This window comes from Mesorhizobium sp. B2-1-1, from assembly GCF_006442975.2.
Classification (GTDB): Bacteria; Pseudomonadota; Alphaproteobacteria; order Rhizobiales; family Rhizobiaceae; genus Mesorhizobium.
In genome coordinates this window covers 4709117-4766787 of record NZ_CP083954.1, presented here as the reverse complement: position 1 = coordinate 4766787, position 57671 = coordinate 4709117, and the positions used below count along the sequence as shown (strand labels likewise).

The window sequence follows — 57671 nt, the reverse complement described above, 5'->3', positions numbered from 1 at the left end:
GCGCAGGCCGCGACCATCGCCTTGGCATCGCTAAGCGTCGGCGCGAACGGCTTCTGGCAGATGACGGGAACGCCATGCGCTGCCGCCATCTCGACCAGCGGTCGATGGCTGCCGACAGTGGTGGCGATGTCGACGAAGTCGAGGGTCTCGGCGGCGAAAAGTTCCGCCGCATCGGTGTAGCGCCGCACCACGCCGAACTGGTCGCCGACGATCCGCAACCGCTCCGGATCGCGGTCGCAGATGGCGTCGATCGAGGCGCCTTCGATATCGCGCCAGGCATGCATCTGGTTGACGGCGAAGAAGCCGCAACCGATCAGCGCTCCACGCAACTCCGCCATGCTCAGCCCGCCTTTGCCATCTGCATCAGGGTAACGCGCTGCTGCAGCCGGCGCTGCGCCTGGTCGACGACGACGGCGACGATGATGACGAGGCCCTTGATCACCATCTGCCAGAACGAGCTCACGCCCATCATCACCAGCCCGTCCGAAAGGATGCCGATGACGAAGGCGCCGACGATGGTGCCGCCGATCGTGCCGCGGCCGCCCGACATCGAAGTGCCGCCAAGCACCGCCGCGGCGATGGCGTTGAGCTCAAAGCTCTCGCCCGTCGCCGGATGCGAGGCCATCAGCTCCGACGAGATGATCAGCCCGACGATTGCCGCGCAGAAGCCGGAGAACATGTAGACGAACATCTTGACCATGTTGACGCGCACGCCCGAGATGCGCGCGGCGCGCTCATTGCCGCCGACGGCGAAGATGTGGCGGCCAAGCGGCGTGTAGCGGGCGAGATAGGCCGCCCCCAGCGCCACCACGATCAGGATCCAGATCGAGACCGGCAGGCCGAGCAGCCGGCCGGCACCCAGGAAGCCGAAGCCGGTGGTGCCGAGTTCCGGCTTGCCGACGAGATTGGGGAAAGTGCGGCCGTCGGAGGAAAGCAGCGCGAAGCCGCGCGCCACATAGAGCACGCCGAGCGTGGCGATGAAGGGCGCGACGTTGAGCCTGGTGATCAGCAGCCCGTTGACGGCGCCGATCAGCATGCCGACCGCGAGCGTGATCAAGGCGATCTCGACGACATTGAAATAGATGGTGTAGCCGATCTGCAGGTCGATGCCGTTGAGCACGAGGTAGCCGGCCACCATGCCGCACAGGCCGACGATCGAGCCAACCGAAAGGTCGATGCCGCCGGTGATGATGACGAAGGTCATGCCCATGGCGAGAAAGGCATTGAGCGCCACGTGCTTGGCCATCAGGATCAGATTGGCGGCCGACAGGAAGTTCGGCGCCGCGATCGAGAAGAACACCAGCACGGCGATCAGCGCAATGAAGGTTCTGAGCTTCATCAGCGTCAGCAGCGCCGAGCCGCTGGAGGCGGAGGAAGCGGCAGCCTTGGCCGGAATGTCAGTCATCAGCGTTGCTCCCCATGTGCGGCCGGTCCGTGGCCCAGCGCCGACGCGGCGACGATCGCCGCCTCCGTCGCTTCGGCGCGGTCGAACATGCCGGTCAATCTGCCATTGCTCATCACCGCGATGCGGTCGGACAGCGCCATCACCTCGTCGAGGTCCGAGGTGGCGAACAGGATGCCCAGCCCGTCGCGCGAAAGCTTGCGCATGGTGCGGAAGACATCGGCCTTGGCGCCGACATCGATGCCGCGGCTGGGCTCGTCCATCAGAAGCACTTTCGGTCCGGTGAGCAGCGCCTTGCCGATCACCACCTTCTGCTGGTTGCCGCCCGACAGCGACGAGACCTCCTGCGCCGGGTCGGCGACCTTGATTGCGAGTTCCCGCACCATCTGCATCACGGCCTGCCGCTCGGCACCGCCGCGGATGTGAAACAGGCGCACGAAGCGCGACAGGCTGGCCATCGTCAGGTTGCTGGCGACCGACAGGATCGACACCAGGCCCTCGCGCTGGCGGTCCTCTGGGATCAAGGCCAGCCCGCGCTGGATGCGGCGCGTCGTGTCGCGCTCCTTCACCTGCTTTCCGGCGATGAAGATCCTGCCGCTGGCATGGCCGTGACGGCCCATGATGCAGTCGAACAGCTCGCTGCGCCCCGCACCCATCAGCCCGTATATGCCGAGAATCTCGCCGGCGCGCAGCGACAGCGAGACGTGGTCGACCGCCAGCCCGCCGGTGACGCGTGGCAGGCAGATCTCCTCGGCGCGGAAGATTTCCGCGCCCGGCACATGGCCGTCGGCCTTGGCGAAGTCCTTGGCGTCCGAGCCGATCATCTGCCGCACGATCCACTGCGTATCGACGTTTTTCATCTGCTCCTGGCCGGTGATGCGGCCGTCGCGCAGCACGGTGATGTAGTCGCCGATGCGGATCAGTTCCTCCAGCCGGTGGGAGATGTAGACGATGGCGACGCCGCGCGCCTTGAGGTCGGCGATCACCTTGAACAGGATCTCGACTTCGGCGGCGCTCAGCGCCGAGGTCGGCTCGTCCATGATGAGGATCTTGGCGTCGAGCGAAACCGCCTTGGCGATCTCGACCAGCTGCTGCTGGCCGATGCGCAGATCCTCGACCAGCATGTCGGGCCGGATGCCGGCTTCCAGCCGCTCCAGGAATTCACCGGCCCGGCGCTCCTGTTCCTTGCGGTCGATCTTGCGGAAGCGGTTGGTGATCTCGCGCGTGGCGAAGATATTCTCGGCGACCGAAAGGTTGCCGAACAGGTTCAGCTCCTGGAACACCATGCCGATGCCGCGGTCGACCGCATCTCCCGACGACGAGAAAGAGACCTCTTCGCCTTCGAGCAGGATGCGCCCTACGGTCGGCTGCTCGACGCCGGCGATGATCTTCATCAGCGTCGACTTGCCGGCGCCGTTTTCCCCGACCAGCACGTTGACCGCGCCCTTGCGCACTTCGAAATTCGCCTGCTTGACCGCGACCGTGCCGGCATAGACTTTCGAGACATCCTCCAGCTTGAGGATGACGTCATGGCCATTCGCCTGGCTCATGGCTTCGGCCCGATCTCGGCCTCCGCCGGCGTCACCAGCGGCAGGTCCTGGCCGCCTTCGATCGTATAGGCGCCGAGCACCTTGGCGGTGCGGCCTTCCAGCGCCTCGCGCGGCAGCTTGGCGAGCACTGTCTTGGCGGCATGGGCATTGAAAGCCTTGCCGAACTGGGCGAAGTCGATCTGGTTGGTGAAGTCGTTGAACTGGACGAAGTCGAGGCTGTCGCGCAGCGCCGTGCCGCGCATCGCCGGCCCAATCTGGACGCGCGCGTCCGCCTTGCCGTCACCGTCGGCGTCGACGTCGATGGTGGCCGCGCGCGACTGCGTATTGGCGGCGACGATCTTGCCTTCGACGCGGACCGCGAAAGTCCATGGCGAATTCGCCTGCTTCTTCGGATTGCCGTATTTGGCGCCGGCCGCGGCCGGATCGGTCTTCGCCAGCGCATGGACCTCGGCGAACGGTCCCGCCTTCTGCTGCAGGTAGGGGATGACTTTCGCCGCCCATATGTCCTCGACCATCTTGTCGGGGTTGAAGGCGGAAGCATTGCCGTCGCCTTGCGCCGACGGCGTCGGCAGGATCTTGCAGGCGCTGAGCGCGATGCCGGCGGTCAGGGCAAGGATCGGCCAACTCGGCTTTTTCTGCATGGCGGTCGAGGCATCCTGGTGAAAAGGAGCGAGGGACGAACCTCGGTTCGCCCCTCGCTGTTCGCGTTGCGCCGGCTCAGTTTTTCAGCGCGAAGGTTTCCAGCTTAGCGGCATTGTCGCCATTGATGAGCACGCAGTCCATCAGCTGCTTTTCCTTCTCGGGCGACTTCTTGTTCTTGATGAAGTCGTTGGCCTGCTCGACCGCCATCTGCGCCTGGGCATAGGCAGGCTGCAGCACCGTCGCCTTGATGCCGCCCGAGGTGATGGAATCGCGCACGTCGTTCGATCCGTCGAAGCCGACGACGATGACGTCCTTGCGGCCGGCCGCGGCAAGCGCCGCATAGGCGCCCATCGCCATCGTGTCGTTGCCGGAGATGACGCCCTTGATGTCAGGATTGGCCTGCAGGATCGATTCCATCTTGGAATAGGCCTCGGTCTGGCTCCAATTGGCCGACTGCTGCGCGACCATCTTCAGGTCCGGATAGTCGTCGATGACGTCGTGATAGCCCTTGGAGCGGATGCCGGCATTGGTGTCGGATTCCTTGCCGACCAGCTCCACGAAATTGCCCTTCTCGCCCATCAGCTTGACGAATTCCTGCGCGCCGAGCTGGGCGCCCTGGTAGTTGTTGGAGACGATCTGAGCCACCGCGACGCCGGTGGCGTTGATCTCGCGATCGATGAGGAAGGAAGGGACGCCGGCGTCCTTGGCCTTCTGTACGGCGGCGACGGTGGCGTCGGCGCCGGCATTGTCGAGGATGATCGCCTTTGCGCCGCGGCCGATCGCAGTGTCGATCAGCTCGGACTGCTTGTTGGCGTCGTCGTCATGGACCAGCACCAGCGCCTCGTAGCCCAATTCCTTGGCCTTGGCTTCGGCGCCGACGGCTTCCGCCTTGAAGAATGGATTGTCGTGCGATGGGGTGATGATGGCGATGAGATCCGCCGCGTAGGCGGGCATCGCCGTGCCGAGTGCCAGCACGCCTGCGAAGGCGGCAAGCGTCATTCTGCGTGTCAGTTTCATGAAGTCCTCCCGTTGAAACCCATGCCTCGATCGTTTCGAGGCCTCTATCTACGATTGAATTCGTCAGGCAGGGCCGGCAGTGCGCCGCCCGGATTTCAGAGCCGATCGCCGGCTGTCATCCGAACTGCTCCTCGCTCCGCTCCCGCCGTCCTCCACTCGCATCAACTTCAAACTTCCAACGAAGCATGACCGATCCGAGTCCGGGAACAGCTAAAGCTAACTGGTATAATGAGTCAACCACTAATTCAGGTGATCTGTATCTAAGCGGCGGCCGCTCAGGTAATCCGCTGGATGCTGGCTGCGATCTCTTCCGGTTCGAAGACCCGCTTCCAGTCGTCGCGCATCAGCACCGGCTTGCCGAATTCGATGGCCTTGTTGCAGGCGTCGGAGAACACGCCTTTGGTTTCGCCGAAGATTACGGCGCCGAGCACATTCATGTGGCCGAGCAGGAAATCGAGGGCCGCCTGCTGGTCGACGCCGCGCGCCACGACCTCGTCGACAGCTTCCTTCATGACCACCAGCAGCGAGGCGCACACGGTCTCAGAAAGGCCGGGCTCGAGCAGCGCCATCTGCTCGACGGAAACGCGGTGCGAGCGCATCACCGGCGCCCAGATGATCTTGGCGATGGCCTCGCCCTTGGCGTAGTCCGCTTCCGGTCCCTGCATCAGTGCGCTGACCATGTGCTGCTTGGCCTTGACGCCGCCGAAATAATCCTTCTTGGCCGCCATGTCGGTTTCGTCATTGAAGATCGGCGGATGGCAGGGGTGGGTGACGAAGTAGGTCAGGTCGGGACGATCAGGCAAATGGCCGGCAAACGGCGCCGCGGCATCGAGAACGATCACCATCGTGCCCGGCGCAAGCTTGCTTTCGATGCTTGCCGCGACCTTGCCGATATGGGTGTCCGGAACCGCCAGGATCACCACCTCGGCGCCTTCCAGCGCCTCGTCGGCACTGACCGTATCGAAGCCCAGCCCGGTCTTCAGCCGCTCGCGCCCGGCGTCGCTGACCTCGACATGGCGGATCGTATAGGGCGAGCCGCGGAAATTGGTCGATAGGCGGTAACCCATTTTGCCGCCGGCACCGAACAGCGCGATCGTCGTCATCTAGCCTTGCTCCTAAACATTGAACGATGGTTTCGCCAATCGTCACCTTATATACTGGTATGATCACTCTACCATCTTGGCAAGAGAAATCATTCTCTGCTTTGTCACTGCGGCCTGATTGCCGCAGCGCCCGCCTTAGGTTTCGCCGTGCCGTCGCCGGCTGCGCTCTCGAGGGCGGCGGGGTCGATGGCGGCGCGCCGCGACAGCACCTGCCGGCCGGCCAGCGCCAGAACGAAAATGACCACGATGCCCTGGACGATGTCCTGCGCGCCGGGCGGCAGGCCGATGATCTGCATGGTCGTGACGATGAGGATCAAAAGGATGCTGGCGAACAATGTGCCGAGCGCCGTCGCGGAGCCGCCGAAGATCAGCGTCCCGCCCAGCACCACCGCGGCGATGGATTGCAGGAGATAGGGCTGGCCCATTTCAAGAAAGGCGCCGCCGATATAGGCGCCCAGCAGCAGCCCGTTGAGCGAGGCCAGCACCGAGGAGATGATGAAGGCCGAGGCGATGACCCGGTTGTTGCGGATCGCTGCTAGCCGCGCCGCCGCGCGGTTCTGGCCGACTGCCGAGAGCAGTTGTCCGTAAACGGTATAGCGTAGCACGAACGACGTTGCGGCGACGCCCAGGATGGCGATGACTGCCATGATCGGCACGCCCGCGACGCGGCCCGTCGCCAGCGTCTTCAACAGCGGACTGACGGCGAAGCCCGATATCGCGCGGTTCGACAGCAGCGTTGCGGTTGCCAGCACATAGCCCGTCGCCAGCGTGGCGATGATGGCCGGTATGTTCAGCCCGACGACGAGCAGCGCGTTGAGAGCGCCGACCGCAAGGCCGAGCAGGATCGCGGCGCCGACGCCGACGGCGAGGTTGGCGTCCTGGCCCTTGATGGTCAGCAGCGCCACGAAAGCGCTGAGCGTGATCACCGAGGCCACGGAAAGGTCGATATTGCCGCGCCCGGTGGTGACGACGAACATCTGGCCGATGCCGACGACCGTTAGGAACGAGGCCGACAGAACGATGCCCGACAGGCTGGAGAGGCTGAAGCGGTTGGTGACGATGGACAGCACCAGCCAGAGCAGCAGCACCCCGATCGCCGACCAGATCCAGCGGTTTTTCTGCGCCCAAGGGCTGAAGGCGGCAAGCGCGTTCATTGTTCGCTCCTGCGGTCCGCGGTCAGGCTGCGCAAGGTCAGCAGGGCGATGAGGATCAATCCCTGCGTCGCCGCATTGAAGTCGCTGCTCACGCTCAGCGTGCCGAGCAGGGCGCCGATCAACGCCAGCGTGACCGCGCCGGCGACGGCGCCGACCGGCGAGATGACGCCGCCCAACAGCGAACAGCCGCCCATCACCACGGCGGCGACGCTGAGCAGGGTGAATGAATTGCCGGAATTGATGTCGCTCGCCGTATTGATCGCCGTCAGCGACAGGCCGGCGGCGGCGGCGAACAGCCCGGCGACGAGGTAGCGCACCAGCGCGTAGCGCGTCGGCGACCAGCCGGAACGGATCATCGCGGTCGGATTGTTGCCGAAACCGCGCAGCACCACGCCGAGCGGCAGCCGGTCGATCACGAACACCACGATTGCCACCGCGGCGATGAGGATGATCGAGGTTGGCACGAAGCCGAGCGACCAGTTGAACATTGCCGACAGCCATTCGGGGCTGGCGCCGCCCGGCGTCGGCTGCAGCGCATAGCCTATCCCGACCCAGATGAAGGACGCGCCCAGCGTGACGACGATGGCCGGGATCTTGCGCGCCTGGATCAGGCCGCCGAGGCCGGCATAGGCGGCGATCGCCGCAGCCAGCGCCAGCGCGCCGAGCCACGGCTGGTCGTAGAGCAGCGTGGCGCTGAGCACGCTGACGAGCCCCGCGAACGCGCCGACGCCGAGGTCGATCTCGCTGCCGCCGACGATGAACATCTGCGCCGCGGTCACCAGTACCAGCGACAGCGCCGGCATCAGCAAGAGGTCGAGCCCGAAAATGGAGGCGACCGCCGGATTGGCCGAGATCATCACCGCCAGCACGGCGGCGAGGCCGATGAAGGGGGCAGCATTCACCAGCCTGCGGGCAAGCCCGGCGCCGGCAGCGCCGCTGCGTCCCGCACTGGCGGCTTTGTCCGTCTGCTGGGCAAAGGACGCTCCAACGACGGCTGATTCCGTGATCGCCTCGCCGGCCAGTTCCTTGACGATGCAGCCGCCTGAAAACACCAGCACGCGGTCGCAGGCCAGGAGTTCGGCATCTTCGGTCGTGTGCCAGATGAGCGTGCGCCCGCCTCGCGCAATGTCGTTGCAGAGGCGGTAGAAGTCCTGCTTGGTGGCGATGTCGACGCCGCGTGTCGGGTCGTCGAGCAGGACGATCGGCGTGTCGGCGACGAGCGCCCGGGCGACGAGCGCCTTCTGCTGGTTGCCGCCGCTGAGCTCCAATATGTTGGATCCGAAGCGGGTTTCGTCGAGCCGCAGCCGGCCGGCGGCATCCGCCGCTGCCGCGCGGTTGGCGCGGTCCGAGACCAGGCCCAGCGCCGGGCGGCGTGCCAGGGCGCCGATGCTGATGTTCCCAAGCACGCTCCACAAGGGGAACACGCCTTCCTTCTGGCGGTCGCCCGCGATGAAACCGGCTTCACCGTTCCTGGCGACGGCCGCATCCGTTCCGGAATCGGGCTTGAAGATTGCGTGCAGCAACTCCTTCTGGCCGCTGCCTTCGAGGCCTGCCAATCCGATGATTTCACCGCGGCCGATCTCGATGTCGCGGCCGAGTTCGGCCGTCAGGAACCCGGACAATCGCACCAGCGCTTCGCGGCTGCCGGTGGTGGCGGTACCATGCTGGTGGATCGAGTTGGCGTCGCCCCCCATGAGCTGCACCAGCCTGCCGATCGACGTCTCGGCCACATCGCCGCGCCAGGCGGTGCGTCCATTGCGCAGCACGACCACCTGGGTGGCGATGTCGATGATTTCCTGAAGCTTGTGGCTGATGAAGATGAAGGCGAGGCCGGATTTGGCCCGCTCGCGGATGAAGGCCCGCAACTGTCTCGAGCGATCGAGATCGAGCGAGGAGGTCGGTTCGTCAAGAACGATCAGCTTGACACCGGGGGTCGCGGCGGCGCGCGCAATCTCGACCATTTGCCGTTCGGCGATGGAGAGGTGGCCGACTTCGGCATTCACATCGATGCCGTTTGCGGGGAAGACGGCGTCCAGCGCCGAGCGGGCGCGCGCCCTGTAGAGTGCCCGCCAGCCCGGCCGGTTGGCGGCATCCGCCGGAATTTCCAGGAAGAAGTTTTCGGCCACCGAGAGGTTGGCGCACAGCGACAATTCCTGGTGCACCATGCGGATGCCGCGGCGCTGTGCTTCCGCCGTGTCGTAGCCGGCGAAGCCGATATTCTGGCCGGCAAACGAAATCGAGCCCAGGGTCGGCCACATCGCCCCGCACAGGATGCGCATCAGCGTCGATTTGCCGGCGCCGTTGCCGCCGACCAGCCCGATGATCTCGCCGGTGGAGACGGCGAGGTCGATCTCTGCATTCGCCAGCGTCGGTCCGAAGCTCTTGGTGATCCCGGAAAGCGAAACAACGCTCTGCCGGGTCGGATCGGCGAGCACCGCGGCGGCTGCGCCTTCCGGGGCTACGGCGAGATGGGACATTCGTCCTCCGTTTCTTCACGGGCAGGGACCGGGCGCGGCCGTTCCGCGGCGCCCGGTCCCTGGCATTGCCAACCTTACTTGCTCAGCAGGTTCTGCTTGACCCAGTCGAGCGAATAGCTGGGGCTGATGATCTGGCCGCCAGGCAGCTTTGCATATTCCTTGAGGTTGCCGGCATCGACGGTGGCCACCGGCATGATCATCATCTTGGGTGCCTTGGCGCCCTTGAGCAGCGACAGGCCGAGCCAGAACGCGGCGCCGCCAATACCGGGCGTGGTGTTCATCGAGACCGTCTGGTAGCCGTTCTTGGCGTTCTCCTCGGCCCACCATTTGACGAAGTCGGTGCCGCCGCCGCCTTCGATGATCGGCATCTTGCCGGCATAGTCGCCGCCATACTGGACGAACGCCTGGGCGATGCCGACATCGTCGCTGCCGCCTTGTGCGAGCACGGCGTCGACATGCGGCAGGGAGGGCAGCACGTTGGCGATGGCCGCCTGTGCGACCGACGCGGTCGCCTGGCCATAGACCGTGGCGACAACCTTGATATCGGGATATTTGGCCAGCACCGACTGTTGCGCGTTGAACATGTCGTTGTCGGGCGCCGAACCCTTGACGCCGCGCACCTGGATGACGTTGCCCTTGCCGCCGATCATCTTGAAGACGGCCTCGGCCTGGGCTGCCTTGTAGCCCTTGAAGTCGAAGTTGAGCTGGTAGTTGCAGGGCGCCGAGGCGACCGAATCGAACGAAACGACGATGATGCCGGCCTTGCAGGCTTTTTCGATGATCCCGTTGACCGCGGTTTCCGACGCGGCATCGACGGCGAGCACGTCGACCTTCTTGAGGATCAGCTCGGCGATCTGGCTGTTCTGCTGCGCCACCGAGCCGTCGCCGTTCATGACGATGTAGTCGGCAATCTGGCCGGCCGCCTTGGCTTCCTTGGCCGAGGCTTCGAAAGCCTCCACCATCTGGTGCCGCCAGGTGTTGCCGTAATAGGCGTTGGCGAGCGCGATCACCGGCGCATCCGGTGACGCCATTGCCGGCACAGCCGAGACGCTGACCAGCGCGGCGCCGGCAAGCGCCGCCACGGTTGAAAACTTCATGATATTTTCCTCCCAAAAAACACCGGCCGATACGTCGGCCTTCTGCCATTCCGTTACGACGTCCTCCGAAAGACGCCATACCAGCTACATGTTATACCAGCATACCAAATAGGCAAGCGGGCACCGGAACCTCGATTGCCGAAACCTCCTTCGATTTAAGGACGAGACGAAGCTCGGCCGTCAGCTTCGTTCTTCCTTGGCCAAACGGAGCCGGCCTGCTCCAGCAACTGGTGACCAGTCCAAAGTCGGCCGTAGACGGACGTTAGGTCATCATATATGTAATGTCAATCGATGGCGCGACCCTTGTCTGCCGACGCGACTCGGGATCGATTGTTCCGCGAACACCCCAGGGAGGGACAGATGGAGCCGGTCCAGAAAAAGAAATTGTATGTGGAGGTGCTTGACCGGCTGATGGCGGCAATCTCGACGTCCGAATTCCCGCCCGGCTCTCAATTGCCGTCGGAAAAGGAACTAATGACGATGATCGGCGTCGGCCGGCCCTCGATCAGGGAAGCGATGCTGTCGCTGCAGCAGATGGGACTTATCAGGATCTCGCACGGAGAACGTGCCCGCGTCATCAATCCGACGCCTGATGTCATCGTCGATCAGGTCTCCGCGGCGATGGTCATGATGCTGGCGACGAACTCTCGCGGGCTCGAAGAACTCAAGGAAGTCAGGCTCTTGCTGGAAACCGGCCTGGTTCGGATAGCCACGCGGCGCGCTACGGCCAAGAGTTTGGAACGCCTCGCGGAGACCTTGCGTCATTTGCGCGAGGCAAAGGGCGACCAAGCCCGGTTTGTAGCTGCCGACATGGAGTTCCACGCCGTCATTGCGGAGATGAGCGGCAATTCGATGATAGCGGCGGTGGCGAAGGGAATGCTCGAATGGCTGTCCCGTTTCAAGCGGGATCTGGTGGCGATGAAAGGCGCCGAGCGGCTGACGGTCGAGGAGCATGAGCGGATCTACAAGGCAATCGCCGGCGGCGATCCGGAAGGCGCGAGCGCGGCAATGGCCGACCACATTGGCCGCGCCAACGAGCTCTATTCGAAACTGGCCGGCGGCGGAGCCAGCTGAGCGGCCGTCGAAATTTTTTGCCCGAGAAAACTCATATGATGACATGATTTCTTTTTGGTGCTAACGGTCACTCCGTGAACGTCATTCCAGTCGGGAAGCCTGCATTGTCCGGTCGCCTCCGCGCCACCTATCTGATCGAAACCCGCTACCCGCTGGAGGTTGCCGCGGCTGCGATGGCGGGCGAACAATCAAGCGGGACTTTCCGCGCCATACCCGGAGAAACGCCGGAGCTGCTGCGCAAGTTCGGAGCCCGCGTCGAATTCATCAGCGATGTTGCCGAGGTCGACAGCGAGGCGTTGCCGTTCTCGCGCTCGCCAAAAAATGCCACCGTCAGGCCGCGCCGGGCCAAGGTGGGCCTTTCCTGGAACATCGAGAATACGGGAACAGTGCTGCCTTCGGTCTGGTCGACGGTTCTCGGCAATCTGTTCGAGTTGCATCATTTTTCGGCCATGCGTCTCCTCGACGTTACCTTTCCCGATGCCTTCGCGGATGCCTACCCAGGGCCGGCCTTCGCCGTCGAGGGAACGCGTCGCCTGACAAGCGTCGAAGGACGCCCGCTGATCGGCACCATCGTCAAGCCGAGCGTTGGTCTTACCCCGCAGGAGACCGCGACCCTGGCCGACACGCTGATTGCCGCGGGTCTTGATTTCATCAAGGACGACGAATTGATGGGGGACCCTCCGCATTCGCCGTTCGAACACCGGTACGAAGCGGTCATGGCGGTGATAGACGGGCACGCCGACAGGACCGGGCGCAAGGTCATGTATGCGGCCAACATTTCCGGTGACATCGACGCCATGCGTCGCCAGCTGGATCTGATCGAGCGCCGTGGCGGGACCTGCGCCATGCTGGTCCTGAATTCCGTCGGCCTGTCCGCCGTCATCGAGATGCGTCGCCACTCCGCCGTTGCGCTGCACGGCCATCGGGCCGGCTGGGGCCTCTTCAGCCGCTCTCCCGATCTCGGCATGAGCTATCTCGCCTATCAGAAATTCTGGCGTCTGGCGGGCATCGACCACATGCACGTCAACGGGCTGTCCAACAAGTTCTGCGAGCCGGACGAATCGGTGATGGCGTCGGCCCATGGCTGTCTCACCCCGATGTTCGAGCGGGCTGGCCGTCCCGATACGGTCATGCCGGTGTTTTCGTCTGGACAGACCGCTGTGCAGGCGGCCGAGACCTATACGAGGCTCGGCTCGGACGATTTCATCTATTGCTGCGGCGGCGGGATCATGGCGCATCCAGGCGGGCCGGCCGCCGGCGTTCGAAGCCTGCATGATGCTTTCGAAGCCGCGGCGGCAGGGGTTCCCGCACGCGACTACGCCGCCACGCATCCGGAGCTCGAAGCCGCGCTGCAAGCGTTCGGCTGAATCTGCGCCATCGGCGCGCCATCAAGGCAAATGGGAGAGAAAGCAAATGACGACATCCGTGGCGGTGCTTGGGGCCGGAGGGAAGATGGGCTTCCGCGTGACGCGCAAGTTGATCGAAGCGGGCTACGATGTCCGCGCCGTGGAGATCGGCGAGGCCGGCCGCAAGCGGCTGGGAGAGGCCGATATCGGCGCCGTCGCCATGGAGGAGGGCATTCCCGGCGCCAAGGTGGTGGTAATGGCTCTGCCGGACAACATCATCGGCCAGGTGGCGCGCCAGATTTCGCCGATGCTTGCCGCGGGCACCATGATCCTCATTCTGGATGCGGCAGCGCCCTATGCCGGCGACTTGCCCGCGGATCGGCCGGATCTCACCTATTTCGTCGGCCATCCCTGCCATCCGCCGCTGTTCGGCGAAGAGACGGAATGGGCCGCGCGTCGCGATTACCATGGCGGCATCGCCAGGCAATCGATCGTCTGTGCCCTGATGCAAGGTCCGGAAGAGCACTATGCGCTTGGCGAGGAAGTGTGCAGGGCCATGTGGTCGCCGATCATCGACAGCCATCGCGTCACGGTCGAACAACTGGCGATCCTGGAGCCGGGCCTGTCCGAAATGGTGGCCATGCCCTTCGTCGACACCATGGTCGAGGCTGTCGAGGAGTGCGAACGCAAATATGGCATTCCCAGGAAGGCCGCGATGGACTTCCTGATAGGCCATCTGAACGTCGAGATCGCCATGTGGTTCGGCTTCTCTCCGAAAGTGCCGTCCGATGCGGCGCTACGCCTGATGCGGTTCGCCAAGGGCGTCGTGGTCCGTGACGATTGGCGCGAAGCGCTGTCTCCTGCCAAGGTCAAGGAAGCCTCGGAATTGATCGTCTACGGCAAGGGAGCCTGAGCCCTGCCTTCGCCGCGCCGGACCTCGGTATCGACCGCGCTCTTCGATGGCTATCCCATGGAATTGGCCCTCGAGGAGATTGCGGCGGCCGGCGCCCTCCATGTCGAGCCGGCCTTCATCCGCGGCTATGTCGATTTCGACGAAGGCATGTTTGCGGCTGCGCACGCCGCGAAGTTGCGCCAGGCAGCGGAACATGCCGGGCTGGGGATCAATGCCGTGTCGGCTCATCTCGACCTGTCGGGGGCCGATGCCGTCGACGCCTTGTCCCGCCGCATCGGCTTTGCCGCCGGTCTTGGCGCGTCCTTCCTGATTACCAATGCCGGCCCGGCGAGAAACAGCGCGGCGATCCGCAAAACGATTGACGCCCTCCTGCCGAGGCTGGAGGAAGTCGGCATCGTCCTGGCGCTTGAAAACCCCGGACATGGCCAAGGCGATCTGCTCGGCAGTGCCCGGATGGGGGCAAGCTTCATTCGGGACATCGGATCGCGACACGTGCGCCTGAACCACGACGCCGGAAATGTCTTTACCTACAGCAACGAGACGGTGCAGCCGGCGCAAGATATCGCTGATGCCATCGATGCCGTTGGGCATGCTCATCTGAAGGATGTCGTCAGCACCGGGGAGGGATGGACATTTTGCGCTATCGGCGACGGCTCGATCGGCTACGAACCGTACTGGGCAACGCTTCCCGCGACGCTGCCGGTCAGCATCGAACTGCCATTGCGGCTGCGGCGCCCGCAGCGCCGTGATCCCCAACGGCGGAGCGCGCCGGTGGATATCGCCACCATTCGGAGCGCGCTGCGGCGTTCACTGGATTTCGTCAATTCGCTGGAGATCGCAAAGAGCAGCACCTTCTGAACAGCGAAAGGTGGTTCCTTGCCTTTGCGAGAGCCGGCTATCCACGCTCCGGGAACATCGCCTTCAGCCCTTCACGCGAGGCCTTGGCGACGCCGCGTTCGGTGATCAGGCCGGTGACCAGCCGCGCCGGCGTCACGTCGAAGGCGGGGTTTGCCGCGGGCGTCGCTTCCGGCGAGACGCGCACCTGGGCGATCTCGCCGCTCGCGGTCTTGCCCCACACCAGCGAAACCTCGTCGCCGGAGCGTTCCTCGATCGGGATTTCGGCAAGTCCGTCGCCCACCGTCCAGTCGATGGTCGGCGAAGGCAGCGCAACGTAAAACGGCACGTCATTGTCTGCGGCGGCGAGTGCCTTCAAATAGGTGCCGATCTTGTTGCAGACGTCGCCGTCGGCCGTCGTGCGGTCGGTGCCGACGATGACCATGTCGATTGCGCCGCGCTGCATCAGATGGCCGCCGGCATTGTCGACGATCAGCGTATGCGGCACGCCGTGGCCGGCCATCTCCCAAGCCGTCAACTGGGCGCCCTGGTTGCGCGGCCGCGTCTCGTCGACATAGACATGGACCGGAATGCCGGCCTCCGTTGCCAGGTAGATCGGCGCGGTGGCCGTGCCGTAGTCGACGGTAGCCAGCCAGCCGGCGTTGCAATGGGTCAGGATGTTGACGGTTTCGCCCGGCTTTTTGCGCGCCGCGATGTCCTTGATGATGGCGAGACCGTTCTCGCCGATGGCGCGGTTGAGCCCGACATCCTCGTCGGCGATCTCGCTGGCGCGCCGATAGGCGGCTGCGGCGCGTTGTTCCGTCGGCAGCGGCCGCAGGAAGCGCCGCATCTCATCCAGCGCCCAGCGCAGATTGATCGCCGTCGGACGCGTCTCGTGGAGCGTCTCCCAGACGGCATCGAGCGCGGCATCCGCCGGATCGTCCGCCATCTGCATGGCAACGCCATAGGCAGCGGTGACACCGATCAGCGGCGCGCCGCGCACCCACATGTCGCGGATGGCGGTGGCGATGCCATTAACGGTGTCGACCTTCACGATACGGAAGTCATGCGGCAGCCAGCGCTGGTCAATGATCTCCACCGAGCGCCCATCGTCGCTCAGCCAGATGGTGCGATAGTGGCGCTCGCCGACGTTCAAATGCGGTTCTCCTGTTCGATCAGCGCGGCCAGGTTGTTGACCTCGTCGATGCTGTGAATATGACGCCTGTTGACGGCGATGTGGCGGCCGAACTTCAGCGCCCTCGCTTCACATGTGGCGCGCAGGTCTTCGTCGGCAATGGTTTCGAAATCGGCATTGTGGGCGAGGCCGAGGATGCGCCGGTGCACCTCGATGCCGGCAAAGCCGAGGAGGTCGTCCCATATCTGGTGCAGCACATGGTCGAGCGCCTGTTCTGCGCCCAGCCTGTCGCCCTGATCCTCGAACAAGCTCTTTTGATAAAGCATGCCGTTGCGCTCCGTGCGCCACAGATGCGAGAATTCGGTGCGGAATACCGACCATGTCTGCGCTGTGACATCGAGCAGATAAGCGCGCATGGCGTCGCGCTTGCCGTTTTGCTCATGGCCTCGCTGCGAGAAGTAGGCCATCCAGAAATTGGCGAGCAGCATGCCGACGTCGAACGCCATCGGCCCGTAGAAGGCGAATTCAGGGTCGATCATCCTGGTCTCTGTATCGGTGACCATGATCGAGCCGGAATGCAGGTCGCCATGCAGCAATGTCTCTGCATTGGCGGCGAACAGATGCTTCAGGCGCTGCGCTTCCACCTTGAGGTCGCGGTCGGCGCGCAACTCGGCGACCAGGGCGTCGAGTTGCGGCGAAGTGTGCCGGTTCATCTTGGCGTCGAAGTAGGGGTCGGAGAACACCAGGTTCTCGGTGATGTCGCACAGCTCGACATTGTCGGCGAACAGCGCCAGATCCGCTTTGCGATCCTTGGTCACCATCGAGAAGTCGGAGCCGCGGAACAGGGTGCGGGCCATGAACAGCCCGATATCCCTGGCGATGTTCGGCAATTGCCGGCCCTCGATCAGCGCCCGCCGCAAAATGATGTGCGGCGACAGATACTCCATGATGATCAGCGCCTGGGTCTCGTCGAAATGGTAGATGGCCGGCACCGAGCCCGGCGCGCGCGCCTCCTGCCGTGTCAGCGCGTGATATTCGAAGAAGGAACGCTTCAGCGGCAGCGGCCAGCTGTCGCCGACCAGCCGGACATAGGGCAGGGCCTGCTTGACGACAGCCGCGCCCTTGTCGCCCTCGACGATGAAGACGAGATTCAGATTGCCATCGCCGACCTCGCGCACCTTCCAGCGGCTGGTGTCCTCGCCGATGCGCTGGGTGAGCGCCTCGTTGCTGCCGAGCCGCGTGGCGAGCGTCTCCACCGACAGTGCTTCGAACGGCGTCTTCCCGGTCATCCTCACCTCTCCTGCTCGTCCCCTATAGTAGCGGAGCCACGGCGGCGGGGCCAAGCTAGGTAGCGCTCTGGCAATTGTCAATCGTGTTGACAATTGCCGATGTAGCCCATAGCGTCACCGTCAGGGAGGAACGCATGGTCGGCAATGCCGTGTTCCGCGTAGAGGGACTGAGGAAATCCTTTGGCCGCAACGAGGTGCTTGGCGGCGTCTCGCTCGAACTCCATGCCGGTGAAGTGACCGTCCTGATGGGCGCCAACGGCGCCGGCAAATCCACCCTCGTCAAGATCGTCAGCGGCGTCTACGAGCGCGACGGCGGCACCATGACCCTGGCCGGCCAGGACTTTGCGCCGGGAAGACCGGCGGAAGCGATCCGCGCTGGCGTCGTCACCGTTCACCAGAACATCAATGACGGTGTCGTCGCCGACCTTGACGTGGCGACCAATCTGACATTGGACAGGCTGAGCGGCAGTGGCGCCCCGGTGCTCTTCAACCCGGTCCGTGTGCGTCGCGAGGCCAAGGCGGTTGCCGACCGCATGGACCTGGCGATCGACTTGAAGGCGCGCGTCAGCGATCTCTCGCTGGCCGATCGCCAGATGGTGGCGATTGCCCGCGCGCTGGCACATCAGCCGAAAGTGCTGATCCTCGACGAACCCACCTCATCGCTATCGAGCGCCGAAGCCGATCGGCTTTTTGCGCTGGTCGACAGGCTGCGCGCGCAAGGCGTGGCGATCCTCTATATCTCGCACCGCATGTCCGACATAAGGCGGCTTGCCGACCGCATCGTCTCGATGCGCGACGGCGCCGTGTCCGGCGTCTTTGACAAGAAGCCGCTCGACTACGAAGGTGCGGTCAATGCCATGCTCGGCCGCAAGATCCACCTCGACCAGATCGTCGCCAGGCACTCGGCCAAGGCGGTGCTGACCGTCGAAGGCCTGCGCATCGCCCAGGGCGCCAGGCCGATCTCGCTGACCCTTGGCGACGGCGAGGTCGTTGCCGTCACCGGGCTGGTCGGCGTCGGCAAGACAGCGCTTGCCGAGACGCTATTCGGCGTGCGCAGGCCGATCGCCGGCACCATGACGATGAACGGCAAACCCTACGCGCCGCGCTCGGCCGGCGATGCGATCGCCGCCGGCGTCTTCCTCATCGCCAAGGATCGCGCCACCAGCGGCATCGTCGGCGGCTTCAACATCGAGCGCAATGTCAGCCTGCCGTTCCTGAGGCGGATGTCGAACCTGGGCGTGCTCAAGCGCCGCCTCGAACGCGCCACGGCGCGCCGGCAGATCCAGGAACTGGGCATCGTCTGCCGCTCCGAGAAGGACGAGATGTCGGCATTGTCCGGCGGCAACCAGCAGAAGGTGATGGTCGCCCGCTGGATGGCGCAGGATGCAAGCCTGTTCATTCTCGATGAGCCGTTTCAGGGCGTCGACATCTCGGCGAGGCGCGACATCGCCGCCAAGCTGAGGGCAAGCGCCAATGGCCGCGCGACGCTTTTGTTCGTCACCGAACTCGACGAGGCGCTGGAGACGGCCGACCGTATCCTGGTGATGTCGGAGCAGACCATCGTCGGCGAACACCGCAACGCGGACATCGATCTCGATCGCCTGCTGGCCGAGGTGGCCGGCGGGCTGCCGCACCGCGCGGCTTGACCGGCTGGAATTGAAGAGCTGACGATGACAATTGGAATGGAGAGCATGGGTTCGAGTTGGGTAAAAACGGCAGCGGCGCGCGGGGGCGCTGAATGACGCAGCGCAACCACGCCATCCGCTACGGTTTCATCGTCCTGTTGTTCGGGCTCGTCGCTTATTTCGCGATCGCCGCCGACGGTTTCGTTTCGCCGCAAAGCGCGGTCTTCATTTTCCAGTCGGTCGCCATCACCGGCGTGCTGGCGCTTGGTGTCACCGCCACGCTGGTCGTTGGGGGTTTCGACCTGTCGATCGGCTCGGTCGCCACGTCAGCCATGATGGCGGCGGCCTATGTCATGGTCGTGCTGGAGCAGAACGCTGTCATCGCGGTCATCGTCTGCCTGCTGATCGGCGTTATCGTTGGGCTCATCAATGGTTGGCTGATCGTCTATATGCGCGTGCCGGACCTGCTGGCGACGCTCGGCATGATGTTCCTGCTGGTCGGCCTGCAGCGTATCCCGACCGAAGGCCGCTCGATCGCCACCGGCATGACCATGCCCGATGGCTCGGTCGCCAACGGCAAGTTCGGCGAGGCGTTCCTGGCGCTCGGCCGCCACCGCTTCGACTTCTTCATTCCCAATCTCGTTCCGGTCTCGGTCGTCGTCCTGGCGGTGCTCGCGGTGCTGATCTGGTTCTTCCTCGAATACACCCGCTTCGGCCGCATGATGTATGCAGTCGGCTCCAATGAGCGCGCCGCCGAACTCGCCGGCGCGCCTGTCAAGGCATACAAAATCTGGGCCTATATCATTTCAGGAGTTTTTGCCTCGATCGGCGGTATTTTGCTCGCCGCCCGGCTTGGACGCGGCGACATCGCCTCGGGTAATAATCTTCTGCTCGACGCCGTCGCCGCGGCGCTGATCGGCTACGCGGTGCTCGGCGCCGCCAAGCCGAACGCGTTCGGCACGGCCGTCGGTGCGGTCTTCGTCGGTGTCCTGCTGCAGGGCCTGACGATGATGAACGCGCCGTACTACACGCAGGATTTCATCAAGGGCGCCGTTCTGGTCGTCGCCCTTGTCTTCACCTTCGCTCTTTCCGGCAGGGGCAGGACATAGATTTCGACCGGGTTGCATTTCAACAAGTGGAGGAAACGACGTGAACATCACAAGAAGACTTTTGGGCAAGGCAGCGCTCGGGCTCGCCGGCGCGGCGTTGCTGATGCAGGGGACGGCCCTGGCTGCCGATCGCCCGGCACCGTTCGACAAGCCTGGCGTCAAGATCGCCCTGGTGCGCTATCTCTCGACCGGTGACTTCTTCCAGGCCTATCTGTCCGGCGTCGAGGCGCAGGCCAAGGCCCTCGGCGTCGACCTGCGCGTGCTCGACAGCCGCCAGGACGCCGCCCTCCAGGCCGACATGGTCGACCAGGCCATCGCGCTTGGCGTGCAGGGTATCATCATCCAGCACGGCCTGACGGAATCGATGAAGGACGCCGCCCAGCGCGCGGTCGACGCCGGCATCAAGGTGGTCGCTTTCGACGTCAACGTCGAAAACCCCAAGATCCCGCAGATCGAGCAGTCAGACCGCGACCTTGCGCGCCTCGCGCTCGAGCAGGCGGTCAAGGACAATGGCGAGAGCTGGAAGGCCGGCTATGTCTATGTCGCGGGCATAGCGCCGCTCGACCGCCGCAATGAAACATGGGTCGACGTGAAGAAGAAATACTCGGGCATCAACGAAGTCGCCATGTTCGGCACGCTGGACAACCCGATCGCCAACTCGGTCGCCAACCAGGCGCGCTCGGTGCTGACCGCCCATCCCGACATCAAGGTGATGTTTGCTCCCTATGACGAGTTCGCCAAGGGCGTGAAGATCGCCGTCGACGAGGCGGGCCTGAACAAGGACATCAAGATCTATTCGGCCGACATCTCGACCTCCGACATTGCGGCGATGCGCGAGCCCGACAGCGCCTGGGCGGCAACCGCGGCCACCAACCCGGCCGTCGTCGGCCAGGTCTCGGTGCGTGCGCTGGCGCAGCTGCTGGCCGGCGAAGACCCCGGCCACAACGTCGTCGTGCCGCCGACGCTGATCACCCAGAAGGACCTTCTCGACAAGGACATCAAGAACATGGAGGACCTGTCGGCCAAGCTGCCGCAGTTCGCCCACGCCGATGTCGCGATGCCGGCCTGGATGCCGAACCCGAACGCGAAGTAGGCCAATCGATATTGCAATTCGCTCACACTTGGAACAGCCGCTTGCAGCAACTGCAGGCGGCTTTTTTGCTGTCTTCATTCGTTGAACAGATCGGAGTAGAAGCCGGTGCGGGCAAGCCGCAGCTCATCGTCGGCAATGCGGTAGATCAAGAGCCAATCCGGTTCTACATGCGCATCCCGATAGTCTTTCCAGTCGCCTTTTAGAGGGTGATCCTTATAACGCGCCGGCAGTTCCAGTCCGGCGATGAGCAGGCCCAACAACTCGCGCAATTTAGCGAGGTCTTTGCCACGCTTCTCCATGCGCTTAACGTCCCTGCGGAATTGCCCGGAGTGAACGGGCGTGGGCATGTCAGATGCCCAAATCCTTGAACAATTCGTCGGCTGACGCGAAACGCTTGCCTTTGCCTTTTTCCAATTCGGCAATGGCCTTTTGGGTGGTTGCGTTCGGCACCTTCACCGGAAAGGGAAATTCCTTGTCGGCGGCGACGCGGACCAGCAGCAGGCGAATGGCGTCGGAGACCGACAGTCCCATTGCCGCCAGGGCTTCGGTAGCCTGGTCCTTTGTCGCCGTATCAATTCGAGCGCGGACAACCGTATCCGTTGCCATATTGTGACTCCTTGAGTTTGAGCCACAATGTAGCTACACGCTGGTGTTCTTGCAAGCCTCCTGTGCGCTATGCGTGACCGTGCTACCGCAGCGCCGCCGCGATATTGCCGCCGTCGACCGTCGTTACGTCGGCGGTTGTGCGGTCGGCCAGCGCGTGGTGCAGGAAAGCCTGCGCCACGTCCTGCGCGGTCACTTCCTGGCCGAGCAGATTGCCGGACATGTATTCTTTTTCCGAGACACCGCGCGCGCCGGAACGGCTTGCGATCATGGCGTCGGTCAACAGCCCGGAGCGGATGCGGTCGGCATTGACGGCGTTGGAACGGATGCCATGCGCGCCGTAATCCAGTGCATATTGCCGGGACAGGAACAGCGTCGCCGCCTTCGGCACGCCATAGGCGCCGAATTTCGGACCCGGATTGACCGCCTGCTTGGAGGTGTTGAACAGGAGAGCGCCGCCGGTACCCTGTTCGAGCATGATGCGCACCGCGTTCTGCGCCACCGACTGGTGGGCGAAGAAATTGAGCTCGAAGCTCTTGCGCAGCAGCGCGTCGTCAAGTTCGCCGATCCGGCCTTCCCAGGCGGCACCGGCATTGGACACCACTATGTCGACGCCGCCATACAGGGCGACCGCCTTGTCGAAGGCTGCACGCACTTGGTCCGGATCGGTGATATCGGCGGCGACGCCGATCGAATTGTTGCCCGCTTTCTTGGCCGCATCAGCGGCTTTTTCGCCATCGAGATCGACGACCACCGCATGGGCGCCATTGTCGGCGAAAAGCTTGGCTGTCGCGGCGCCGATCGCACCGGCACCGCCAGTGATCAGCACGATCTGGCCGGTCAGCGGCTTCGGCTTGTTGGAGGCGAGTTTGGCCTGTTCCAGCGACCAGTATTCGAGCGGGAACAGGTCGGCCTTGGAAAGCGGATGAAAACGGCCGACCGCCTCGGCGCCACGCACGGCCTCGATCCACATTTCGCCGACATCGGAAGCGATCCTGGCATCCTTCAGCGTGCGGCCATGGCCGAACATGCCGAGCCCCGGCACCAGCGTCAGCCGCGGCATCGGGTCGAGCATGGTGCGTTTGACGTCGTCGAGCGCGTCATTGGTCTCGAAATAGGCGCGGTATTCCTTGGCGAAGGCGTCGACATGGTTCTTGATGACGGCCTTGTAGTCGCCGGCCTTGTCCGCATCTGGCGCCGGCACCGCCATCGGCCCGGTCTTGATGCGGATCGACAGGTCCGGCGTCGACACGCCGCGCGCGGCGTAGTCGGCGATTTCGGCCGAATTGATGAAATCGACGATCGCATCCGAGGTGCGGAAATCGCTGATCATGCGGTCGAAGCGGCCTTCGCCGCGTGCCACCGCCACGGCGCCGCGCAACATAGGAGCGATGGAAGCCGGCGTCGCGAGCTTCGCCGGAAGCGCGGCCTTTGCCGCCTTGGGCTTGGCATGCTTGGCTACATACTCCTCGGCGACATTCACATAGTGGATCATCCGATCGTAGGCCTGCTTGGCGTCGTCGCCGAAGGTGAAGATGCCGTGCTTGTCGAGGATCAGTCCTTCCACATCAGGGTCGGCATCGAAGACGTCGGCCGCCGCCTTGGCGAGGTCGAAGCCCGGCATGATGTAGGGCACGTAGCCCATCTTGGTCCCGAACACCGTCTTCACCAGCGGCTTGCTGTCTTCCTGGTCGACGATCGCCAGGATGGCGGTCGAGTGCGTGTGGTCGACGAATTTGTGCGGCAGGAAGGCATGCAGCAATGTCTCGACCGAAGGATTGGGCGAGGACGGATCGATGAGGTTCGCCCGCTGCAGCGCGACCATGTCCTCGTCGGAGAGCTTGTCCAGCGCGCGCGCCTTGATGAGCGCGCCCATCTTCACCGCCGGCAGGCCCTGCGGCTCGATGACGGCCATGTCCCAGCCGCTGCCCTTGACGCACAGCACGTCCCATTCGTCGCCGACGAGATCGGTCGCCTTGGTCTTGCAGGAGGTGTTGCCGCCGCCATGCAGCACCAGTCGCGGTTCGCCGCCCAGCAGGCGCGTCGTGTAGACGCGTAGCGCGAGGTCGCGTCCGACGCCTTTCTTTGCATAGTCGGCAACCATCTTCTCCGCGTCGCCGTCGTTCCACAGGTTCTTCATTAGATTCGTCCGGTTGCTGTCATAGTGGTGAAACAGGAATGCCGCGACGCCTTGACGACGGGCGCGGCAGGAATGGTCTCTAGGATACCTTTTTGCCTGGCGCTCCGGCATGATCCAGAAGCCGCTGCGCCATATCGGCGCCGACCACCAGATGCGTGCAAAGGCCCCCGGCGATCGCCGCGAGCAGGGGTTCGAACTTGCTGTTTTCCTGCACCACCATCAGCCGCTTCTGAATGGCGCGCAACGAGGAAAGCTCCGCCGAGATCACTCGCCGGTTGTAGCCGCAGTCGAGCACCTTGCCCTCGGCATCGATGATCTGCCCGGCAATGACGCCGGCCGCCCCTGCTTTGCGCAGGTCGGCCATTTCGTCTGATGTCAGCGCGCCGCATTTGACCAGATGGCTGTCGGCATCGACGGCGCCGACCGAATACAGCGCCAGATCGCATTCGTGGATGCTCGACAGCTGTTCGCGGATTACAGGCTCGGCCCGCAGGCCGCGCGCCAGCTCTTCGGTGGTCAGCACGAGCGGCGCGTAGAAATTGATGCCCTTGGCGTTGAGCCGCCGGGCGATCTCCATCGTGCACTGGTCGGGACGATAGGAATATGGCGCGCCGAGATTGCCGCAGAGCTGCACCACGGTGACATCCTGGAGATCGGCGTAGGACATGATGTCGGCGATCATGTAGACGGTGCGTCCCCAGGCGACGCCGATGCGGTCGCCTTTTTTCACCAGTTCGAGAAAGACGCTCGCCGCCAGCACCGCGATGTCGGTGGCGGGATCGGCGATATGGCCGTTTTCCGGCGCGATCCAGACCGCGTCGAGACCGAGTGCATCCTCGAGCTTGCGCGCCATGACGTCGTCGGTGAAAAGCTGGGTCGAGGTCGAGATGTTGACGATGCCGGTCTCTCGCGCCTTGCGCAGATACATGGCAACCGAGGCGCGGGAAATGTTAAGCTGGCTCGCCACCTGGTCCTGGCGCAGGCCATGCGCATAATAGAGCCAGGCGGCCTTGTGGATAAGTTGTTCTGCCGGTCGGATTGCCATGCCTTCTCCTCGGCTGACATTAGTCACGGCTCTCGACAAAAGTCAAACCGCGCGGAGGTACGCGATGCCTTTACGCGCGCCAAATCTAGATCATCATTGCGCCAGACGCGCTTTGTCGTGGCATCGTTGCTGGTGACGCGGCCCCAGCCTGTGATTAGAACATGTCGGCAAAGGGAGATACGGGGAGGACACGATGGGCAACCCTTACGAACAGGATCTCGACAGGAACGCTGCCAACCACCAGCCGCTGACGCCGCTCACTTATCTGGAGCGGGCAGCCAAGACCTATCCCGATCATGTCGCCATCATCCATGGCCGGCAGCGCGTGACGTATCGCGATTTCTGGCGGCGTTCGCTGCAGCTCGCCTCGGCGCTCTCCAGGCGCGGCATAGGCAAGGGCGACACGGTGACGGTGATGCTGTCGAACACGCCGCCGATGCTGGAGGCACATTTCGGCGTGCCAATGACCAAGGCGGTGTTGCATTCGCTCAACACTCGCCTCGACGCCGCCGTGATCGCTTTCCAGCTCGACCATGCCGGGACCAGGGTGCTTATTGTCGATCGCGAATTCTCCGGAGTGGTTCGGCAAGCGCTCGATCTGGCCAAGGTGAAGCCCCTGGTCATCGACTATGACGATCCCGACTACGCCGCGGACGCTCCCTATCCGAAGGGTGGTCGCATCGGCACTCTTGATTACGAGGCCTTCGTTGCCGAGGGCGAGGAGAATTTCGCCTGGTCGATGCCAGACGACGAGTGGGACGCCATTTCGCTCAACTACACCTCGGGCACGACAGGCAACCCGAAAGGCGTCGTCTATCATCATCGGGGTGCTGCGCTGATGGCCTACGCCAACACCGTCCATGCCGGCATGGCCAAGCACGCGGTCTATCTGTGGACACTGCCGATGTTCCACTGCAATGGCTGGTGCTTTCCGTGGACCTTGGCCGTCCAGGCCGGCACCCATATCTGTCTGCGCTGGGTTCGGCCGAAGCAGATCTACGACGCCATCGCCGACCATGGCGTCACCCATCTGTGCGGCGCGCCGATCGTCATGTCGGTGCTGATCAACGCCAGGGATGAGGACAAGCGCCAGTTCCCGCAAGCCGTCACCTTCAACACGGCCGCCGCGCCGCCGCCGGAAGCGGTGCTCACCGGCATGGCCGATGCCGGCTTCGCCGTCACGCATCTCTATGGTCTGACCGAGACCTACGGCCCGGCGGTGGTGAACGAATGGCACAATGAGTGGGATCATCTGGAGAAGGGGCAGAGGGCCACGAGGAAGGCCAGGCAAGGCGTCCGCTACGCCGCGCTCGAAGGCCTCACGGTGATGGATCCCGAAACGATGACGCAGACGCCCGCCGACGGCCAGACCATCGGCGAGGTCATGTTTCGCGGCAACATCGTCATGAAAGGCTATCTCAGGAACCGCAAGGCCACCGACGAGGCGTTCGCCGGCGGCTGGTTCCACTCCGGCGATCTCGGCGTCATGCATGCGGATGGATATATCCAGCTCAAGGACCGCTCCAAGGACATTATCATTTCGGGCGGCGAGAACATTTCCTCGATCGAGGTCGAGGACGCGCTCTACAAGCACCCGTCCGTTGCGTCTTGCGGCGTGGTGGCGCGGGCGGACGAGAAATGGGGCGAGGTGCCGGTCGCCTATGTCGAGCTGAAGCCTGGCAAGACGGCGACCGAGGCAGAGATCATCGAGCATTGCCGCGCGCTGCTTGCCCGCTTCAAGCTGCCGAAAGCGGTGGTGTTCGCCGAGATCCCCAAGACCTCGACGGGGAAGATCCAGAAATTCCGGCTAAGGGAGATGGCGAAGAGTGGCAGCGCCAACTCGTAGCAGTTTGCACCAGCATCCGCGAGTTGGTCATCCCAGAGCGTTGCAGGAGCGAAGCTCCGTCGCGGAGCCCTAGGCTCCATGCCGCGACCCGGCAGCCGTGATCCGACGGCCGACAATGGCCTTCCAAGATTGTGGATGCTGGTCGGCCTAACCCTTTGAGCGAGTTATTTTTTCCGACAGAGGTCGCAGCATGGATTCTGAGAGTCTGCGCGTCGCTCCGCTCCTTGCTACGCCCTTGATGATGACGGGATGAGCGCCATTCGCAATCGGCAACGTCGGTCATTGCACACCTGCGACTGTCACCATCTGTCACCATTTTGTACGCGTACGCCGAATCCGTGTTGACATCGCGTTCCTTTCGATTTACGAGTGACGAAAATCAAAATTCATCACTAGTAAATCGAAAGAGGCTATGTCCGAAACCGCCAACCTCGTCGCCGATGCCGCCCGCCAGGAGAATGTAACGCGCATTCTCGATTGCGCCGAGCGCCTGTTCCGGCACTATGGCTACGGCAAGACCAATGTCGCCGACATTGCCCGCGAACTCGGCATGTCGCCAGCCAACATCTATCGCTTCTTTGCTTCCAAGGTCGAAATCCACCAGGCGGTCTGCGGCCGGATGCTCGGGGCCAGCTACAGGATGGCCTACGAGATCATGCATTTGCCGATCAGCGCCGAGGAACGGCTGCGGCGCTACGTGCACGCGCAGTACAAGATGACCATGGAGGTCATGCTCGACGACCAGAAGGTCCATGAGATGGTCATCGTCGCCCTCGAGCGCGATTGGGGCGTTATCGACAAGCATGTCGACAGTATCCATGATCTTTTTGCCGAGGTGATCCGCGAGGGCATCGCGGCCGGCGAATTCAGGGAGCAGGATCCGGTGATTGCGTCGCGCTGCTTCGGCGCGGCCACGGTCATTTTGTGCCACCCGCAGATGGTGGCCCAGTGTCTTGCCAAGACCAACCGGGCAATGCCCGACGACCTCATCGACTATGCGATCAAGGCCTTGAAGAAGTAGCCGCCGCCCGCCGGGCGCCGGTAACGACAATCAATCTCCAGTTTGGGAGTGCTAAGGTGTCTTCGTCCAATTCCATTATCCGCTGGCTGCCGGTTGCCGGCCTGATCGTCGCGTCGCTCGGCCTTGCCGGTTGTTCCCAGGAGAAGGCGGAGGTCAAGGATATCATCCGCCCCGTCAAGGTCGTCGAGATCGGCGCGGCGCAGACCACCCGCCAGCTCGATTATTCCGGCTCGGTGCGTGCCCGCACCGAGATGAATCTCGGCTTCCGCGTTGCCGGCAAGGTCACCGAGAGGCTCGTCGACATCGGCCAGCATGTCACCTCGGGCGACGTCCTCGCCCGCATCGATCCCTCCGATTACGAGCTTTCGGTCAAAAGCGCCGCGGCGAGCCTTGACGCCGCCGAGCGCCAGGTCGAGACGATGGATCTCGCCAGGAAGCGCGCCGAGCAGCTCTATGCCAAGAATTTCGCGCCGAAATCGCAGCTCGAGCAGGCGACGCTGGCCTACAACCAGGCGGTCGCGACGCGCGATGCCGCCCGCTCGACCCTCGCCCAGGCTCAGAACCAGGTCCACTATACCGACCTCAAGGCGAGCGAGAACGGCATCGTCACCGCGGTCAGTGCCGATGTCGGCCAGGTGGTCGGTGCCGGCACGCCCGTGATGACGGTTGCCGTCGATGGCGAGAAGGAAGTGCTGATCGCGGTGCCGGAAATGGATATTGCCGGCTTCAGGCCGGGCAAGGAGGTCAAGGCAAGCTTCTGGGCGGACGATGCGCTGACGCTTGCCGGCAAGGTCCGCGAAGTGGCCGGCAGCGCCGACCCGCAGTCGCGTACCTTCGCCGTTCGCGTCTCGCTTCCCAACGATCCGCGCGTGCTGCTCGGCATGACCGCCAACGTGCAGGCCTCGATCGACAGCAAGACCCAGCTGGTCTCGATCCCGCTCAGCGCCCTGGCTGAAAAGGACGGCCAGAAGATCGTCTGGGCCGTGGACCGCGGCAGCGACACCGTGCATTCGCGTCCGGTCAAGATCGCGAACTTCACCGCCGATGGCGTCGCGGTTGCCGACGGCCTCAAGCAGGGCGACGTCGTGGTTGCCGCTGGCACCCAGTTCATGACCGACAATCTGAAGGTCAAGCTGTCCGGCGATAGTCTCCAGCAGTCCGCCTCGGCGGCGGACGACGCTGCCACCAGCAGCCTGCGCTGACAGCCAGGCACTACGAAAGCCCCCCTGTCTTGGCGGCGCGAGCCGCAAGACCGGGCAGGCCATGGTTTCCGGGCGGCAGGCGCCCGATCGTCGAGACGCCGGCAAGATGGCTCCCCCGCATCATTGTCGCGTCACACGCGATGCGAGTCTCTCCGCTTGAGGGAGCTTCGCCGCCCGGAAGCCAGACGAAGAACGCATGAACGGCATGATGAACCTGCCCTGCAGATCAATTGGACTGGACTGGCGCCATGACCACCGACAGCAACACTGAAAAGCGGCCTTTCAACCTCTCGCGTTGGGCGATCGGGCATCCGAGCATCGCACGTTTCCTGTTCGGCCTGATCATCCTTGCCGGTGCGCTCGGCCTGATGCGCATGGGCCAGAAGGAAGATCCCGATTTCACCTTCCGCGTCATGGTCGTGCAGGCGATCTGGCCGGGTTCTTCGATCCAGGAGATGGAAGACCAGGTCGTCAACAAGATCGAACGCAAGCTGCAGGAAACGCCGCATCTCGACTTCGTGCGCTCCTACACGCGCGCCGGCAGCGCCATCATCACGGTTCAGATCAAGGGCGACACCAATGCTGCCCAGGTCAACGACGCCTTCTATCAGGTGCGCAAGAAGGTCGGCGACATAGCAGGCGATCTGCCGCAGGGCCTGCTCGGCCCCTATTTCAACGATGAATTCGGCGACACCTTCATCACCTTGCATTCGATCAGCGGCGATGGCTTCAGCTATCCCGAATTGAAGAAGTTCGCCATCCAGGCCCGCGATATGCTGCTGACGACGCCCGGCGTCGAAAAGGCGGTCATCATCGGCGACCAGCCCGAGAAGATCTATATCGACGTCTCGTCCAAGGCGCTGGCCGAGCGCGGCCTGACGCTGACTGACCTGCAGAACGCGATCAAGGGACAGAACAATGTCGACCCGGCAGGCTCTGTCGACACCGGCCTGCGCTCGGTCCGCATTTCGGTCGAGGGCGACGTCACCAGGGCGGCCGACATTCGCGAGCTGCGCTTGCGCGCCGGCAACCAGGTGACGCGCCTTGGCGATATCGCCACCGTGAGCTCGGGGCTGGAGGATCCTTTCGAGCGCAAGTACCGGTTCAATGGCCACGAGAGCGTCCAGCTCGGTGTCGTCATGGCCAAGGGCTTCAACGTCACCGATGTCGGCAAGGACGTCGAGGCGACCTACAAGCGATTCGAGGAGGCGCTGCCCTATGGCGTCTCCGTCGACCAGATATCGGACCAACCCGAGGTCGTCAGGGACGCTGTCAGCGAGTTCATGCATGCGCTCGGCGAAGCGCTGCTGATCGTGCTCGTCGTCTCGTTCCTGTCGATCGGCTGGCGCTCCGGACTTGTCATTGCGATCGCCATCCCGCTGGTCCTGGCCGCCACTTTCGCCATCATGTACGAGATCGGCATTGACCTGCAGCGCATTTCTCTCGGCGCCTTGATCATCGCGCTCGGCCTGCTTGTCGACGACGCCATGATCGTCGTCGAGATGATGGAACGCAAGCTGGAGGAGGGGCTGGTCAAGATCGAGGCGGCGGGTTTCGCCTATTCCTCGACCGCTTTCCCGATGCTGACCGGCACGCTGATCACCACCGCCGGCTTCATTCCGGTCGGCTTCGCCGCCTCCACCGCCGGCGAATATGTCCGCACGCTGTTCTACGTCGTCGGCATCGCGCTCGTCGTGTCCTGGTTCGTGGCGGTCTATTTCACGCCATGGCTGGGATATATGATCCTCAAGCAGCGCAAGCATGCCGGCTCCCACCACGACGTCTTCGACACCAGCTTCTATCGCCGGCTTCGCTCGACCGTTACCTGGGCCGTGCGCCATCGCATCATCGTGCTGACGATGACGCTGGTGACCTTCGCCGCCAGCCTGTGGGCCTTCCAGTTCATTCCGCAGAACTTCTTCCCGCAATCGTCTCGCCCGGAAATCCTCGTCGATCTCTGGCTGCCGGAAGGCACCAGCATCAAGGAAGTCGAGACGCAGGCCAAGGCGCTGGAAGCCAAGATGATGGACGACAAGGACAAGCGCTTCATCGCCACCTATATCGGTGAAGGCGCGCCGCGCTTCTTCCTGCCGCTGGACCAGCAGCTCAGGAATCCGAACTTCGCCCAGCTTCTTGTGATGGCCAATGACGAGCCGGCGCGCGAGCGGCTGATCGTCAAGCTGCGTACCATCCTGGCGCAGGACTTCCCCTCCATCCGCGGCAAGGTCGACCGCTTGTTCCTCGGGCCGCCGACAGGCTGGCCGGTGCAGATGCGCGTCATGGGTCCGGACCGCCAGGAAGTGCGGCGCATTGCCGACCAGGTGAAGGCGAAATTCCAGGCCAACCCGCTGCTCGGCGCCGTCCATGACGACTGGCTGGAACCTGTGCCGGCGATGAAGCTGGTCATCGACCAGGACCGCGCCCGCGCGCTGGGCGTCACCTCGCAGCGCATTCGCCAGATGCTGCAGGCGTCCATGTCCGGCGCGCCGCTGGGCGACTTCCGCGACGGCGAAGAAACGGTGTCCATCGTCGCCCGCGAGCCGGATGCCAGCCGCGCGCTGCTGTCCTCGGTCGATTCCATCTACATCCCGACCGATTTCGGTGGCTTCGTGCCGCTGTCGCAGGTGGCCAAGGTTGTGCCGGTGCTGGAGCAAGGCGTCGAGTGGCGGCGCGACCGCTTGCCGACCATCAGCGTGCGGGCGACCTTGCCCGACGGCGTGCAGTCCAACGACGTCGTCACCAAGATGTACAACGACATGAAGGGCCTGCGCGACGGCCTGGCGCCCGGCTACAAGATCGAGATCCAGGGCGGTGCCGAGGATTCGGCGGAAAGCCAGGCTTCCATCGCCGCCAAGGCGCCGATCATGCTGGCCGTCATCGTCATATTGCTGATGGTCCAGCTGCAGCATTTCGGCAAGGCGATGCTGGTGCTGGCCACCGGTCCGCTCGGCATCATCGGTGCGGCCGCGGCCCTTTTGATCAGCGGCGCGCCGTTCGGCTTCGTCGCCATCCTCGGAGTCATCGCGCTGCTCGGCATCATCATGCGAAACTCCATCATCCTCGTCGACCAGATCGACCAGGACATCGCGAAAGGCATGGAACGCTCCGAAGCGATCATCGGCTCGGCTGTGCGCCGTTTCCGGCCGATCGTGTTGACGGCAATGACCGCGGTTCTGGCGCTGATCCCGATCTCGCGCGGCGTATTCTGGGGGCCGCTCGCCTACGCCATGATGGGCGGCATTCTGGTTGCAACCGTGCTCACCATCCTGGTGCTGCCCGCCGGCTACGCCCTGTTCTTCGGCCGCGAGCGAAAGAAGGTGCCGACCGACGAACAGACGCCCGAACCAGAAACCGTCGAAGGCGTCGAGAGGCCGCAACTCGCTTTGGCGGCTGAATGAACGAAATCGGCCGGTCTCATTTGAGACCGGCCAATTTCTGTTCTTGCGGAGCCGAAGGCCGCTTGCCCGTCAGGCAAATCAGATGACGAAAAACCAGTTGGCGATCAGCATTACCGCCACGCCGGCGACCAGCGTCAGATAGGGCAGCATGCCCGCCTTTTTCACCGAGAGGTCCGCTCCCGCCATGCCGAGGTCGGCCAGCATGTGGTCGGGGAACTTGCCGCCGTCCTGGATGTAATGGCGGAAGCAGAACACCGGGATGATCAGCGCCGCGGTGATCAGCCCGGCCCACAGCGCCATCGGATTCCACACCTTGGCGCCGGCGCCCATGAAGATCGCGTTGACATAGGCGAAGATCGCTCCGACGCCGAGCAGCCAGCTCGGGGCCTTCCACGGCCGCGCGATATGGCCGTTGTCGATGCGATGGATCCAGCCGGCATTGAGGTTGAGGAAGTTGAAGATGATGTAGCCGCAATTGGATACGGCGAGGATGAAGAAGAAGCTTGTCGCGTCGGCCGAGGCGATCGCCAGCACGATCAGGTTGAAGCACAGATCGGTCCACATCGCCCGCGTCGGCGCGCCATGCTCGTTGACGTGGCTGAGGTAGCGCGGCAGCCAGCCGTCGACGGAGCCCTGGTAGAGCGTGCGCGAGGAGCCGGCCATAGCCGTCATGATGCACAGCACCAGCGCCAGGATCATCAGCATCACCAGCAGGCTGTGGATAAGTCCGCCGCCGCCGACCATGCCGGCGAGAGCATCCGCCACGCCTGAGCCGTCGACGATCGGCGTCGCCAGCATGCCGTTGAGGCCGAGCACGCCCTGGAAGGTGAACGGCACCAGGATGAACAGCAGCATGCAGAGCAGGCCGGAATAGAAGATGGCCTTGAAGGTATCGGTGCCCGGGTTCTTGAACTCGGAGGTGTAGCAGACGGCGGTCTCGAAGCCGTAGGTCGACCAGGCGGCGATGAACATGCCGCCGAGCACCAGCGTCCAGCCGGCGATGTTCCAGGCGCCGGGCTCTGGCGCATAGGCGGCGGCCAAGGGAACCAGCGGCGAGAAATTGGCCCAGTTGATCTGGCCGGTGAAGATCGGCACGACGCCGACGATCAGCATCGGGACGATGACCAGCAGGCCGATATATTTCTGCACATTGGCGGTGCCCAGGATACCGCGATGCTGGATCGAGAAGATCATCAGCATCAGCACGGCGCCGATGAAGAAGGTGGCGTTGAAGGTGAAGGACACCGGACCCAGTGTGTGGCTGAACGCCGACCACATGCGGATCGCCGGAGTCGCCGCCGCGGTCACTGCGGTAATGGCGTCGCCGGCGCTCGTTCCGGCATGTGCCGCGATATAGGCGGCGACCTCGGGCGACGTGTCGGTAAAGATCGGCACCGGCGCCAGCGCATTGAGGATATAGGCGGCGGCGATCGAGCAGCCAAGCGAGAGCACCGGCGACCAGGCAAACCAGTTGCACCACACCGACAAGGGCGCGATGAACTTGGAGTAGCGCAGCCAGGCGGTGGCGCCGTAGATCGAGGCGCCGCCCGATTTGTTCGGGAACAGGCCGGCGATCTCGGCATAGGTGAAGGATTGCAGGAAGCCCATGACCATGGACACCGTCCAGATCAGGAAAGCGAGCGTCCCGGTCGTGCCGGCAATGCCGCCGATCGAGAACAGGACAAGGGCTGGAACGCCGCTCGCCACCCAGAAGGCGCCGCGCCAGTCGATATGCCTGAGCAGCTTGCTTTCGGCAGGCTGGTCCAGGACCGTGCTTATGGTGCTCATGTCGGTGAATTCCCCTTTTTGATGTTCCCCGCCGGCGACGCCTCGGCTGTGCGAAGCTTGCTCCCGGCCAATATCGCCGCGACTTCAGTGTTTCCACTCAGTCGTATTTTTTTCTTAGGAGTGAAGATTGATCCGGCGCGCTTTCACGTCAAGCGTTTTGTCGCGCCGTGCACATCACGCTTGCGGGCGGGCGCACAAATGTGCCCCGCGGCGCCGCCGACGGGCAATCCCGTATGCCCGGAAGGCCGCGGTCAGGAACGCGGCCTGGTCTTCTGCGGATCGTAATGGGCGAAGGCCACGACTCGCGCCGGCAGCCGCTTGGCGTGGCCGTCGAGCTTGCCGATTTCAACTCGCGCGCCGATGGCGGCGTGGGTGACATCGAGCCGCGCCAGCGCGATGGTCTTGTTCAGCACCGGCGAGCGCATGCCCGACGTGACGACCCCGATCTGGGCGCGGCCGACATGCACGCAATCGCCATGGCCGACCGCGACGTTGGCATCGATGTCGAGCCCGACCAGTTTGTTCTGCGGGTTCTCCTTGCGCCGGATCAGCGCCTCGCGGCCGATGAAGTCGTCGGTCTTGGACTTCAGCGGCACGGTGAAGCCGATGCCGGCCTCGAACGGGTCGGTCTGGTCGGAGAACTCGTAACCGGCGAAGATCAGCCCGGCCTCGATGCGCACCATGTCCAGCGCCTGCAGGCCCATCGGCTTCAATCCATGCGGCTGGCCGGCGGCCCAGATCGCGTCGAAGACCTTTTCGGCGTCGCGCGGATGACACCAGATCTCGTAGCCGAGTTCACCGGTATAGCCGGTGCGCGAGACGACGACCGGAACGCCATTGCCGCCGCCGATGCGCGCGACGGCGAAGCGGAACCATTCCAGTTCCTCGATCGACGGCTGCAGCGGCGAGGTCCAGATCACCTTCCTCAGGATATCGCGGCTCTTCGGCCCCTGCACGGCGATATTGTGCATCTGGTCGGTGGACGAGCGTACCAGCACGTTGAGACCGAGCTTTGTCGCCGTCTCGCGCAGCCATTCGCCGGACAGATCGTCGCCGCCGACCCAGCGGAAATTGTCCTTGCCGAGCCTGAGCAGCGTGCCGTCGTCGATCATGCCGCCATGCTCGTAGCACATGGCGGAATAGACGACCTGGCCGACGCCGAGCTTCTTGACGTCGCGGGTCAGCGTGTACTGCAGCAGCGCTTCGGAATCCGGGCCGGTGACCTCGAATTTGCGCAGCGGCGACAGGTCCATGATCACGGCGTCCTGCCGGCAGGCCCAGTATTCGGCGATCGCGCCTTCCCTGGCGAAGGAGTTGGCCAGCCAATAGCCCCTGTACTCGACGAAGTCGCGGGTGTGCTTGGCAAAGCTCGAATGAAAGGAGGTCTCGCGGGTCATTTTCGGTTCCGAATCGGGCGTCATGCGTCTGGCGATCGCACGCGAGAATTTGTGCTGGCCGGAATAGGTGCGCACATGGATGTCGGTCAGGTCCCAGCCATTGGCCGGCGTCGTATCGTCGGGGCAGGCGGAGGACACGCAGACGATGTCGGTCAGGGCCCGCAGCAGCACATAGTCGCCGGGCCGCGACCATGGCTCGTCGGAGACCATGACGCCATGCGCGTCGATTGCCGTGTTGAAGAAGAAATTGATAGCCATCCAGCCGGCGCGTGGTGTGACGCCCTTGTCCGACAGCGCGCGGTTGAAGTTCTCCGAGCAGTTGGCATGGCCGGGATAGCCGATGTCATCGTAATATTTGGCGGCGCATGCGAGCGCGAAGGCGTCGTGCCGGCCGCATGTGTCCTGCACCACTTCGACCAGCGGCTCCATGTCCTGGTTGTAATATTTCGAGTGCAGCCCCGGCATCGGATAGCTCGCGCCCATCAGCGTGCGTGTCGTCGTCACATCGAGCGGATGGTCGAGCCCCTTGTCCAGCTTGCGCGCCGAAAAGCACTGGAAGTCGGTGCATTGGCGCCCGTCGACGTCGATGATCTGCAGATAGTCGCCGGCTTTGACGAAGTAGGATTCCGCCGTCGCCGAATGGACGCGCAAATCGAGCACCGGATCGGCGAGCGGGTCGGCCAATAGCGACTTCGCCGCCGGACGGATGGTGGCACGCCGCACGATCACGGCAAGCGGCGTCGCCGTATCATGGCCGTCGACCAGCATCGGCCCGCCGGGCGCGGCAATCACCACCGAGCCGTCGCGCACGACGGTGAAAGCTTGTTCGGTGCCGGCCGGCGTGGCGCCGCCGAACACGCGCACCGCCTTGGCCTGGTCGAGCCGCACCTGCCGGCGTGCGAGCCCGCGCCGCAGGGACGCGAGGCTGTCATCGCCCTCGGCAAGCAGCGCCTTGATGCCGGCGGCATTGCTGTTGGAGTTTTCCCCGAGGATGGAGGGATCGGTCGCACCGGTGCCATCCCACGCCAGCAGTTCGCAAGCCTGGCCGCCCTCGGCATTGCGCACCGTGATCGTGTCGCCGGCCTCGGCCTCGATCAGCACCGCACCATTGCCTTGGACCGTATAGCGCTCCATGCCCGGCGGCAGCGCGATCTGGCCGGGCCGCAGGATCAGGCTCGGCCGGGGTGGCCCGGATGCGACGGCAGGGTAGGGCGACTGGCTCATCTCAGCCTTGCGGTTCGAGAAACAAGTTTGCCTGTGTGTGAAATTATTTTAGCAGCAAGAATAGCAGTGCGGGTGGGTTTGGCAAGGCGGTGGTGGACTGGGTTCTTCCTTCTCCCCTTGTGGGGTCTGAAGGACGGGGCGAGATCCGTGGCTCGCCCCAGGGCGGTGGATCAGTGCGCAGCGCCGAGACGGTTGAGGGGGTGGGTGACGGAGTGCCGTCATTGCCAAGCTGGAGCACCGCTCATCCGACCTCGCTCCGCGCGGCCACCTTCTCCTACAAGGGGAGAAGGGAAGGGCGCGCGCAAGGCTACGTCACTTCCTCGGAATGGCTGATATCCACACCATATTCCGCCGCCGCATCGAGCATCGTGTGCCACAGGCTCTCGGCAAAGGTCGCGAAGACCAGAGCGTTGAACATCGGCTGTCCGTCCGCCCGATCATTCCCACGCCAGAGCGAGACGCTGGTGTGATCCATCGAGGTTGCGGCGGCAGAGCCGACCGCGAACACACTGGCATGCAGATCGAGCGATGAAAGCTTGGCCAACATCGCCCGCGCCTTGTCACCGGAGATGCTGATCAGCGCCCGCGCATGCGACTGGTCAGACAGCGAAGCCGATCCGGCAAGCAGAGGAGCAAGCGCCTTCATCCCGTGCTTGCCACTCTTCGACAGCACGAAAAACTGATCCGGCCCGGACCAGATCAGCGTGGCGTCCGCAATCCGCACCGCCTTGGGCGCATCCGGACCGGCAATGCCGAAACACGCCGTCGCAGCCCTGGCCAGGTCACCCGCCTTGCCGCGGCGTGCCATCACTTGCACGAGGTCGAAATTGCGGATCTCGGTCAGCGAAACGCCGGTATCGCCCTGCGCGCCATGCGGACCGACGACCAGCGTGCGGTCGAGAGGGCTGCGCGCATCCCAGGTAAATTCAGCCACGCTGGCGCCCTCCATCCGGGTCGTAGAAGACGGGATTGCACAGTTCGACATCATACTCCTCTGCGCGCAGCGGATCGTGCGCGCGCACGGTCTCGCCGATACGCTCGCGACCACGTTCCACGAGAGCAAGCCCGATCCATTGATCCGATGTCGGCGAGAAGCAGACTGAGGTGACATAGCCCTGGTCGTTATCAGGTCCGGGCGTCTGGCCCTTCGGAACGATGTGCGCGCCGGAGCGCAGCCGCCGCGCCTTGTCGGTCGGCTTGATGCCGACGACGACCTGCCGGTCCGGCGCGACCAGTGCCTCGCGCCCGGCCATGATGCGGCCCACAAAATCCTTCTTGGTCGACATCATCTTGCCCAGGCCGAGGTCGGCGGCCGTGGTCGTGCCGTTCAGTTCCGGTCCGGCGACATGGCCCTTTTCGATGCGCATGACGCCAAGAGCCTCGGTGCCGTATGGCGTCACGCCGAACGGCTTGCCGGCCAGCATCAGATTGCGCACGAGCGCCTCGCCATAGCGCGCCGGCACCGAAATTTCGAACGCCATTTCGCCGGAGAAGGAAATGCGAAACAGCCGTGCCTTGATGCCACCGCGCAACGCAACTTCGCGCGCGCCCATGAACGGGAAGCCCTCGTTCGACAGATCCTCTGTCGGGTCGACGATCTCCTTCAGCAGATCTCGGGTCTTCGGCCCGGCGATCGAGAATTGCGCCCACTGGTCGGAGACCGAGGTCAGTTGCACGTCCAATTCGGGAAACAGCACCTGCCGGCAGAATTCGAGATGCTGCATCACCAGTCCGGCCTTGGCGGTGGTGGTGGTGAGGAAATAATGATCCTCGGCCAGCCGCGAGGTCGTGCCGTCGTCGTAGACGAACCCGTCCTCGCGCAACATCAGCCCGTAGCGTGCCTTGCCGACGGCGAGGCTGGAGAAGGTGTTGATGTAGACGCGGTCGAGGAAGGCGCCGGCATCGGGGCCGTGCACGTCGATCTTGCCGAGCGTCGAGACATCGCAGAAGCCGACGCCGGAACGCACCGCCTTGACCTCGCGGGTGACGGATTCCAGCCAGTCCTTCTCGCCCGCGCGCGGATACCATTGCGCGCGTTTCCACAGGCCGGTGTCGACGAAGACGGCGCCCTGTTCGGCGGCCCAGTGGTGCGAAGGCGTTAGCCTTGTGGCGTGGAAAGTCTCGTCGCGGTGATGGCCGGCAAAGGCGCCGATCGCGACCGGCACATAGGGCGGGCGGTAGATCGTCGTGCCGGTTTCGGGAATGGACTTGCCCGACACCGCGGCCATGATGGCAAGGCCGGCGACGTTGGAGGTCTTGCCCTGGTCGGTCGCCATGCCGAGCGTCGTGTAGCGCTTCAGATGCTCGACCGATTCAAAGCCCTCACGCTGTGCGAGTTCGATGTCGGAAGCTGTGACATCGTGCTGCTGGTCGACGAACGCCTTGCCCTTGCCGGCGACATGCCAGAGCGGCGTCAACGAGAACGCCTCGTCATCGGCAGTCGGCGCTGTGCCGGCCTTGCCGCAGCGCCCGGCGTCGAGCGCGGCCGCCGCGCCTGCTGCAAACCCTCCCGCCAGGCAGGCGCCGAGACCGAACGAGCCATTGGCTGCACCGGCGGCGACCATGCCGGGAGGCGCGCCGTCGGGCACGAAGGCGGCGATGTCGTCGCGCCATTTCGGCCGGCCGCGATGATAGGAGGTGAGCCCGACCGCCGGGTTCCAGCCGCCGGAGACGGCAAGCCCGTCCGCTTCCACTTCGGCTCGCGCGCCGCCGGTGAGAGAGACGGAGATTTTCCTCACACCGTCCTTGCCGCCGTCCGCACGGCTGACGGCGCCATGCAGCACCGGGAAGCCGCTCTTCGAGGCGAGCGAACGATGGGCGGGCGAGACGTCAGGCCGTGCGTCGATGACCGCCGCAATCTGCAAGCCTGCGCCGAGTACTGTCTCGACCGTGCGCCAGCCATCCTCATTGTTGGTGAACAGCGCGATGCGTTTTGCCGGCGCGGCGGCATAGCGCGCGACATAGGTCCGCATGGCCGAAGCCATCATCACGCCGGGCGTATCGTTGCCGGCAAAGACGACCGGCCGCTCGAGGGCGCCGGCCGCGACGACGCAACGCCTGGCCACGATCCGCCACATGCGCTGGCGCACCTGATGCTCGGGCGGCGAGGGCAGATGGTCGTTGACCCGCTCGATCGCGCCATAGGTGCCGCCATCGTAGACGCCGAACAGCGTCGTGCGGGTCATGATGCGGACATCGGGCATTGCCTCGAGTTCCGCCAGGGTTCGCGACAGCCACTCGGCTGCCGGCAGCCCGTCGATCGTGCCGCCATCCGAGAGCAGGCGGCCGCCGGGAATAAAATCCTCTTCGCACAGGATGACGCGGGCGCCGGAGCGGCCGGCGGCAAGGGCCGCCGCAAGCCCGGTCGGGCCGGAGCCGGCGATCAGCACGTCGCAATGCGCCCAGGCCTTGTCGTAGTGGTCGGGATCGGCAGCGCCGGCGGCGCGGCCGAGGCCTGCGGCGCGGCGGATCGCCGGCTCGTAGATCGCCTCCCAGAATTTCGCCGGCCACATGAAGGTCTTGTAGTAGAAGCCGGCGACGAAGATCGGCGCGAAGAGCTGGTTGACCGACATCACGTCGAAATGGAGCGACGGCCAGCGGTTCTGGCTGGCGGCCTCAAGCCCTTCATAGAGCTCGGCGGTCGTGGCCTTGGTGTTCGGCTCGCGGCGTGCGCCGGTGCGCAGTTCGACCAGCGCGTTGGGCTCTTCCGAGCCAGCGGTCAGAATGCCGCGCGGACGGTGGTATTTGAACGAGCGGCCGACCAGCTTGACGCCGTTGGCGATCAGCGCCGACGCCAGCGTGTCGCCCTCGAAGCCGAAGAACGTCTTGCCATCGAAGCGGAAGCTCAGCGGTGACGAACGATCGAGGAGGCCGCCAGTGGAGAGACGATTGGACTGGGAGGAAATCACGATGCAGCCCCATGCACTGGCGTCGCGCTGCCCCTCATCGCCCTGCCGCTTCTTACCCTCCCCCTGGTGGGGAGGGTCGCTGCGAAGCAGCGGGGTGGGGGGGCGGCGCCGACCCCCACCCGGACCTGCGGTCCGACCTCCCCACAAGGGGGAGGTAAAGACGTACCGGCCTTCACCGCGGCGCTGAGCTGGACAGAAAAATTCATTTCGCAACCTGCCTCGCCCCGGCGCCCGCCGCCGGCTCCACGGCCGAAATTTCGTGCGTCAGCGTGTTGCGGGTGACCTTCAGCCACGCTCGGCAGCCGCCACCGTGGTACCAATTCTCGTCCATCACGCCGGCGACATTGTCGCGCAGGTAAACGTAGTCGAAGACGTCGTCCTCCGAAGCGCCAGCCTCCGGACGCATCGGCTTGGCGTCGCCGAGATAGGTGAACTCGCCGAGGTCGCGTTCGCCGCAGAAGGGACAGGTGATGCGCATGGCAGGGCCTTCAGTGCAGGTTCGGTTGGGCGCCCTGGCCCTTTTCGTCTATCATCGCACCAGACCGGAACCGGTCGAGGCGAAAGCGGGCGGCCTCCTTGTGGGATTGGTCGCGGGCCAGCAGGTGGGCAAAGACGAGGCCTGAGCCCGGCGTCGCCTTGAAGCCGCCATAGCACCAGCCGGCATTGAGGTAGAGCCCGTCGACCGGCGTCTTGTCGATGATCGGCGAGCCGTCCATCGACATGTCCATGATGCCGCCCCACTGGCGCAGCAGGCGCACGCGGCCGATCATCGGCATCAGCGCCATGCCGCCTTCGCAGACGTCTTCCATCACAGGCAAATTGCCGCGCTGGGCGTAGGAATTGTAGCCGTCTATGTCGCCGCCGAAGACCAGGCCGCCCTTGTCCGACTGGCTGACGTAGAAATGGCCGGCGCCGAACGTCATCACATTGGGGATGAGCGGCTTGATCGCCTCGGAGACGAAGGCCTGCAGCACATGGCTTTCGATCGGGAGGCGCAGGCCCGCCATCGCGGCGACGCGCGAGGAGGAGCCCGCGACGGCCATGCCGACTTTCCCGGCGCCGATCTTGCCGCGCGAGGTCTCGACGCCGGTCACCTTGCCGTTGGCGTCGCGCACGAAGCCCGTCACTTCGCAATTCTGGATGATGTCGACGCCGAGCGCGCTCGCCGCATGGGCGTAGCCCCAGACCACCGCGTCGTGCCGCGCCGTGCCGCCGCGCCGCTGCAAGAGCCCACCTTGCACGGGAAAGCGCGCATTGTCGAAATTCAGGAACGGCATCATCTTCTTGACCGCGGCAAGGTCGAGCAATTCGGCATCGATGCCGTTGATGCGCATCGTGTTGCCGCGCCGCGCATAGGCGTCGCGCTGCGCGTCGGAGTGATAGAGGTTTATGACGCCGCGCTGGCTGACCATCGTGTTGTAGTTGAGGTCCTGCTCCATCCGCTCCCACAGCTTCATCGATAATTCGTAGAAGCCGGTGTTGCCGGGCAGGCCGTAATTGGAACGGATGATGGTGGTGTTACGGCCGGCATTGCCGGAGCCGATCCAGCCCTTTTCCAGCACGGCCACATTCCTGATGCCGTACTCGCTGGCGAGGAACCAGGCGGTGGCCAGACCATGCCCGCCGCCGCCGATGATCACCACGTCGTAGCGGTCCTTCGGGCTGGCGTCGCGCCAGGTGCGCTGCCAGTTCTTGTGGCCGGAGAAGGCGGCGCGGGCGAGCGAGAAGATCGAATATTTCATACGTTCATTCCGAGGTCGCTCGCACGCTGCGCCGGTCAGATATCCAGCGTGTGGTCGCGCTCCCATTGCGTGAAGTGCGAAGCATAGGAATTCCATTCCTGGTGCTTCAGCTTTAGATAAGCCGACGAGAATTCCTCACCCAGCGCCGTCTTGAGCGATTTGTCATTGTCGAATTCGCGCAACGCGTCGAGCAGGTTGAGCGGCAATTTCGGCGCGCCCTCCACCGTGTGACCGTGCTGGTACATGTCGATGTCGTAGCGCCTGCCGGGATCGGCCTTGGAGCGGATGCCGTCGAGGCCGGCGGCGATGATGACGGCTTGCAGCAGATAAGGGTTGGCCGCGCCATCAGGCAGCCGCAGCTCGAAGCGGCCGGGGCCGGGCACGCGCACCATGTGGGTGCGGTTGTTGCCGGTCCAGGTCACCGTGTTCGGCGCCCAGGTGGCGCCTGAAATGGTGCGCGGGGCGTTGATGCGCTTGTAGGAGTTGACGGTCGGGTTGGTGATGGCGGCGAGAGCCGAGGCATGTTTCATGATGCCGCCAAGAAAGTTCTTGCCCTTGGCCGACAGGCCGAGCTCCATCGAATTGTCGGCAAAGACATTGGTCTTGCCTGTTTTGTCCCACACCGAGATGTGCGCATGGCAGCCATTGCCGGTCAGTCCCTGGAAGGGCTTGGGCATGAAGGTGGCGCGCAGGCCGTGTTTCTCTGCGATCGACTTGACCATGAACTTGAAGAAAGAATGCTTATCGGCGGTCGCCAGCGCATCGTCGAAGGCCCAGTTCATCTCGAACTGGCCGTTGGCATCCTCGTGGTCGTTCTGGTAGGCGCCCCAGCCGAGCGCCAGCATGTGGTCGCAGATCTCGGCGATGACGTCGTAGCGGCGCATCAACGCTTGCTGGTCGTAGCATGGTTTCGCCGCCGTATCATATTCGTCGGAGATCGTTTTGCCGTCGGGCGAGATCAGGAAGAATTCCGCCTCGACGCCGGTCTTGACATGCATGCCGTCGTTAGCGGCTTCCGCGATCAGTCGCTTAAGCGTGTTGCGCGGTGCCTGGTCGACCTCCTTGTCGTCCATGATGCAGTTGGCGGCGACCCAGGCGACGTCAGGCTTCCAGGGCAGCTGGATAACCGAATTCGGATCCGGCACCGCCAGCATGTCGGGATGTGCCGGCGTGAGGTCGAGCGAGGTAGCGAAACCGGCGAAGCCGGCGCCATCCTTCTGCATATCTGATATCGCCTGCGCCGGCACCAGCTTGGCGCGTTGCCCGCTGAACAGGTCGGTGTAGGAGATCATGAAATATTTGACGTTTTTCGCCCTTGCGAACTCTGCAAGATCAACTGTCACGGAAGTTCCCCATTTTTTGTCGATTGTTGGCCCTAGAGCATATGGCCTTCGGCCCTTTGTTGATCAGAAGCCGTTCTTCCCCGGTATCCAGTTGGTGCCGGCCAGCGGCACGCCGGCCATCGCGGCGGCCTCGATCGTGAGCGCGACGAGATCCTCGGGTTCGAGATTGTGCAGGCTGTTCTTGCCGCAAGCGCGGGCGATGGTCTGCGCCTCCAGCGTCATCACCTTGAGATAGTTCGCCAGCCGGCGGCCGGCGGCCACCGGATCGACCCGCTTCATCAGTTCGGGATCCTGCGTGGTGATGCCGGCCGGGTCGCGGCCCTCGTGCCAATCGTCATAGGCGCCTGATGTGGTGCCGAGCTCGTTGTACTCCGCCTCCCAGCGGGGATCGTTGTCGCCGAGCGCGACAAGGGCAGCCGTGCCGATGGAGACCGCGTCGACGCCGAGCGCCAGCGCCTTGGCGACATCGGCGCCGTTGCGGATGCCGCCCGAGACGATCAGCTGCACCTTGCGATGCATGCCGAGATCCTGCAGCGCCTGCACCGCCGGCCTGATGCAAGCGAGCGTCGGCTGGCCGACATTCTCGATGAACACTTCCTGCGTCGCCGCCGTGCCGCCCTGCATGCCGTCGACGACGACGACGTCGGCGCCGGCCTTCACCGCAAGCGCTGTGTCGTAATAGGGGCGGGCGCCGCCGACCTTGACGTAAATCGGCTTTTCCCAGTCGGTGATTTCGCGCAGTTCGAGAATCTTGATCTCGAGATCGTCCGGCCCGGTCCAGTCGGGATGGCGCGAGGCCGAGCGCTGGTCGATGCCCTTGGGCAGCGTGCGCATCTCGGCGACGCGATCGGAGATCTTCTGGCCGAGCAGCATGCCGCCGCCGCCGGGCTTGGCGCCCTGGCCGACGACGACCTCGATGGCATCGGCGCGGCGCAGGTCGCGCAGATTCATGCCATAGCGCGACGGCAGATATTGATAGACGAGCTGCTTGGAATGGCCGCGCTCTTCCTCGGTCATGCCGCCGTCGCCGGTCGTGGTCGAGGTGCCCGACAGCGTCGCGCCGCGCCCGAGCGCTTCCTTGGCCGGGCCCGACAGCGAGCCGAAGCTCATGCCAGCAACGGTGATCGGGATTTTCAGCTCGATCGGCTTCTTGGCATGGCGTGAGCCCAACACGACTGATGTGTCGCAGCGCTCGCGATAGCCTTCGAGCGGATAGCGCGAGATCGATGCGCCCAGGAACAGAAGGTCGTCGAAATGCGGCAGCTTGCGCTTGGCGCCGGCGCCCCGGATGTCATAGATGCCGGTGGCCGCGGCGCGGCGGATCTCGGAAAGCGTGTAGTCGTCGAAAGTCGCGGATTTGCGCGGCGTCGTCGGCGGGTTGCGATAGGTCATGCTGCCTCAATACGCGTCGGCGTTGTCGATATTGAAATTGTAGAGCGTGCGCGCCGAGCCGTAGCGCTTGAACTCCGACGGCTTGACGCCGGTGACGCCGGCGCGATCGAGCAGGCCTTGCAGGAGTTCGAGGTGTTCGGGCCGCATTTCCTTGGCGATGCAGTCGGCGCCCAAACTGTCGACCTTGCCGCGCACGAATAGCCGTGCCTCGTAGATGGAATCGCCGAGCGCGTCGCCGGCATCGCCCAGCACCACCAGATTGCCGGACTGTGCCATGAAGGCCGACATATGGCCGATATTGCCGTGCACGACGATGTCGATGCCTTTCATCGAAATGCCGCACCGCGAGGACGCATTGCCCTCGATGACGAGCAGCCCGCCCTTGCCGGTGGCGCCGGCATACTGGCTGGCGTCGCCTTTGACTGTTATCGACCCCGACATCATGTTTTCGCCGACGCCGGGTCCCGCCGAACCATGCACGGTGATGGCACTGCCGGAATTCATGCCGCCACAGTAATAGCCGACGCTGCCGCGCACATCGATGCTGACCGGCTGGTCGACGCCGACGGCGACCGAATGGCTGCCCTTCGGGTTCAACACTTCCCAGGCGGTCTCGTTCGAGCCTGGCATCAGATTGTGCAGTGCCTGGTTGAGCTCGCGCAGCGACATCTGGTCCAGGTCGAACACCCGGGAGGCATGGTCGCTCGCCGCCGCGGTTGAAAGTTTTGTTGCCGGCATGAACTCAATGCTCCCAGAAATAGACGGTTGCGGGTTCCGGTTCCCAGACTCTCGCATTGTCTATGCCGGGCAGTTTGGTCAGCGCGCGATATTCCGAGCCGAAGGCGACATACTGGTCCGTTTCGGCCATCACGGCGGGCTTGCAGGCGATCGGGTCGCGCACCACGCCGAAGCCGTTCTTGGTGCCGACGACGAAGGTGAAGAAACCGTCGAGATCTGAGAGGGTGCCCTCCAGTGCCTCGCCGAGGTTCTTGCCATGCGCCATCTGGGAGGAGAGATAGGCGGCCGCCACTTCGGTGTCGTTCTCGGTCTCGAATGTCATGCCTTCGCGGACCAGTTCGCGGCGAACGTTGTTGTGGTTGGACAGCGAGCCATTGTGCACCAGGCACTGGTCGGCGCCGGTCGAGAACGGATGCGCGCCCATCGTCGTCACCGCCGATTCCGTCGCCATGCGGGTGTGCCCGATGCCATGCGTTCCGGTCATCCCACGGATGTCGAAGCGGTCGACCACAGCCTCGGGCAAGCCGACTTCCTTGTATATTTCCACGGCTTCGCCGGCACCCATGATGCGGATGTCGGGCCTGAGCGACTGGATGGTCTCACGCGCGGCATCGACCTTTTCGGGCGTGGTCCTGATGACGGCATGCGTCGATTTTACCATGACGCTCACCGGCACGCCGAGCGCCTTGGTGAGTTCGGCGTCCAGTCCACGGAAATCACGCTCCGGCCTCGGCGACTGGATGGTGATCTTGGCCTCGTTGCGGGACGGCGCGCCATAGATCGCGATGCCGGCGCTGTCGGGTCCGCGATCGCTGAGCGATACCAGCATCTGCGACAACATCGCACCGAGCTGCGGCTCCAGCGCTTTGTCCTTGAGGAAAAGTCCAACGATTCCGCACATGCCAGCCTCCAGACCCTTTGTCGCTAAAAATGATGTATCGAATGAGTTCGGGGAATTCAATTGGTATGAAAAAAATATTCCTCTCGTTACGCGTTGTGTTTTGTCCCATCCGGCGGCCCATCGCCTTGTCGGCGCATGGAATGGGCCCATTTGGCGGTCCGGATACGAGCCATCTTGTAGGCGTCGAGGATCGACAGCGCATAGATCAGGAAGCCGCCGGCGTGGCGGCCGACAAAGCTGGCGTCGGGCGGGGCGATCTTCGCCGTCACCCAGGCCAGGATGACCATGAAGAAAAGAAACTGCAGGCCGCGCGTCGGAACGCCCAGCATGACGTGGCCGCTGCCCGGCAGCAGGGTTGCCGCGCCCAGGACGATATATGGGCTGGTAGGTCCGGGCGAGGGGGTTGCGCCGGTCATGCCGCTTTCCGTTCGTTCCTGTTGATCGCGTCGCGCAGTCCCGAAAGGGATACGAGCAGCCGCGAGATCAGCGCCGGGTCGATTTGCGCGTCACCGAAAGCGGCTTGCCGGAAGACACCGTAGCGGGCCCGCTCGGCTTCGGCCAGCAGCCAGACGATACGCACACCCTTTGGCGTGATCAGTAGCTCCTTGGCGCGTCCTTCTGAAAAGGGCTCCAGATGGTCGGCGATGATGTTTTGCGGGAAGCGCACGCCTCTGCGGTCCGTTCGAAGCACCGCCTCGGCGGGAAAGCCGGGCGCCTTCGGCAGCGTGTGGTCGAGATGGTCGAAATTGGAGAACGTCGTCGGCGAGCCCGGCCGCATCATCATGTCGAACGTGCCGGGCACGACTGTTTTCTCCGTTATCGATACGCTGAGCCAGCGCGCCGGCAGCTTTCTCGTCGCCAGCGTGTCGACGATGGTGCGCAGCTGCACGCGCTGGCCATTCCACGAGCCTTCCCAGGTGATGACGCCGGCAGTACCGTCCGAGACATCTTCGGCGTCGGCAATGACGGCGCGGATGCTGGCCTGGTCGGCGGCGCGTGCCACGGCAGCCCTGTTGCGGCTGCGGCGTGCCAGCCAGGCAAAATGCAGGACGAGAGCCAGGACAGCCGCCCCGGCAAGCAGTGCTGACGTCACCTCGGACATTTCGTCATGCCAGGCCCGCCCAATTCGGACGGGCCTACTCCCATCAATAGCCCTGCGGTTTCGGCCACGGCATGGTGAACTGGTCGCCGCGCCGTACGAATTTGTAGCGGTAGAAATGGAACCACAGCGAGATCAGGAAATAGAACGCGACCATGGCGATGAGCTGCGAGCCGAAGCCGAGGAAGATGGCGAAGAAGGTCACCACGCACAGGCAGAACAAGACGATCGCCGGCAGCGGGTGGAAGGGATGCGTGTAGCCGCGGCGGATGGAGCCCAGCGGCCACTTCTTCCGGAACATCATGATGTTGATGCTCATGAACGTATATTGCAGCACGCCAGACAGGATCGAGAAAGTAATCGCCTGGTTGAGGTCGGCGATGAAGGCGAAGGCGAGCGCGATCGGCAGCAGGAACAGGATCGAGCGGTAGGGTGTGCGGTATCTCGGGTGCACCGCCGAGAACCAGCTCGGCAGGTAGCGATCGCGGCCGAGCGAGAACCAGGCGCGCGCCGCGTCGTTGATGCAGCCATTGGCGGACGCCAGTGCGGCAAGCAGCGTGGCGATGAACAGCAGGTTTTCCAGCAGCGGGTTGCCGGTCAGCTTGCCGGCGTCCCACAGCGGATAATAAGTGATGCCGAGATATTCCCAGGGCATCAGCGAGGCGCAGACATACCAGGTCATGGCGGCGGCGATCAGAAGCGTGATCATGCCGGCCATCGTGCCATAAGGCAGCGAGCGCGCGGGCGAGCGCACTTCCTCGGCCGCCTGCGTGGTGCCCTCGATGCCGAGATAGTACCAGATGCCGAACTGGAAAGCGGCGATGACGCCGATCCAGCCATAGGGCAGCGCGTTCTCTGGGGTGACCAACTCGTTGAGCTTGAGCACCGCGCCTTGCGTCCACGGGCTGACCGAGAAGAACAGGATGACGATGGAGATGTAGGCAATCGCGGTGATGACGAAGTTGACGTTGAGCGTCATCAGCACGCCGCGATAGTTAAGCCATGCCAGGACGACGATGGTGGCGGCGATGAAGGAGTTGTGGGTGAGGCCCTCGACGCCCGCCTTGGCGACGATCGTGTCGCCGAGCAGGATGGCGTCCGACACTTCGAGCATGGTGTAGGCAAAGACCAGGAACAGCGCGACGTTGAAGGCCATCAGCGGCCCGACGATGTGCTTGGCCTGCGCATATTGGCCGCCCGCGGCGGCGACCGTCGACGTCACTTCGGAATCGATCATGGCGACCGAGGTATAGAGCAGCCCGACGACCCAGCAGACGATCAGCGCGGCAAGCGCGCCGCCCTTGTCGGCGGAGAAATTCCAGCCGGTGAACTCGCCGACCAGGACGATGCCCACACCCAACGCCCAGACATGGGCCGGGCCAAGCACCCGAAGCAGCGAGACCCTGTCGCCATTTGTTGCCGAACCCGCAGTTTCAACCACGACCGTCATCGATCAATCCCCACTCAGATCCGGTGTTTTTCGGAAGCGGCTTCAAGTTCGCCTTCGCGCGAGGACGTCAGCACATCCTCGGAGTAGGTCGTATCGACCTTGAACCAATCGTAGAGCATCCACAGCGCAAGCACGATCGAGATGCCCCAGCATGCGTAAGAGAGTACTATCCACATGGTCTGTCCCCGGATTATTTCTCGTCGAACTTCTCGTTGATGACGTCGCGATATTCACGGTCCGATGCCCGGAACAGGAACACGAAATAACCGATCAACACGGCTGCCATGACAACCAGCGTCGGCCAGTCGATGATGTAGTGGAAACGGTTCTGGATGATGTCGTGCGCGGTCTCGGGCGTATAGCCGAGCCTTTCCCAAATCGACGCCATGGTCGGGTTCTGGCCGAGCGCCTCCCAGGTCTTGGCGTCGAGCGCATCGATGGACTTGGCTGCTCCCGCCAATCCCAGTTTCAGCGGCAGCCACAGCGCCACGAAGATGGCGACCACGACGACGGCGATATCGAAGACCTGCCCGGCCTTGCTCTGTTGCGGCGGCGTGTAGCGGGACATGCTTCTCTCCCCCCTCAGGATTTGCGGTTGCGGTCGTAATTCTTGATGTCGAGCCCGTAGATGAACTCCTTGTCCTCCTTGTAGTGGTTGACCATGGCCAGGATCGCCGCCGTGTTGAAGATCAGCACCGCGGCGGCGGCAATCGCGACGACGGCCTTGATGCCGTCATGCGGGATATGCGGCCATGTCATGAAGAGGACGAAGAGGATCGTCGCCCACAGGCAGACGATCAGGAGCGCGGATCCGCGCAAGTCGGAACGGTACAGCGCCTCGATGCGCTGCTGCAGGTCTGACATCGGTTTTCCCCTTTTTCGACGTCCGGTTCCGAATCCACCGTCCGCCGTTCTCTTTCAAGAGAGTGAAATTTTTTTCATAAATTCAGACCGAATTCGGAAATTGTCAAGGCGAATTTACGCAGAGTTAACCGTCTTGTTCGGATGACGAATTTTGCCTGACAATGAAATTATTTGCTTTCAGGGGATTGCAGGCCCCACGCGTTTGCGATCAATATTCGCTCAAAGCTCCAGCCCGCGCGCACAGGAGCAGGGAACATAATCAAAATATCGAACGGAGGATCGGATGACGGCATCCTGGAGATTTTCAACCCTGGCGGATCGCCATCGCGCGCTGGGTTCGAAACTCGAAGACTGGAGCGGCATGGGCACCGCCTGGACCTACGACAAGGATGCCGACGAGGAATACATCGCTATCCGCACCAAGGCCGGGCTGATGGATGTCTCGGGCCTGAAGAAGGTCCACATCACAGGCCCGCACGCCTCGCACCTCATCGATCTCGCCACCACGCGCGACGTCGAAAAAATCTATCCCGGCAAATCGGCCTATGCCTGCATGCTCAACGAGGCGGGAAAATTCACCGACGACTGCATCCTCTACCGCACCGGGCCGAATAGCTGGATGGTGGTGCATGGCTCGGGAACCGGACATGAGGAGTTGCAGCGGGCGGCGATGGGCAGGGACGTGTCGCTGCGCTTCGACGACAATCTGCACGACCTCTCGCTGCAGGGGCCGGCGGCGGTCGACTATCTTGCCAGGCACGTGCCGGGCATTCGCGACCTCAACTATTTCCATCACATGCAGACGCAGCTCTTCGGTTTTCCGGTGATGATCTCGCGCACCGGCTATACCGGCGAGCGCGGCTATGAAATCTTCTGCCGCGGCCAGGATGCCGGCACGATCTGGGACAGGATCCTCGACGAGGGCAAGAGCGCCGGCATTATCCCGTGCCGCTTCACCACGCTCGACATGCTGCGCGTCGAGAGCTATCTCCTGTTCTATCCCTACGACAATTCGCAGAAATATCCGTTCGAGAATGAAGGCCCCGGCGACACGCTGTGGGAACTCGGCCTCGACTTCACCGTCAGCCCGGGCAAGACCGGCTTTCGCGGCGCCGAGGAGCACTACCGTCTCAAGGGCAAGGAGCGCTTCAAGATCTATGGCGTGTTGCTCGACGGCAAGGAGCCGGCCGACGAGGGCGCCCCGGTCTATCGCGATGGGAAGAAAGTCGGCGTCGTCACCTGCGCCATGTATTCGCCGCTGGTCGAGAAATCGATGGGCATCGTCCGCCTCGACGTCGACTGCGCCGTCAAGGACACAAGGCTCGAGATCCGCAACAGGAGCGGATCGATCAAGGCGACGGCGCAGCCATTGCCGTTCGATGACCCAAAGAAGACCAAGCGCACGGCGAAAGGCTGAGGCATAGTCGAAGGCGAGGGTTCGAGGCACGAAGCAGAGAATGGCAGCCAAGTCGATCATCAGCCGGCCCGTCTACGGAACCTTGTCGCCGCAGCCCGGCAAGCATCATCTTTTCATCGCCGATGCCGAGGGTGCGCTCGCGATAGCGGACATGGCCAAAACGGCTCCGGACAGGTTCTTCGACGGTGCCGAGATCGTCTTCATTCCCGGGCCGGACGACAAGCATGTCGCCGCTCTCGAAGCGCTGAAACCGGCGCGCTTCCACCAGGCGCCGTCCTTCGCCAGCCTGCTGCCGCGGCTGAAACAGACGCTTGATAACGCGCATATGGGCCTGCGCCTCTATCTCGCCGGTACCGAAGGGCTGATCGGCCAGGCCATGCAGGTGGCGCTCGATGCCGGCATCGACCACACCGCGATCCAGACCGAACATCGCGGCTCGCTGGCGCGCCGCGTGCAGTGCGTGCATTGCAAGGGCATCACCGAGAATGTAACGACGCAACCCGCCACCTGCTCGCATTGCGGCCTGCTACTTCTGGTACGCGACCACTATTCGCGGCGGCTGGCGGCGTTCCAGGGCGTCTGCATCAATGCCGAGGATCGCAGCGAAATTCCTCCGATCGAGGAGGTCTTCCGATGAGCACCGGCACCACCAAACTCGACGTCGTCGTCAGCGATGTTGTTCCCGTCAACGAGCTGGTCACCCGCTTTCATTTCCGCCGCCGCGACGGCGAGCTGTTGCCGACCTTTTCAGGCGGTGCCCATGTCGTGGTCGAGATGCGCGACGGCGACCGCACAAGGCTCAATCCCTATTCGCTGATGGGCTCGCCGCTCGACACGCGCGAATACACGATCTCGATACGTCGCGACGATGTCGGCCGGGGCGGCTCGCTGTTCATGCACCGGAGCGTCAGGCCCGGGCTGGAGATGGTGATCTCCTATCCCGTCAATCTGTTCTCGCTCGATCTCAGGGCGAAGAAACATTTGATGCTGGCCGGCGGCATCGGCATCACGCCCTTCATGGCCCAGACCGCGCAGTTGGCGGGCGAGGGCGGCAATTTCGAACTGCACTACACCTGCCGCACGGCTTCGCTCGGCACTTATGCCGATGTGCTGCAACAGCGTTACGGCCGCCGGGTCCGGCTCTATCACGACGACCGCGGGGAACGCATAGACCTCGACCGGCTGCTGTCGTCGCAGCCGCTCGGCACGCATCTCTATGTCTGCGGTCCGGCAGGCATGATCGGCTGGGTGCGCGAGCGCGCCGCCGCGCTTGGCTGGCCACCGGAGACCGTGCATTTCGAGCATTTCGCGGCACCGCAGCCGGGATTGCCCTTCGACGTGACGCTGGCAATCAGCGGCAAGACCATCCGCGTCGGCGAGCAGCAGAGCCTGCTCGAGGCGATCGAGGCGGCCGGCGTCGATCCGCCCTATCTTTGCCGCGGCGGCGTCTGCGGCCAGTGCGAGACCAACGTCATCGCGTCCGACGGCAAGTTCATCCACAACGACCATTGGCTGAGCGAGGAAGATCATCGCTCCGGCTGCAAGATCATGCCGTGCGTGTCGCGCTTCGAAGGCAAATCGCTGGTGTTGGAAAGATAGGAGGCGAGCTTGGGCATCACCTTTCGCAAGGAAACGTTTCGCGACGACTTCACCTTCAGGAACAGCCCTGAGCACATCAGGCGGTTCCCGTTTCCGTTCCATGAAGACAGCTACATGTATGCGGTCAACATCGAGCCGCATGTCGTCGGTCCGAAGGGCAGCGTGCTGGAAAACCTGATAGATGTCGATGAGCACTATGTCGCCGAGATGCAGGACCGCGCTCTGGTGCTGGCCGAGGATCCGTTGCGCTGCCAGTCGCTGCCGCACATGACGCTCGCCGGCTGGGATCTGCTCGAACTTCTGATGGAGCAGCAGGCGCTGGGCTATCCCGAGCATTTCACGCTGACCCGAGACGGCGACCGCTGGCGCTGGATCAACCGACCGCTCGGCATCGACGACACCTTCACCTTCGGCGACACCTCGACCTTGCCTTACGGGCCGATGGAATACATCACCCGCCAGAGCCAGGGCGATTTCTGCATCCTCGACCAGCGCGACGGCAATCTTTGGATGGATGCCGGCATGGTCACCACCCAGGCCGACTGGTCGCTCGACTTCGACATCGGCATGAACTTCTTCGAGTGGCACGCGCCGGTGCCGCTGGCGCACGAAAAGGGGATTTTCACGCGCGCCCTGAAATTCCTCACCAACATCCAGCAAGGCAAGCCGGCGCGTCGCCTCAACTGGACGATGACCATCAATCCGCGCCTCGACACCAGCCCCGAGAATTACCACAAATGGGGTCCGGACCGGGCGACGGTGACGCCCGACAATGTCGGCGACAAGGTGCATCTGCGCGTCGAGTTGCAGAGCTTCTGGCGCCTGCCGCGCTCCAACGCCATCGTCTTCCCGATCCGCTGCTACCTGATCAAGATGGACGAGCTGGTGACGCAACCGAAATGGGCGCGCCGCCTGCACCGCGTCATCCGCGACCTGCCCGAGGAGCTTGCCACCTACAAGGGGCTGACGCGCTACCGCCCGACACTGGTCGAGTGGCTGTCGAAATTGGATGATGGCAGTGCGACGAGCCCGGGATTCGGGCCGGATTGATTGCTGTATTGACGCTGCCCTCCAAGCAGCCAATCCCCCCCCAAGAGGGGGAGATGCCCGGCAGGGCAGAAGGGGGGCGCCGTGGAGCGCAGGCCTTGCCCAATGTCCAACCTCTAACGCTCCGCGAAACTCACCCGCCGCCCAGCCCGGCCACAATCACGACATGCTGGCAGACACTGTCGATGTCGCGGATAACATCGTCGTTCCAGAAGCGCAGGACGGTCCAGCTTTTTGTCCGGGCATGCAAGTCGACGATATGGCCGGCGATAGGCATCTGGCGCCGAAACCCCAGTCCCATCAACCTATGTGCCCTGATCTCATTCCAGAGCTTGAGTTCGGCGTCGGTCATCACCTTGCGCATCCTGCGCGCATTGCGGCGGTTGTTGGCGGATACGAGATTATGCGTCATCGCGGTTCGCCCCCCTCTGTCCTGCCGGACATCTCCCCCTCAAGGGGGGAGATCGGATGCCACTTCGGCTTTCGCCAATCGCCAATGCTGTAAAAAAGGAGATCGAGCTCCGTTAACCCGCGCTCTGCGGATAGCAGATGATCGACAGATAGCGCATCGGCAGTTTCGTCAGTTGCTCCGGCCCGTGCGGGGCGTCGGCGTCGAAGAACAGGCTGTCGCCGGGCTTCATCGGGTAGAGATTGCTGCCGTGTCGGTAAACGACCTCGCCCTCCAGCATATAGAGGAACTCCATGCCCTCGTGCTGGAAGGTCGGGAACACGTCCGAATCCTCGGTCAGCGTGATCAGATAGGGCTCGACGACGACGCCGCTGGTGTTCGAGCCGATGTGACCAAGCAGATTGTACTGGTGGCCGGCGCGCGTGCCGCGGCGCTCGACGTCCAACCCTTCGCCCGCCTTGACGAAAACGGCGCTGCGCTCCTCTTCGAAGCGGCGGAAGAAGGCGGTGACGGGAACACCCAGCGCCCGCGACAGCGCCTGCAAGGTGGTCAGCGACGGCGAGGTGATGCCGTTCTCGATCTTCGACAGCATGCCCAGCGAAATGTCGGTGGCGACCGCCAGATCGGCGACGGTGATGCCGAGCTTCTTGCGGAACGCGCGCACCTCGCGGCCGATCGCCACTTCCAGCACCTTTTCACGCGTGTCGCGGATGGCGTGCGGGTTCTGGGTAAGCGGCGCGCGGATGGTCTTCCCGTCCACCGAGACCTTTGGCAGCGGCTTTGCCTTTGCGCCGCCGGCTCCAGCACCGGCCTTTGGATTTGAAGCGTTTTTCGCCATGTCGCCCCCGGACTTCGCGGATTTATTTCACTCAAGGTGAACATATTCGGTGGCGATACATGAGCGCAGCCGCGTCGGCAAGCCGTCTTATGCCGCATGCGCCAATCCCGCGATTTCGGGCAATGCGGGTTCTTCGCCAGGAATCCGCCTTGCGCAAACGCCGTTCCCGCAGATGGCTGTTGACAGTGCCGGAGGGCCAATTACTGTCACTGCCAGTGAAATTTGTTTCGCTGGGGAAATCAAAAAAATGGAGGCCCGGACATGAACACTCGCGTTGCCGTCATCGGGGCCGGACCGTCCGGCCTAGCACAGCTCAGGGCCTTCAAGTCAGCGGCCGACAAAGGGGCAGACATTCCCGAGATCGTCTGCTTCGAAAAGCAGTCCGACTGGGGCGGCCTGTGGAATTATACATGGCGCACCGGCCTCGACGAACATGGCGATCCGGTGCACGGCTCGATGTATCGCTATCTCTGGTCGAACGGGCCGAAGGAATGCCTGGAATTCGCCGACTACACGTTCGAGGAACATTTCGGCCGACCGATCGGCTCCTATCCCCCGCGCGCCGTGCTGTGGGACTACATCAAGGGCCGCGTCGAAAAGTCAGGCGTGCGCAAATGGGTGCGCTTCAACAGTCCTGTGCGCATGGTGACCTTCTCGGACGAGACGAAGAAATTCACCGTCACCGCGCATGACCGCACCAATGACGTCACCTATTCGGAAGAGTTCGACAATGTCGTCGTCGCCTCCGGGCATTTCTCGGTGCCAAACGTTCCCTATTTCGAGGGGTTCTCGACCTTCAACGGCCGCATCCTGCACAGCCACGATTTCCGCGACGCGATGGAATTCAAGGGCAAGGACATCCTGATCATCGGACGCTCCTATTCGGCCGAGGACATCGGCTCGCAATGCTACAAATACGGCGCGAAGTCGATCACCTCGAGCTACCGCTCCAAGCCGATGGGCTTCAAATGGCCTGAGAACTGGAAAGAGGTGCCGCTGCTGCAGAAGGTCGTCGGCAAGACGGCGCATTTCAAGGATGGTTCAACCAAGGATATCGACGCAATCATCCTGTGCACCGGCTATCTCCATTCCTTCCCTTTCCTCACCGACGACCTGAAACTCAAGACCGCCAACCGCATGTGGCCGCTGGATCTCTATGAAGGCGTCGTTTGGGAGAAGAACCCGAAGCTTTTCTACATCGGCATGCAGGACCAGTTCTACACTTTCAACATGTTCGACGCGCAGGCTTGGTACGCGCGCGACGTCATCATGGGCCGCATCAAGCTGCCGTCCGCGCAGGCAATGGCCGAGCACGGTGCCAGATGGCGGGCGCGCGAGGAGACGCTGGAAGACGCCGAGCAGATGATCTGGTTCCAGGGCGACTACACCAAGGAACTGATGGACCAGACCGACTATCCCGGCTTCGACGTCGAGGCGGTCAACCAGACCTTCATGGAATGGGAGCACCACAAGGTGGAAGACATCATGAGCTTCCGCGACCATTCCTACCGCTCGTTGATGACCGGCACCATGGCGCCGCTGCACCATACGCCGTGGCTGCAGGCGCTGGACGATTCGATGGAGAGCTATCTGGAAGTGAAGGGCGTCGCGGCGGAGTAGCGGCTTTCAGGCCGGCAACACGACCCAGTCGTGGCGGCTTTCGCCATAGACGGCTTGCGTCGGCGCGGGGAAAGACGGATCGGCGAAACAGCCGACCGCGACAGCGACCGCCTCCGGTTTGCGCGACGGATACCAGAACACCGTCGAGCCGCAGTTTCCACAAAAGTGGAACGTGACGGGAAAGCCGCTGTCGGAATTGCGCCGGAATGTCTGGGATGAGCCGTCGATGTCGATCGCGTCGGCAGCGAAAAAAGCCGCTATCCCGAACGGACTGCCGGTGCGCCGCTGGCAGTCCAGGCAGTGGCAAAGCGATATTTTGGCCGGCTGTTGCGGACAGCGGATCTGCAATTGGCCACAGGTGCAGCGGGCAATCCTGCTGGTCATGTCTTCCTCCCTTGATAAGTTCGCCGCTTGAGCTTAACCCAGCCTCGCCCGTGCCTTGGCCGTCCAGGCATTGAACAGCCGGTCGGCGACGATGCCGATGAAGGCGATGGCGAGCCCTGCGACGATGCCGCGGCCCGAATCGGCCTTGGACAGCGCGATGAACACCTCCTGGCCGAGATCACGGGTGCCGACCATGGCGCAGATGATGATCATCGCCAACGCCATCAGGATCGTCTGGTTGACGCCCAGCATGATCTCGGGCAGCGCGAGTGGCAATTGCACGCGAAAGAAAGTCTGGCGCGGCGTGCAGCCCGAAACCTTGGCCGCCTCGATCAGTGCCGGCGGCACCTGCCTGATGCCGTGATTGGTGTAGCGGATCGCCGGCACCACGGCGAA

The 57671-nt window shown here is 63.7% G+C and carries 51 protein-coding genes (2 of these 51 running past the window's edge); 16 read left to right on the top strand and 35 right to left on the bottom strand.

Annotated elements, in window-relative coordinates; genetic code table 11:
- The 9 genes from FJ972_RS23425 to FJ972_RS23385 form a co-directional block, all read right to left on the bottom strand.
- A protein-coding gene (locus tag FJ972_RS23425; RefSeq protein WP_140520884.1) for a Gfo/Idh/MocA family protein crosses the window boundary here: on the bottom strand, positions 1–338 show its beginning. It extends 697 nt beyond the left edge of the window; 338 of the gene's 1035 nt are visible here — the first part of the coding sequence; it begins with the start codon at positions 336–338; its stop codon lies beyond the left edge, outside the window.
- 2 nt (positions 339–340) lie between these two features.
- Positions 341–1405 (bottom strand): ABC transporter permease, encoded by a 1065-nt coding sequence (locus tag FJ972_RS23420; protein ID WP_140497803.1) that lies wholly within the window; start codon positions 1403–1405, stop codon positions 341–343.
- Positions 1405–2952 (bottom strand): sugar ABC transporter ATP-binding protein, encoded by a 1548-nt coding sequence (locus tag FJ972_RS23415; RefSeq protein ID WP_140514652.1) that lies wholly within the window; start codon positions 2950–2952, stop codon positions 1405–1407. The genes FJ972_RS23420 and FJ972_RS23415 overlap by 1 nt, the downstream gene beginning before the upstream one ends.
- Positions 2949–3593: a DUF2291 family protein gene (locus tag FJ972_RS23410; RefSeq protein WP_140514654.1), complete on the bottom strand. Its 645-nt coding sequence runs from the start codon at positions 3591–3593 to the stop codon at positions 2949–2951. Before FJ972_RS23410 ends, FJ972_RS23415 begins: the two co-directional genes overlap by 4 nt.
- Positions 3594–3669: 76 nt before the next feature.
- Positions 3670–4611, bottom strand: a complete 942-nt coding sequence (locus FJ972_RS23405) for a D-ribose ABC transporter substrate-binding protein (protein WP_140497809.1) — start codon at positions 4609–4611, stop codon at positions 3670–3672.
- A gap of 275 nt (positions 4612–4886) precedes the next feature.
- On the bottom strand, positions 4887–5714 hold the full coding sequence (locus FJ972_RS23400) for a phosphogluconate dehydrogenase C-terminal domain-containing protein (protein ID WP_140497811.1): 828 nt from the start codon (positions 5712–5714) through the stop codon (positions 4887–4889).
- 104 nt (positions 5715–5818) lie between these two features.
- Positions 5819–6868: an ABC transporter permease gene (locus tag FJ972_RS23395; RefSeq protein ID WP_140514656.1), complete on the bottom strand. Its 1050-nt coding sequence runs from the start codon at positions 6866–6868 to the stop codon at positions 5819–5821.
- Complete coding sequence (locus FJ972_RS23390) at positions 6865–9345, bottom strand: ATP-binding cassette domain-containing protein (RefSeq protein ID WP_140514658.1); 2481 nt, start codon at positions 9343–9345, stop codon at positions 6865–6867. Before FJ972_RS23390 ends, FJ972_RS23395 begins: the two co-directional genes overlap by 4 nt.
- A gap of 74 nt (positions 9346–9419) precedes the next feature.
- On the bottom strand, positions 9420–10442 hold the full coding sequence (locus FJ972_RS23385) for an ABC transporter substrate-binding protein (protein WP_140520883.1): 1023 nt from the start codon (positions 10440–10442) through the stop codon (positions 9420–9422).
- A gap of 360 nt (positions 10443–10802) precedes the next feature.
- Here FJ972_RS23385 and nanR point away from each other — a divergent pair, with 360 nt between their 5' ends.
- The 4 genes from nanR (at position 10803) to FJ972_RS23365 (ending at position 14633) form a co-directional block, all read left to right on the top strand.
- On the top strand, positions 10803–11516 hold the full coding sequence (nanR, locus tag FJ972_RS23380; protein ID WP_140520882.1) for a transcriptional regulator NanR: 714 nt from the start codon (positions 10803–10805) through the stop codon (positions 11514–11516).
- Positions 11517–11620: 104 nt separating this feature from the next.
- On the top strand, positions 11621–12883 hold the full coding sequence (locus FJ972_RS23375) for a ribulose-bisphosphate carboxylase large subunit family protein (RefSeq protein WP_181173452.1): 1263 nt from the start codon (positions 11621–11623) through the stop codon (positions 12881–12883).
- A 46-nt stretch (positions 12884–12929) separates the two neighbouring features.
- Positions 12930–13775 (top strand): phosphogluconate dehydrogenase C-terminal domain-containing protein, encoded by an 846-nt coding sequence (locus FJ972_RS23370; RefSeq protein ID WP_140520880.1) that lies wholly within the window; start codon positions 12930–12932, stop codon positions 13773–13775.
- 57 nt (positions 13776–13832) lie between these two features.
- Positions 13833–14633, top strand: coding sequence for a sugar phosphate isomerase/epimerase family protein (locus FJ972_RS23365; RefSeq protein WP_140520879.1), 801 nt, complete (start codon positions 13833–13835; stop codon positions 14631–14633).
- 37 nt (positions 14634–14670) lie between these two features.
- Here the strand turns inward: FJ972_RS23365 and mtnA are convergent, their stop codons facing one another.
- Together mtnA and mtnK are read right to left on the bottom strand one after the other, a co-directional pair.
- Positions 14671–15765, bottom strand: a complete 1095-nt coding sequence (gene mtnA / locus FJ972_RS23360) for an S-methyl-5-thioribose-1-phosphate isomerase (protein WP_140520878.1) — start codon at positions 15763–15765, stop codon at positions 14671–14673.
- Complete coding sequence (mtnK, locus tag FJ972_RS23355) at positions 15762–17033, bottom strand: S-methyl-5-thioribose kinase (protein ID WP_140520877.1); 1272 nt, start codon at positions 17031–17033, stop codon at positions 15762–15764. The genes mtnA and mtnK overlap by 4 nt, the downstream gene beginning before the upstream one ends.
- A gap of 134 nt (positions 17034–17167) precedes the next feature.
- Between mtnK and FJ972_RS23350 the strand changes: the two genes are divergently transcribed.
- From FJ972_RS23350 to FJ972_RS23340, 3 genes are all read left to right on the top strand, one after another.
- Complete coding sequence (locus tag FJ972_RS23350; protein ID WP_140520876.1) at positions 17168–18679, top strand: sugar ABC transporter ATP-binding protein; 1512 nt, start codon at positions 17168–17170, stop codon at positions 18677–18679.
- A 92-nt stretch (positions 18680–18771) separates the two neighbouring features.
- Positions 18772–19767 (top strand): ABC transporter permease, encoded by a 996-nt coding sequence (locus FJ972_RS23345; protein ID WP_140520875.1) that lies wholly within the window; start codon positions 18772–18774, stop codon positions 19765–19767.
- Positions 19768–19807: 40 nt separating this feature from the next.
- Positions 19808–20860, top strand: a complete 1053-nt coding sequence (locus tag FJ972_RS23340) for a substrate-binding domain-containing protein (RefSeq protein ID WP_140520874.1) — start codon at positions 19808–19810, stop codon at positions 20858–20860.
- 74 nt (positions 20861–20934) lie between these two features.
- On the opposite strand, the gene FJ972_RS23335 is transcribed toward FJ972_RS23340, so the two are convergent.
- The 4 genes from FJ972_RS23335 to FJ972_RS23320 all read right to left on the bottom strand — a co-directional run bounded on the left by FJ972_RS23335 (position 20935) and on the right by FJ972_RS23320 (position 24648).
- The gene (locus FJ972_RS23335) at positions 20935–21159 is read right to left on the bottom strand and encodes a type II toxin-antitoxin system YafQ family toxin (protein WP_413466301.1); all 225 of its coding nucleotides are present in this window, start codon (positions 21157–21159) and stop codon (positions 20935–20937) included.
- 49 nt (positions 21160–21208) lie between these two features.
- Positions 21209–21466: a type II toxin-antitoxin system RelB/DinJ family antitoxin gene (locus tag FJ972_RS23330; RefSeq protein WP_140520872.1), complete on the bottom strand. Its 258-nt coding sequence runs from the start codon at positions 21464–21466 to the stop codon at positions 21209–21211.
- Positions 21467–21548: 82 nt separating this feature from the next.
- A complete protein-coding gene (locus FJ972_RS23325) occupies positions 21549–23603 on the bottom strand; it encodes a bifunctional aldolase/short-chain dehydrogenase (RefSeq protein WP_140520871.1) in 2055 nt (684 codons plus the stop codon).
- A gap of 79 nt (positions 23604–23682) precedes the next feature.
- Complete coding sequence (locus FJ972_RS23320; RefSeq protein ID WP_140497839.1) at positions 23683–24648, bottom strand: sugar-binding transcriptional regulator; 966 nt, start codon at positions 24646–24648, stop codon at positions 23683–23685.
- Positions 24649–24841: 193 nt separating this feature from the next.
- Between FJ972_RS23320 and FJ972_RS23315 the strand changes: the two genes are divergently transcribed.
- The 4 genes from FJ972_RS23315 to FJ972_RS23300 all read left to right on the top strand — a co-directional run bounded on the left by FJ972_RS23315 (position 24842) and on the right by FJ972_RS23300 (position 32115).
- Positions 24842–26494 carry an acyl-CoA synthetase gene (locus tag FJ972_RS23315; RefSeq protein WP_140520870.1) on the top strand — a complete coding sequence of 551 codons (1653 nt, stop codon included), beginning with the start codon at positions 24842–24844 and terminating at the stop codon, positions 26492–26494.
- 412 nt (positions 26495–26906) lie between these two features.
- Positions 26907–27515, top strand: a complete 609-nt coding sequence (locus tag FJ972_RS23310; protein WP_140497843.1) for a TetR family transcriptional regulator — start codon at positions 26907–26909, stop codon at positions 27513–27515.
- Positions 27516–27571: 56 nt separating this feature from the next.
- Positions 27572–28717 carry an efflux RND transporter periplasmic adaptor subunit gene (locus FJ972_RS23305; protein ID WP_140520869.1) on the top strand — a complete coding sequence of 382 codons (1146 nt, stop codon included), beginning with the start codon at positions 27572–27574 and terminating at the stop codon, positions 28715–28717.
- A 248-nt stretch (positions 28718–28965) separates the two neighbouring features.
- Complete coding sequence (locus FJ972_RS23300; protein WP_140520868.1) at positions 28966–32115, top strand: efflux RND transporter permease subunit; 3150 nt, start codon at positions 28966–28968, stop codon at positions 32113–32115.
- A 78-nt stretch (positions 32116–32193) separates the two neighbouring features.
- On the opposite strand, the gene FJ972_RS23295 is transcribed toward FJ972_RS23300, so the two are convergent.
- The 16 genes from FJ972_RS23295 to FJ972_RS23220 all read right to left on the bottom strand — a co-directional run bounded on the left by FJ972_RS23295 (position 32194) and on the right by FJ972_RS23220 (position 49961).
- Positions 32194–33903 carry an APC family permease gene (locus FJ972_RS23295; RefSeq protein WP_140520867.1) on the bottom strand — a complete coding sequence of 570 codons (1710 nt, stop codon included), beginning with the start codon at positions 33901–33903 and terminating at the stop codon, positions 32194–32196.
- A 251-nt stretch (positions 33904–34154) separates the two neighbouring features.
- Positions 34155–36524: a DUF1989 domain-containing protein gene (locus tag FJ972_RS23290; RefSeq protein ID WP_140520866.1), complete on the bottom strand. Its 2370-nt coding sequence runs from the start codon at positions 36522–36524 to the stop codon at positions 34155–34157.
- A 307-nt stretch (positions 36525–36831) separates the two neighbouring features.
- Positions 36832–37458, bottom strand: coding sequence for a sarcosine oxidase subunit gamma (locus FJ972_RS23285; RefSeq protein WP_140520865.1), 627 nt, complete (start codon positions 37456–37458; stop codon positions 36832–36834).
- Positions 37451–40429 carry a sarcosine oxidase subunit alpha gene (locus tag FJ972_RS23280; protein ID WP_413466340.1) on the bottom strand — a complete coding sequence of 993 codons (2979 nt, stop codon included), beginning with the start codon at positions 40427–40429 and terminating at the stop codon, positions 37451–37453. The genes FJ972_RS23285 and FJ972_RS23280 overlap by 8 nt, the downstream gene beginning before the upstream one ends.
- 205 nt (positions 40430–40634) lie before the next feature.
- The gene (locus tag FJ972_RS23275) at positions 40635–40910 is read right to left on the bottom strand and encodes a sarcosine oxidase subunit delta (protein WP_140520863.1); all 276 of its coding nucleotides are present in this window, start codon (positions 40908–40910) and stop codon (positions 40635–40637) included.
- A 10-nt stretch (positions 40911–40920) separates the two neighbouring features.
- A complete protein-coding gene (locus tag FJ972_RS23270; RefSeq protein WP_140497859.1) occupies positions 40921–42174 on the bottom strand; it encodes a sarcosine oxidase subunit beta family protein in 1254 nt (417 codons plus the stop codon).
- Between the two features lie 35 nt (positions 42175–42209).
- The gene (gene glnT, locus FJ972_RS23265) at positions 42210–43517 is read right to left on the bottom strand and encodes a type III glutamate--ammonia ligase (protein WP_140497861.1); all 1308 of its coding nucleotides are present in this window, start codon (positions 43515–43517) and stop codon (positions 42210–42212) included.
- A 63-nt stretch (positions 43518–43580) separates the two neighbouring features.
- Entirely contained in the window at positions 43581–44909 is a 1329-nt protein-coding gene (locus FJ972_RS23260; protein WP_140514697.1) for an FMN-binding glutamate synthase family protein, read from the bottom strand.
- Positions 44910–44915: 6 nt separating this feature from the next.
- A complete protein-coding gene (locus FJ972_RS23255) occupies positions 44916–45647 on the bottom strand; it encodes a GXGXG domain-containing protein (protein WP_140520862.1) in 732 nt (243 codons plus the stop codon).
- A 4-nt stretch (positions 45648–45651) separates the two neighbouring features.
- The gene (locus FJ972_RS23250; protein ID WP_140520861.1) at positions 45652–46548 is read right to left on the bottom strand and encodes a class II glutamine amidotransferase; all 897 of its coding nucleotides are present in this window, start codon (positions 46546–46548) and stop codon (positions 45652–45654) included.
- 86 nt (positions 46549–46634) lie between these two features.
- Complete coding sequence (locus tag FJ972_RS23245) at positions 46635–46964, bottom strand: hypothetical protein (protein ID WP_140497867.1); 330 nt, start codon at positions 46962–46964, stop codon at positions 46635–46637.
- On the bottom strand, positions 46961–47650 hold the full coding sequence (locus FJ972_RS23240; RefSeq protein WP_181167650.1) for a hypothetical protein: 690 nt from the start codon (positions 47648–47650) through the stop codon (positions 46961–46963). The genes FJ972_RS23245 and FJ972_RS23240 overlap by 4 nt, the downstream gene beginning before the upstream one ends.
- A gap of 43 nt (positions 47651–47693) precedes the next feature.
- Entirely contained in the window at positions 47694–49097 is a 1404-nt protein-coding gene (locus FJ972_RS23235; RefSeq protein ID WP_140497869.1) for an APC family permease, read from the bottom strand.
- 14 nt (positions 49098–49111) lie between these two features.
- Positions 49112–49273, bottom strand: coding sequence for a hypothetical protein (locus tag FJ972_RS23230; RefSeq protein WP_140497871.1), 162 nt, complete (start codon positions 49271–49273; stop codon positions 49112–49114).
- A gap of 14 nt (positions 49274–49287) precedes the next feature.
- Complete coding sequence (locus FJ972_RS23225) at positions 49288–49665, bottom strand: hypothetical protein (protein ID WP_140497873.1); 378 nt, start codon at positions 49663–49665, stop codon at positions 49288–49290.
- A gap of 14 nt (positions 49666–49679) precedes the next feature.
- Positions 49680–49961, bottom strand: coding sequence for a hypothetical protein (locus tag FJ972_RS23220; protein ID WP_140514705.1), 282 nt, complete (start codon positions 49959–49961; stop codon positions 49680–49682).
- A 283-nt stretch (positions 49962–50244) separates the two neighbouring features.
- Here FJ972_RS23220 and FJ972_RS23215 point away from each other — a divergent pair, with 283 nt between their 5' ends.
- Genes FJ972_RS23215 through FJ972_RS23200 form a run of 4 tightly spaced genes read left to right on the top strand, consistent with a single transcriptional unit; the run spans position 50245 to position 54027 of the window.
- The gene (locus FJ972_RS23215; protein ID WP_140520860.1) at positions 50245–51378 is read left to right on the top strand and encodes an aminomethyltransferase family protein; all 1134 of its coding nucleotides are present in this window, start codon (positions 50245–50247) and stop codon (positions 51376–51378) included.
- Positions 51379–51418: 40 nt separating this feature from the next.
- Positions 51419–52015, top strand: a complete 597-nt coding sequence (locus FJ972_RS23210) for a dimethylamine monooxygenase subunit DmmA family protein (RefSeq protein ID WP_140520859.1) — start codon at positions 51419–51421, stop codon at positions 52013–52015.
- The gene (locus tag FJ972_RS23205; protein ID WP_140520858.1) at positions 52012–52977 is read left to right on the top strand and encodes a PDR/VanB family oxidoreductase; all 966 of its coding nucleotides are present in this window, start codon (positions 52012–52014) and stop codon (positions 52975–52977) included. Before FJ972_RS23210 ends, FJ972_RS23205 begins: the two co-directional genes overlap by 4 nt.
- Before the next feature lie 9 nt (positions 52978–52986).
- On the top strand, positions 52987–54027 hold the full coding sequence (locus FJ972_RS23200; RefSeq protein ID WP_140520857.1) for a heme-dependent oxidative N-demethylase family protein: 1041 nt from the start codon (positions 52987–52989) through the stop codon (positions 54025–54027).
- A 130-nt stretch (positions 54028–54157) separates the two neighbouring features.
- Here FJ972_RS23200 and FJ972_RS23195 read toward each other — a convergent pair whose 3' ends face one another.
- On the bottom strand, positions 54158–54436 hold the full coding sequence (locus FJ972_RS23195; RefSeq protein WP_140520856.1) for an endonuclease domain-containing protein: 279 nt from the start codon (positions 54434–54436) through the stop codon (positions 54158–54160).
- 112 nt (positions 54437–54548) lie between these two features.
- The gene (locus FJ972_RS23190) at positions 54549–55271 is read right to left on the bottom strand and encodes a helix-turn-helix domain-containing protein (protein WP_140497887.1); all 723 of its coding nucleotides are present in this window, start codon (positions 55269–55271) and stop codon (positions 54549–54551) included.
- A gap of 261 nt (positions 55272–55532) precedes the next feature.
- Between FJ972_RS23190 and FJ972_RS23185 the strand changes: the two genes are divergently transcribed.
- Positions 55533–56891, top strand: a complete 1359-nt coding sequence (locus tag FJ972_RS23185) for an NAD(P)-binding domain-containing protein (protein WP_140520855.1) — start codon at positions 55533–55535, stop codon at positions 56889–56891.
- Between the two features lie 6 nt (positions 56892–56897).
- Here FJ972_RS23185 and FJ972_RS23180 read toward each other — a convergent pair whose 3' ends face one another.
- Positions 56898–57275, bottom strand: coding sequence for a GFA family protein (locus FJ972_RS23180; protein WP_140520854.1), 378 nt, complete (start codon positions 57273–57275; stop codon positions 56898–56900).
- Between the two features lie 33 nt (positions 57276–57308).
- Positions 57309–57671, bottom strand: the end of a protein-coding gene (locus tag FJ972_RS23175; protein WP_140520853.1) for an ABC transporter permease. It continues 1614 nt past the right edge of the window; 363 of the gene's 1977 nt are visible here — the last part of the coding sequence; the start codon falls outside the window, past its right edge — the gene reads right to left on this strand; it ends in the stop codon at positions 57309–57311.

Coding starts and splice junctions, on each gene's coding strand:
- FJ972_RS23420 (WP_140497803.1), bottom strand. CDS start 1,405: ATGACTGACATTCCGGCCAAGGCTGCCGCTTCCTCCGCCTCCAGCGGC.
- FJ972_RS23415 (WP_140514652.1), bottom strand. CDS start 2,952: ATGAGCCAGGCGAATGGCCATGACGTCATCCTCAAGCTGGAGGATGTC.
- FJ972_RS23410 (WP_140514654.1), bottom strand. CDS start 3,593: ATGCAGAAAAAGCCGAGTTGGCCGATCCTTGCCCTGACCGCCGGCATC.
- FJ972_RS23405 (WP_140497809.1), bottom strand. CDS start 4,611: ATGAAACTGACACGCAGAATGACGCTTGCCGCCTTCGCAGGCGTGCTG.
- FJ972_RS23400 (WP_140497811.1), bottom strand. CDS start 5,714: ATGACGACGATCGCGCTGTTCGGTGCCGGCGGCAAAATGGGTTACCGC.
- FJ972_RS23395 (WP_140514656.1), bottom strand. CDS start 6,868: ATGAACGCGCTTGCCGCCTTCAGCCCTTGGGCGCAGAAAAACCGCTGG.
- FJ972_RS23390 (WP_140514658.1), bottom strand. CDS start 9,345: ATGTCCCATCTCGCCGTAGCCCCGGAAGGCGCAGCCGCCGCGGTGCTC.
- FJ972_RS23385 (WP_140520883.1), bottom strand. CDS start 10,442: ATGAAGTTTTCAACCGTGGCGGCGCTTGCCGGCGCCGCGCTGGTCAGC.
- nanR (WP_140520882.1), top strand. CDS start 10,803: ATGGAGCCGGTCCAGAAAAAGAAATTGTATGTGGAGGTGCTTGACCGG.
- FJ972_RS23370 (WP_140520880.1), top strand. CDS start 12,930: ATGACGACATCCGTGGCGGTGCTTGGGGCCGGAGGGAAGATGGGCTTC.
- FJ972_RS23365 (WP_140520879.1), top strand. CDS start 13,833: ATGGAATTGGCCCTCGAGGAGATTGCGGCGGCCGGCGCCCTCCATGTC.
- mtnK (WP_140520877.1), bottom strand. CDS start 17,033: ATGACCGGGAAGACGCCGTTCGAAGCACTGTCGGTGGAGACGCTCGCC.
- FJ972_RS23350 (WP_140520876.1), top strand. CDS start 17,168: ATGGTCGGCAATGCCGTGTTCCGCGTAGAGGGACTGAGGAAATCCTTT.
- FJ972_RS23345 (WP_140520875.1), top strand. CDS start 18,772: ATGACGCAGCGCAACCACGCCATCCGCTACGGTTTCATCGTCCTGTTG.
- FJ972_RS23335 (WP_413466301.1), bottom strand. CDS start 21,159: ATGGAGAAGCGTGGCAAAGACCTCGCTAAATTGCGCGAGTTGTTGGGC.
- FJ972_RS23330 (WP_140520872.1), bottom strand. CDS start 21,466: ATGGCAACGGATACGGTTGTCCGCGCTCGAATTGATACGGCGACAAAG.
- FJ972_RS23325 (WP_140520871.1), bottom strand. CDS start 23,603: ATGAAGAACCTGTGGAACGACGGCGACGCGGAGAAGATGGTTGCCGAC.
- FJ972_RS23320 (WP_140497839.1), bottom strand. CDS start 24,648: ATGGCAATCCGACCGGCAGAACAACTTATCCACAAGGCCGCCTGGCTC.
- FJ972_RS23315 (WP_140520870.1), top strand. CDS start 24,842: ATGGGCAACCCTTACGAACAGGATCTCGACAGGAACGCTGCCAACCAC.
- FJ972_RS23310 (WP_140497843.1), top strand. CDS start 26,907: ATGTCCGAAACCGCCAACCTCGTCGCCGATGCCGCCCGCCAGGAGAAT.
- FJ972_RS23300 (WP_140520868.1), top strand. CDS start 28,966: ATGACCACCGACAGCAACACTGAAAAGCGGCCTTTCAACCTCTCGCGT.
- FJ972_RS23295 (WP_140520867.1), bottom strand. CDS start 33,903: ATGAGCACCATAAGCACGGTCCTGGACCAGCCTGCCGAAAGCAAGCTG.
- FJ972_RS23290 (WP_140520866.1), bottom strand. CDS start 36,524: ATGAGCCAGTCGCCCTACCCTGCCGTCGCATCCGGGCCACCCCGGCCG.
- FJ972_RS23275 (WP_140520863.1), bottom strand. CDS start 40,910: ATGCGCATCACCTGTCCCTTCTGCGGCGAACGCGACCTCGGCGAGTTC.
- FJ972_RS23270 (WP_140497859.1), bottom strand. CDS start 42,174: ATGAAATATTCGATCTTCTCGCTCGCCCGCGCCGCCTTCTCCGGCCAC.
- FJ972_RS23260 (WP_140514697.1), bottom strand. CDS start 44,909: ATGACCTATCGCAACCCGCCGACGACGCCGCGCAAATCCGCGACTTTC.
- FJ972_RS23255 (WP_140520862.1), bottom strand. CDS start 45,647: ATGCCGGCAACAAAACTTTCAACCGCGGCGGCGAGCGACCATGCCTCC.
- FJ972_RS23250 (WP_140520861.1), bottom strand. CDS start 46,548: ATGTGCGGAATCGTTGGACTTTTCCTCAAGGACAAAGCGCTGGAGCCG.
- FJ972_RS23245 (WP_140497867.1), bottom strand. CDS start 46,964: ATGACCGGCGCAACCCCCTCGCCCGGACCTACCAGCCCATATATCGTC.
- FJ972_RS23240 (WP_181167650.1), bottom strand. CDS start 47,650: ATGTCCGAGGTGACGTCAGCACTGCTTGCCGGGGCGGCTGTCCTGGCT.
- FJ972_RS23235 (WP_140497869.1), bottom strand. CDS start 49,097: ATGACGGTCGTGGTTGAAACTGCGGGTTCGGCAACAAATGGCGACAGG.
- FJ972_RS23230 (WP_140497871.1), bottom strand. CDS start 49,273: ATGTGGATAGTACTCTCTTACGCATGCTGGGGCATCTCGATCGTGCTT.
- FJ972_RS23225 (WP_140497873.1), bottom strand. CDS start 49,665: ATGTCCCGCTACACGCCGCCGCAACAGAGCAAGGCCGGGCAGGTCTTC.
- FJ972_RS23220 (WP_140514705.1), bottom strand. CDS start 49,961: ATGTCAGACCTGCAGCAGCGCATCGAGGCGCTGTACCGTTCCGACTTG.
- FJ972_RS23215 (WP_140520860.1), top strand. CDS start 50,245: ATGACGGCATCCTGGAGATTTTCAACCCTGGCGGATCGCCATCGCGCG.
- FJ972_RS23210 (WP_140520859.1), top strand. CDS start 51,419: ATGGCAGCCAAGTCGATCATCAGCCGGCCCGTCTACGGAACCTTGTCG.
- FJ972_RS23205 (WP_140520858.1), top strand. CDS start 52,012: ATGAGCACCGGCACCACCAAACTCGACGTCGTCGTCAGCGATGTTGTT.
- FJ972_RS23195 (WP_140520856.1), bottom strand. CDS start 54,436: ATGACGCATAATCTCGTATCCGCCAACAACCGCCGCAATGCGCGCAGG.
- FJ972_RS23190 (WP_140497887.1), bottom strand. CDS start 55,271: ATGGCGAAAAACGCTTCAAATCCAAAGGCCGGTGCTGGAGCCGGCGGC.
- FJ972_RS23185 (WP_140520855.1), top strand. CDS start 55,533: ATGAACACTCGCGTTGCCGTCATCGGGGCCGGACCGTCCGGCCTAGCA.
- FJ972_RS23180 (WP_140520854.1), bottom strand. CDS start 57,275: ATGACCAGCAGGATTGCCCGCTGCACCTGTGGCCAATTGCAGATCCGC.